The sequence below is a fragment of the Anabaena sp. TISTR 8404 genome, from assembly GCF_056847745.1.
In genome coordinates this window covers 1,153,432-1,211,102 of sequence record NZ_CP180578.1, presented here as the reverse complement: position 1 = coordinate 1,211,102, position 57,671 = coordinate 1,153,432, and the positions used below count along the sequence as shown (strand labels likewise).

Annotated in this window: 39 protein-coding genes and 2 pseudogenes (1 of these 41 running past the window's edge); 20 read left to right on the top strand and 21 right to left on the bottom strand. The window is 40.4% G+C overall.

All coding sequences use genetic code 11. The features are described 5' to 3' along the window. The 6 genes from ACMX3D_RS05130 to ACMX3D_RS05105 all read right to left on the bottom strand — a co-directional run. Nucleotides 1–77, bottom strand: the beginning of a protein-coding gene (locus ACMX3D_RS05130) for a single-stranded-DNA-specific exonuclease RecJ (RefSeq protein WP_482750378.1). It extends 2,017 nt beyond the left edge of the window; only the first 77 of its 2,094 coding nucleotides appear in the window; the start codon lies at nt 75–77; the stop codon falls past the left edge of the window. Nucleotides 78–329: 252 nt separating this feature from the next. Next, nucleotides 330–620: an antibiotic biosynthesis monooxygenase family protein gene (locus ACMX3D_RS05125; RefSeq protein ID WP_482750377.1), complete on the bottom strand. Its 291-nt coding sequence runs from the start codon at nt 618–620 to the stop codon at nt 330–332. Between the two features lie 9 nt (nt 621–629). After that, nucleotides 630–1,055 (bottom strand): hypothetical protein, encoded by a 426-nt coding sequence (locus tag ACMX3D_RS05120; RefSeq protein WP_482750376.1) that lies wholly within the window; start codon nt 1,053–1,055, stop codon nt 630–632. A 221-nt stretch (nt 1,056–1,276) separates the two neighbouring features. After that, nucleotides 1,277–2,068 (bottom strand): SDR family NAD(P)-dependent oxidoreductase, encoded by a 792-nt coding sequence (locus ACMX3D_RS05115; RefSeq protein ID WP_482750375.1) that lies wholly within the window; start codon nt 2,066–2,068, stop codon nt 1,277–1,279. 189 nt (nt 2,069–2,257) lie between these two features. Then, nucleotides 2,258–3,670, bottom strand: a complete 1,413-nt coding sequence (locus ACMX3D_RS05110; RefSeq protein WP_482750374.1) for a PGAP1-like alpha/beta domain-containing protein — start codon at nt 3,668–3,670, stop codon at nt 2,258–2,260. Nucleotides 3,671–3,826: 156 nt separating this feature from the next. After that, complete coding sequence (locus ACMX3D_RS05105) at nt 3,827–5,827, bottom strand: hypothetical protein (RefSeq protein ID WP_482750373.1); 2,001 nt, start codon at nt 5,825–5,827, stop codon at nt 3,827–3,829. Between the two features lie 636 nt (nt 5,828–6,463). Here ACMX3D_RS05105 and ACMX3D_RS05100 point away from each other — a divergent pair. The 8 genes from ACMX3D_RS05100 to ACMX3D_RS05065 all read left to right on the top strand — a co-directional run bounded on the left by ACMX3D_RS05100 (nt 6,464) and on the right by ACMX3D_RS05065 (nt 15,744). Beyond that, nucleotides 6,464–7,879 (top strand): NADH:flavin oxidoreductase, encoded by a 1,416-nt coding sequence (locus tag ACMX3D_RS05100; RefSeq protein ID WP_482750372.1) that lies wholly within the window; start codon nt 6,464–6,466, stop codon nt 7,877–7,879. 83 nt (nt 7,880–7,962) lie between these two features. Next, nucleotides 7,963–9,435 carry a c-type cytochrome gene (locus ACMX3D_RS05095; protein WP_482750371.1) on the top strand — a complete coding sequence of 491 codons (1,473 nt, stop codon included), beginning with the start codon at nt 7,963–7,965 and terminating at the stop codon, nt 9,433–9,435. A 13-nt stretch (nt 9,436–9,448) separates the two neighbouring features. Next, complete coding sequence (locus ACMX3D_RS05090; RefSeq protein WP_482750370.1) at nt 9,449–9,880, top strand: hypothetical protein; 432 nt, start codon at nt 9,449–9,451, stop codon at nt 9,878–9,880. A gap of 26 nt (nt 9,881–9,906) precedes the next feature. Then, nucleotides 9,907–11,340, top strand: a complete 1,434-nt coding sequence (locus ACMX3D_RS05085) for a c-type cytochrome (protein ID WP_482750369.1) — start codon at nt 9,907–9,909, stop codon at nt 11,338–11,340. 53 nt (nt 11,341–11,393) lie between these two features. Further along, nucleotides 11,394–12,365: a hypothetical protein gene (locus ACMX3D_RS05080; RefSeq protein ID WP_482750368.1), complete on the top strand. Its 972-nt coding sequence runs from the start codon at nt 11,394–11,396 to the stop codon at nt 12,363–12,365. A 140-nt stretch (nt 12,366–12,505) separates the two neighbouring features. Further along, nucleotides 12,506–14,146 carry a lipoxygenase family protein gene (locus ACMX3D_RS05075; RefSeq protein ID WP_482750367.1) on the top strand — a complete coding sequence of 547 codons (1,641 nt, stop codon included), beginning with the start codon at nt 12,506–12,508 and terminating at the stop codon, nt 14,144–14,146. Between the two features lie 98 nt (nt 14,147–14,244). Next, on the top strand, nt 14,245–14,550 hold the full coding sequence (locus ACMX3D_RS05070; RefSeq protein ID WP_482750366.1) for a putative quinol monooxygenase: 306 nt from the start codon (nt 14,245–14,247) through the stop codon (nt 14,548–14,550). A gap of 111 nt (nt 14,551–14,661) precedes the next feature. Next, a complete protein-coding gene (locus ACMX3D_RS05065; RefSeq protein ID WP_482750365.1) occupies nt 14,662–15,744 on the top strand; it encodes a saccharopine dehydrogenase family protein in 1,083 nt (360 codons plus the stop codon). Nucleotides 15,745–15,859: 115 nt separating this feature from the next. Here ACMX3D_RS05065 and psbA read toward each other — a convergent pair whose 3' ends face one another. Both psbA and ACMX3D_RS05055 read right to left on the bottom strand, forming a co-directional pair. Next, nucleotides 15,860–16,942, bottom strand: a complete 1,083-nt coding sequence (gene psbA, locus ACMX3D_RS05060) for a photosystem II q(b) protein (RefSeq protein WP_482748743.1) — start codon at nt 16,940–16,942, stop codon at nt 15,860–15,862. A 172-nt stretch (nt 16,943–17,114) separates the two neighbouring features. Continuing rightward, the gene (locus ACMX3D_RS05055) at nt 17,115–17,465 is read right to left on the bottom strand and encodes a histidine triad nucleotide-binding protein (RefSeq protein ID WP_482750364.1); all 351 of its coding nucleotides are present in this window, start codon (nt 17,463–17,465) and stop codon (nt 17,115–17,117) included. A 66-nt stretch (nt 17,466–17,531) separates the two neighbouring features. On the opposite strand from ACMX3D_RS05055, the gene ACMX3D_RS05050 reads away from it, so the two are divergent. From ACMX3D_RS05050 to ACMX3D_RS05040, 3 genes are all read left to right on the top strand, one after another. Beyond that, nucleotides 17,532–19,061, top strand: a complete 1,530-nt coding sequence (locus ACMX3D_RS05050) for a YifB family Mg chelatase-like AAA ATPase (RefSeq protein ID WP_482750363.1) — start codon at nt 17,532–17,534, stop codon at nt 19,059–19,061. Nucleotides 19,062–19,516: 455 nt separating this feature from the next. Then, nucleotides 19,517–21,133 (top strand): M16 family metallopeptidase, encoded by a 1,617-nt coding sequence (locus tag ACMX3D_RS05045; protein WP_482750362.1) that lies wholly within the window; start codon nt 19,517–19,519, stop codon nt 21,131–21,133. A gap of 87 nt (nt 21,134–21,220) precedes the next feature. Beyond that, nucleotides 21,221–22,729, top strand: a complete 1,509-nt coding sequence (locus ACMX3D_RS05040; RefSeq protein WP_482752278.1) for a M16 family metallopeptidase — start codon at nt 21,221–21,223, stop codon at nt 22,727–22,729. 1,001 nt (nt 22,730–23,730) lie between these two features. On the opposite strand, the gene ACMX3D_RS05035 is transcribed toward ACMX3D_RS05040, so the two are convergent. The 3 genes from ACMX3D_RS05035 to ACMX3D_RS05025 form a co-directional block, all read right to left on the bottom strand. After that, nucleotides 23,731–24,222: an orange carotenoid protein N-terminal domain-containing protein gene (locus ACMX3D_RS05035; RefSeq protein WP_482750361.1), complete on the bottom strand. Its 492-nt coding sequence runs from the start codon at nt 24,220–24,222 to the stop codon at nt 23,731–23,733. A gap of 573 nt (nt 24,223–24,795) precedes the next feature. Further along, a complete protein-coding gene (locus tag ACMX3D_RS05030; protein ID WP_482750360.1) occupies nt 24,796–27,621 on the bottom strand; it encodes a CHAT domain-containing tetratricopeptide repeat protein in 2,826 nt (941 codons plus the stop codon). A gap of 150 nt (nt 27,622–27,771) precedes the next feature. Continuing rightward, nucleotides 27,772–29,586, bottom strand: a complete 1,815-nt coding sequence (locus ACMX3D_RS05025) for a ShlB/FhaC/HecB family hemolysin secretion/activation protein (RefSeq protein ID WP_482750359.1) — start codon at nt 29,584–29,586, stop codon at nt 27,772–27,774. Between the two features lie 931 nt (nt 29,587–30,517). Here ACMX3D_RS05025 and ACMX3D_RS05020 point away from each other — a divergent pair. The 3 genes and pseudogenes from ACMX3D_RS05020 to ACMX3D_RS05010 form a co-directional block, all read left to right on the top strand. Beyond that, a pseudogene (locus ACMX3D_RS05020) lies at nt 30,518–30,984 on the top strand (transposase family protein); the annotation flags it as partial. A 168-nt stretch (nt 30,985–31,152) separates the two neighbouring features. Next, nucleotides 31,153–31,332 (top strand): annotated as a pseudogene (locus ACMX3D_RS05015) (IS5/IS1182 family transposase); the annotation flags it as partial. A gap of 281 nt (nt 31,333–31,613) precedes the next feature. After that, nucleotides 31,614–35,240: a CHAT domain-containing protein gene (locus ACMX3D_RS05010; RefSeq protein WP_482750358.1), complete on the top strand. Its 3,627-nt coding sequence runs from the start codon at nt 31,614–31,616 to the stop codon at nt 35,238–35,240. 461 nt (nt 35,241–35,701) lie between these two features. Here ACMX3D_RS05010 and ACMX3D_RS05005 read toward each other — a convergent pair whose 3' ends face one another. The 3 genes from ACMX3D_RS05005 to ACMX3D_RS04995 form a co-directional block, all read right to left on the bottom strand. Then, on the bottom strand, nt 35,702–36,406 hold the full coding sequence (locus tag ACMX3D_RS05005) for a tetratricopeptide repeat protein (protein WP_482750357.1): 705 nt from the start codon (nt 36,404–36,406) through the stop codon (nt 35,702–35,704). 792 nt (nt 36,407–37,198) lie between these two features. Further along, complete coding sequence (locus ACMX3D_RS05000) at nt 37,199–39,328, bottom strand: CHASE2 domain-containing protein (protein WP_482750356.1); 2,130 nt, start codon at nt 39,326–39,328, stop codon at nt 37,199–37,201. A 205-nt stretch (nt 39,329–39,533) separates the two neighbouring features. Further along, complete coding sequence (locus ACMX3D_RS04995; RefSeq protein WP_482750355.1) at nt 39,534–40,103, bottom strand: superoxide dismutase family protein; 570 nt, start codon at nt 40,101–40,103, stop codon at nt 39,534–39,536. Nucleotides 40,104–40,199: 96 nt separating this feature from the next. Between ACMX3D_RS04995 and ACMX3D_RS04990 the strand changes: the two genes are divergently transcribed. Next, on the top strand, nt 40,200–41,186 hold the full coding sequence (locus ACMX3D_RS04990) for a pentapeptide repeat-containing protein (RefSeq protein WP_482750354.1): 987 nt from the start codon (nt 40,200–40,202) through the stop codon (nt 41,184–41,186). A gap of 18 nt (nt 41,187–41,204) precedes the next feature. Here the strand turns inward: ACMX3D_RS04990 and ACMX3D_RS04985 are convergent, their stop codons facing one another. The 3 genes from ACMX3D_RS04985 to ACMX3D_RS04975 all read right to left on the bottom strand — a co-directional run bounded on the left by ACMX3D_RS04985 (nt 41,205) and on the right by ACMX3D_RS04975 (nt 47,803). Then, complete coding sequence (locus tag ACMX3D_RS04985) at nt 41,205–42,962, bottom strand: FAD-binding oxidoreductase (protein ID WP_482750353.1); 1,758 nt, start codon at nt 42,960–42,962, stop codon at nt 41,205–41,207. Nucleotides 42,963–43,133: 171 nt separating this feature from the next. Further along, nucleotides 43,134–46,466: an FHA domain-containing protein gene (locus ACMX3D_RS04980; RefSeq protein WP_482750352.1), complete on the bottom strand. Its 3,333-nt coding sequence runs from the start codon at nt 46,464–46,466 to the stop codon at nt 43,134–43,136. 380 nt (nt 46,467–46,846) lie between these two features. Next, complete coding sequence (locus tag ACMX3D_RS04975; protein ID WP_482750351.1) at nt 46,847–47,803, bottom strand: DUF928 domain-containing protein; 957 nt, start codon at nt 47,801–47,803, stop codon at nt 46,847–46,849. 520 nt (nt 47,804–48,323) lie between these two features. Between ACMX3D_RS04975 and ACMX3D_RS04970 the strand changes: the two genes are divergently transcribed. Continuing rightward, nucleotides 48,324–49,895: a metallophosphoesterase family protein gene (locus ACMX3D_RS04970; protein ID WP_482750350.1), complete on the top strand. Its 1,572-nt coding sequence runs from the start codon at nt 48,324–48,326 to the stop codon at nt 49,893–49,895. A 100-nt stretch (nt 49,896–49,995) separates the two neighbouring features. Here ACMX3D_RS04970 and ACMX3D_RS04965 read toward each other — a convergent pair whose 3' ends face one another. Further along, entirely contained in the window at nt 49,996–50,160 is a 165-nt protein-coding gene (locus tag ACMX3D_RS04965) for a hypothetical protein (protein ID WP_482750349.1), read from the bottom strand. A 459-nt stretch (nt 50,161–50,619) separates the two neighbouring features. Here ACMX3D_RS04965 and ACMX3D_RS04960 point away from each other — a divergent pair, with 459 nt between their 5' ends. After that, on the top strand, nt 50,620–50,958 hold the full coding sequence (locus ACMX3D_RS04960; RefSeq protein WP_482750348.1) for a hypothetical protein: 339 nt from the start codon (nt 50,620–50,622) through the stop codon (nt 50,956–50,958). 2 nt (nt 50,959–50,960) lie between these two features. Here the strand turns inward: ACMX3D_RS04960 and ACMX3D_RS04955 are convergent, their stop codons facing one another. Further along, nucleotides 50,961–52,160, bottom strand: coding sequence for an AAA family ATPase (locus ACMX3D_RS04955; RefSeq protein WP_482750347.1), 1,200 nt, complete (start codon nt 52,158–52,160; stop codon nt 50,961–50,963). 553 nt (nt 52,161–52,713) lie between these two features. Here ACMX3D_RS04955 and ACMX3D_RS04950 point away from each other — a divergent pair. From ACMX3D_RS04950 to ACMX3D_RS04940, 3 genes are all read left to right on the top strand, one after another. Then, nucleotides 52,714–52,965 (top strand): hypothetical protein, encoded by a 252-nt coding sequence (locus ACMX3D_RS04950; protein ID WP_482752464.1) that lies wholly within the window; start codon nt 52,714–52,716, stop codon nt 52,963–52,965. A gap of 24 nt (nt 52,966–52,989) precedes the next feature. After that, entirely contained in the window at nt 52,990–53,508 is a 519-nt protein-coding gene (locus tag ACMX3D_RS04945; RefSeq protein WP_482750346.1) for a DUF411 domain-containing protein, read from the top strand. Between the two features lie 146 nt (nt 53,509–53,654). Then, on the top strand, nt 53,655–53,861 hold the full coding sequence (locus tag ACMX3D_RS04940) for a capsule biosynthesis protein (RefSeq protein WP_482750345.1): 207 nt from the start codon (nt 53,655–53,657) through the stop codon (nt 53,859–53,861). A gap of 46 nt (nt 53,862–53,907) precedes the next feature. On the opposite strand, the gene ACMX3D_RS04935 is transcribed toward ACMX3D_RS04940, so the two are convergent. Next, nucleotides 53,908–55,524 carry a serine/threonine protein kinase gene (locus ACMX3D_RS04935; RefSeq protein ID WP_482750344.1) on the bottom strand — a complete coding sequence of 539 codons (1,617 nt, stop codon included), beginning with the start codon at nt 55,522–55,524 and terminating at the stop codon, nt 53,908–53,910. A 261-nt stretch (nt 55,525–55,785) separates the two neighbouring features. Continuing rightward, on the bottom strand, nt 55,786–57,552 hold the full coding sequence (gene argS, locus ACMX3D_RS04930; protein ID WP_482750343.1) for an arginine--tRNA ligase: 1,767 nt from the start codon (nt 57,550–57,552) through the stop codon (nt 55,786–55,788). Nucleotides 57,553–57,671 lie beyond the last annotated feature (119 nt).

The following is a 57,671-nucleotide window of genomic DNA, read 5'->3' as shown; positions in this document are numbered from 1 at the left end:
TGTGGGTAAATTTGCCAACGCTGATTAGGTAAGCGTCTGCGAATTTGTGAACGTTCTGGTAAAGGTCGGTCTAGCACGATAAAAGCAAATGTGATCGCAAAGTCTATATTAGCGACTTCTGATATAGGAATCCGAATTGATTACTGAAAATCCTTGTGTAGTTAGGGAACAGGGAACAGGGAACGGAGAACAGATAAGAGGAAAGTTAGATGTGTACTGATTTTTTTCAATAATCAAATATGAGTCCTATATAACAAATGCGATCGCAATAAAGTTAAAAGGGTGTAAATTCAAGTATTTACACCCTTTAATACAAGCAAAACCTTACTTTATAAAATAGGTTCAAAATGTTCAACTATCGGAAACGGCTCGTAAAAATGGTGGAGAAGTTGTTTCCATTCCTGATATTCAGGCGAACCTCTAAAGCCGATTGTATGTGCTTCTAAAGTTTCCCATTTTACCAACAATAAATATTTTCCATTCACTTCTAAACATTTATGAAGTTCATGGGAGATGTAGCCATTCATTGATGCAATCAGAGGTGAAGCTTGTTGGAAAGCGTTTTCAAAATTTTGCTCTGTGCCAGTTTTGACATTGAGCATTACTGCTTCCAGAATCATAATGTAGGATTACAAAACATTTATCCTACCATCATCTTGAATATACACCGAGCGATCGCCAGGAACACGCGCAGTTGGACGCAGTTCTACTCGCAAAGTCGCTAAATTAGGTTTAGAGAGATTAGCTTGTATTGACCTACCCGTTTCATCCCAAAAGATTAAAGATGTGTTTGGTTCTGTACCTTCTAGCTGATCTAGATATAAGTTTTGTCCTGGACTCAGGGAAATCGGGTCAGTAATCGAAGGTTTTTGTAGTTTAAGCACACGCGGCGTACTGTTAACTACTACCACACGGATACGTTGTCCTGGTGTAAATTGAAGTGGAGCCTTGCCACACTTAGAAGCACAGGTTCCAGCTAGAGAAATGTTAGAGTCATGGCTGGCGCTTAATAACAAAGTAGTTGTAATTAATAAAGCTGATATTAATTTAGACATGGCAGCAGAATTTACACACTTGATATTTATGTAGATTTGAATACCTCAGCCTAACACCATACTTAATCAAGTGTGTATTAGTGTAAATCCTGATGCTAAAAAAGTGCTGAGTGCTGAGGAATTAACAACTAGCACCTCTCATCCTCTCTGCGACTCTGCGTGAAAAAATGTTGGGTTACGGCGCAAATATCATACGTGCGCCTGCACCCAACCTACAATAACTATTTGCTTTCTTGCATACTTCTGACAATTTTTGTCACCAGCTTTCTGGGAGTGAATCTAACAGATTCAGTCAGTAATTTATTTTTCAAACCAGGAACAACGACAGTTTTATTATCGAACAAAGCATCGTAGCCGATTTTTGCGACAGTTTCCGCATCCATAATTTTTTGACCGCTAACAAGTTTCGAGTCTTCCATCGCCGCGCGTTTTTGGAAATTTGATTCTGTCGGCCCTGGACAAAGAGCAGTTACAGAGACACCTGTACCTTCTAATTCATTAGCGATCGCTTCTGACAATGATAAGACATAAGCCTTACTTGCAAAATAAACCGCCATCAAAGGGCCTGGTTGAAAAGCCGCAGTCGAAGCTAGGTTTAAAATTTTGCCATAACCTTGCTTCACCATGTCCTTGAGGAACAACTTGGTTAAATGGGTGAGACACACCACATTGACTTGCAGCATTTGCAATTCAGCAGTCAAATCTGTCTCGTTAAACAAACCATAGCTGGCAAATCCCGCATTGTTAATCAGAATATCAACCTTAATTGAGGCTTGTTGTAACTCAGAAAAAATTTCTTCTGGTGCAGCAGGATTCGCTAAATCCTTAGCGATGACTTTAACATCAATCCCAAACTTACTTTTTAATTCCTCAGCAATTTGAATAAGTTTTTGCTCACTTCTAGCAACTAAAACCAAATTGTACTTATCTTGAGCAAATAACTTAACAAATTCATAGCCAATCCCACCGGATGCACCAGTAATTAGAGCGGTTTTTCTGCGATCGCTTTGCATAACTTTACCTTAATTAAAATCTAGAAAAAATAGTTAGTTATTAGTCATTCGCAATTTATTACCCATGACTAATGACTGACTACAGCAAAATCAAGAATGTTTCCTAAAAATCAAAAAATCTCCCTCCTACCGTCTAATGCACTCCTAAAAACTCTGCGCCTACCTCAGCGTACCTCTGCGTTTAACAACTTATTGCCATTGCGAAATTTCCAACTTGATTGCTGCTTTAGAACCAACAACATCTTGACCTCGTTGTGGTAACAAAATATTACCACCTGTTAATTCAATATTTGGCTCTAACTGTTCAGAGTTCCAACAGTATTTTGCTTTATATATACCGTCTTCTGCTGTAACATCAACAATTAAATAATCAGACCACAAAGGTAACTGGTCGATGTGACTATCAAACAACCAATCTCTTTCTTTTTTCGTGAAAGAATGCAGCGCCAAACGAATTGCATATCTACAAGTATTATCGGCATTAACTGCATAGCGTGGGATTAAGAAAGCCGTAAACAGTGGTACAGGCTTATCCCTGATTAATTCCACCGTGATGGGACAATAACGGTCAATGGCTTGTTCGTGTATGGGGGTAGGAAGACCACGCAAAGCCACCCGGACTTCCATTTGATAAAAAGTATTTTGGCGATCGCTTAATTCTACATCACTCAGAGACAGCTTTACTTTGATATCACCAAACAAAAAGCGTTGCAGATTTTGATAGGCTTCTTCCGAGTTCACCATCCCATAACGGCCACCATGAGTCCGATGGATATAAGCTCGATGCGCTCCTCTGACATAAGCCTTATCTATTTGAACTAAACCATCACTTTGCGGCCCGACAGCCTTTTGTGCAAAGCCAGCAGCATTTTCATAATCACGCGCATTCGTACCGATAATGCAAAAAACGCGGTCTGGTGAAAAAGCATTCGCAAGACTTTGTGGGTCAAAATTCGGCGGTAGGGAAGGCATTAATTGGAGTTGATTTTCTGGCGTAAAATATTCATACATTCTTTGGGGGCCAAAATCATCAGAGTTATTCCATTGCAATGTGTCTCTGACACCTTCAATTAAGCCGCCACCAACTTGAAAATAAATACCACCATGCGGTGTGCCGTAAGTAAATAATTTATCAATATGATCTTCAGCTTTTTCTCCATTATCTGGATAAATTTTTTGAATCAAACTGCGACAAACAAGACCTCCCATTGAGTGAGCAATTAAATAAACTTTGTTCGCTCCACTTTCATGTTTAACTACATTAATTAAGTCTCTTAAACCTTTGGCTATTTCCCCCATTTCCAGTCTGACTGTGTTGTCAGCACCAAAACTAGGTGAAGTAATATCATAAAACCGATAAATCCAAATAGTTTTGATATTACTGCTCAACTGCTTATTATCAAATACAGGTCTATAACCGTGATCAGTCATCAATCGCAACAACGGACTCTCGAAAAAAAACTTTTCTGGAGTACCTTGTTCTCCCACACGAATATGAGTTGAACCACTGTTAAATCCATAAAATGGATCATTCACAGTTTGGTCAACATCTTTATCTGTTCCTGCATAACCGCGAACATAAATAATTGGTAAATATTGCATTTATATCCTCCTGATTTATTGTTATTAGTCATTAGTTATTTAACCAGTAACTCTTGACTATTGACCATTGACTATTGACTCTTAATACAAATATTTATCGTTCCCAAGTTGCACCTGGGAACGACTAGTTAAATGCTAAGCATTCTGTCGATTTGTTTAGAAAGTTTTCACAAACTCGATGAGTGCTTTTTTGTCATCATCTGACAAATTGGAACCAAAAGTATGACCCCTATCTTCAATGAAGTCAGGAGACTTATTCGCTCGTAATAACACACGGGCGAGTTTACCTTTGATGCCACCTTCTGGTCTTAAGTCTTGGAATAAGTTACCAAGATTTAGAGAAGTAATTGCCTCTCTCATATTGACGTTTGCCAACAAGTCTACAGGCATACCTTTAGGTACAGGTAGCCGCAATCTCGGATTTGGATCTCCTGGAGGCAAGTCTAATTTAGTCTTGCGATCTGTTCTGCTGATAATGTTTTCACGTTTTTCTGGCCAAAGCAGTTTTTCCATCGCATCAGTGTAGGCTTCTATACGACCTTTCACAGAAGGATCTTCGTTATACAAACCTAAAGTGTTGTTATGGAGAAATGGTGCTGTTGCCCAAATACTAATTAGTGAAGGTGTGCGGTAATATCCTAAGCCGCCTTCTGGTACTTGGAAACTAATAGGTTTAGCTTCGTTGAAGGGATTATACAGCGTCAGTTCACCTGGAGAAGGTAGTTCTTTATAAGTTTTAGAAGAGAACTCATCCCAGATATGGCCTTTAGTAGCATTGGTTCCTAAAGCACGGGCAATATTAGTACCAATTAGTGTGACTGGATAGCGCTGGTCATCAGATAAGATGTTGTGGTCGAGGAAATTACTACTGAGTACAGACTCTTCGTACCATTTTTTAGCTTGTTCGGGGTCAGCAGCAATTTCAGCAGATGGCTTCTTGCTGGAGTGACAACTCGCACAAGTATCAGCAAAAACTATCTTGCCGCGTTCTAGAACTTTTTCGTCTTTGGTGATGAAAGCTTCGCCACCAGGTGCATCTTTAAGGTGCATCGGTTTGATAGTTTTGAGAAATGCTTCGGCATCGGCCATGCGTGCTTCTGTTTGTCTCCAGCCTTCGCAATTCTTTCTGGCTGTTTCAATATCAAAAGGACGTTGCGGTGTTCTGCCTAACATAGCTTCGTGGAGACTTAACCAATAGTCACCACACATCCCTATGTTGACGTAGACTCGCAAAGAAGCATTGGCTACACCTGTGGAGTCTGCACCATCTTTGAGAATATGATTGACATTTTTAATGGAACCATCATTCATCACCTCTGGATATGTGGGGCGATCGCCTAAATTAAAAATCGCATTAATCGCATTAGGATTATTAATGTGATCTGTGGCAATCCGTGAGGTGTCAGATGTGCCAGGACGCTGAGCCATCAAGACTTGCTTGATAAAACTATCTTCTCTAAGATTAGTAGAAAATAATGCACTTTCTTTAATGTACTGATTACCCAAAGCTGGAACAAGATTTTCCCATCGCGGGTGTTCTTTATCTTTAGGTGGATTTAGTGGATCTAAAGCTACGTGACAAATAGCACAAGACTGTCCAATCAGATAAGGCGGCTCAATTTCCGAATCCTTAGCGTATTGGACAGGGTTCCATTTTGCTGGGTCAAAATTTGGGTTGGGGAACTTACGTAACCCAATCACACCAGTAGAAAGCGGGTCTTTACACTTATCCAACAACAACCCGTATTGATCTGGTTCTGTCGCTTTTTCACATCCGGGGTCGTTAATTGCACCAAAGCGTTGCAAACGCTCATCATGAAACTTCGAGTCAATCAACTTGAGTAAGTCAACACCACCGTGTGTACGCTTGGCTATTTCCCGATAGTATTTGGCATTACCACCAGTCCATAAGTACCAAGTACAACGACCTCTTTTTTCAGCATCGGTTAACTGCTCATGAGTATAGGGTGGGAGATATCCGATACCATCGCAGTTATCAGTATAAGCGTCATTATTATACTCACTAGAGATGGGAGCAGGTGTTTCACTATACTCACTAGCTAGAGCTGTTGGTGTGCTATACCAACCGCAACATATAATTGCGATCGCGGCGAAGACCACCAAACAGCTCTTCCACAGTAGACGTATTTTGTTCATAAAACTATCTATGGGTAACACCTAAACCTAGTCAGGTGCATCTTAATAGCAGTGCTTCACCATTAATTCACCATTTTCCTGATTTATCTTTCAGAGATTTTTGGCAAATAAAGTAATATTGCACCTTAACTTAGGCACGGTCATATACGAAGTTACTACACAAGTTTGCCAAACGTCACTAAAAAATTTGATCCTATGTGAACTGAATTTTTTAAAAAATTGTAAATTTATCCTGGCGTGATAAATTACATTTGTTATCTTGTAAGCGACATTTCAGACTAGGTTAATTTTGTAACAAATTGTTTGTGGGAGAGTGAATTAATTTTGCGTTAACCTTGGTATAAATAAAAGGATTTCTTAAGATTTGATTTGTTGAGGATACTAGTTTCACTCAAATTTACAATTCTAATTTAATGGCTCAACAGTTAACTGCTAAGCCTTCAGTTTAATATTTGGGCAGCAAACTAAGTAACAAAAACTTAATCTTTTACATCACATCCGAAAATCTCAATCTTGAACTTGTAACTATTAAAAACTAAACCCACAGAGTATCTAGCAACGGTATTTATCTGGGTAGCTTTTGCTTACCCAGTAGCAATTTTAATATTTGATTCTATTGCAAATAGGGAGGAGAGTATGGAGAACGATATTATCTTTAAGCCATTGCAATTTCGGAATCTCACTGTCAAAAACCGGATTTTTCGCTCCAGTATATCCGGTCGGTGGGATAACTACGACGGTTCAGGTACTCAAGCCAGAATTAACTGGGAAGAAAAATTTGCCCGTGGTGGTGTGGGAGCAATTATTACTTCTTTTGTACCTGTAGCAATTCGTGGCAGAATTATGCCCAACTACGCAACTATTCATTGCGATGACCGGATTCCTTTTTGGCGCAAAGTAGGTGAAAAAGTTCATGAATACGACTGTAAATTAATTTTGCAACTCAGCCATTCTGGACGACAGCAAGATATTGGTGGTGTGGAAAACGACGGTTTAAAAGCATTAAGTTCTACAAGTAACACTGAATCTTTCCACGGCTTACGTTGCCAAGCTATGACCTTGGCAGAAATCAAAGAAACTATCCAAATGTTTGCTGATGGAGCCAGACGAGCGCGTTTAGCTGGGTTAGATGGTGTAGAACTACACAGTGCTAATGGTTATTTATTTAACCAGTTTCTTAGTTCGGGAATTAATGATCGCCAAGACGAATATGGTGGTTCACTAGAAAATCGGGCGCGGTTTTTACTAGATGTCATTCGAGCGATTCGTAAAGAAGTCGGAGAAGACTTTCACCTGCAATTTAAAATTAGTGCTATTGATTACAACGATGCCGTTATTCCCTGGGAGAAACGCGGAAATACTTTAGAAGAATCTGTACAAATTTGTAAATGGGCGGAAGCAGCAGGTGCAGATGCAGTCCACGTATCTGTAGGAAGTTTATTCCCTCATCCTCTCAATCCCATTGGTGATTTTAATTTTGATGTCATTACCAAAACCTATGACACAATGCTCTCCAGTGGTATTTACACCACACGCAACTACATTCTCTTCCGCTACAAACTGTTAAATCCAATTTTCAAATTCTTGTGGAATCGGGTTAAAAAACAACTTCCAGCACCTGCATTTAGTGGTGATTATGTTCCCGATGCGGAAATGCAAAAACTTTTGGCAGAAAACCAAGGCAGAAATTTACTGTCATCCAAAGCTATTAAACAAGCCGTTAATATTCCTGTTTTATGTACTGGTGGTTTTCAACAAGGTTCGTTTATTCGCAAAGCCATTGAAGATGAATATTGTGATGGTGTGACAATTGCTCGTCAATTGATTGCCAATAACGATTTACCAAAACAATTGCAACAAGGCAAAGACTTGCCAGATAAACCATGTACTTACTGCAACAAATGTCTGTTGAACGTGATTGAAAACCCTTTGGGTTGTTATGAACTAAGTCGCTTTGATAACTATGAAGCAATGATGGCAGAAGTTATGTCAGTTTATCATGGCGATGAATCGGCAAAACATAACCTAGAAGTTCCAGCACTGCATGTTTAATTTGTCCTTTGTTAATAGTCATTTGTAAATATGACCAATGACTATTGACTATTGACTCTTGACCATTGGAGAGTGATTTTGTAATGACTCAAACAAACCCTACCCTAGTTCCCACCGTCGTCAAGGGAACTAAAGCGGTTGTCAAGTGGATTTTGGCTGCAATTGTGGGAGTTGTAGCAGTAATTCTATTGCTGATTTGGCCTGCCATCTCTAACTCCCCAGTTGATTACGCCGATATCCAAGACCATTTTAAGTATGGTTCTATTGGTAGTGAACCAGTAAATGGAGTTCCCTACTGGATATGGAAAGTTCTACCAGAATTATTTCCTGATAAATTGCCTGATAAAGGTTACACTTCTTTGGGATTTATTCAAGAAGAAGGAAAAGATTTACCTATTGGGTTTTCGCAACGCAGGGTTTTGATTAATCGTGTTGGCTTGAATTGTGCCGTGTGTCATACAGGTACACTGCGCGATACCCCAAAAAGCGATCGCCAAATCATTACAGCCATGCCTGCTAACGTAGTAAACTTGCAGGGATACATCAAATTTTTATCCGAAGTTGCTGTAGATCCGCGATTTACTGCCAACCGGATGCTGCCAGAAATTGAAAAAATTAGTGGCGGTCTGAACCCAATTGAAAAATTAGTGTATCGGTTTATTGCGATTCCGCAAACACGAGACGCATTAATTAATCAAAGAGGCAGACTTTCTTTTATTTATGACCAACCAGATTGGGGGCCAGGGAGAGTAGATACTTTCAATCCTTATAAAGCAATTCAGTTTCATTTTCCTATGAATAAATTGCGTGAGGATGAATTAATCGGCACATCGGATTTCCCTTCTGTTTGGAATCAAAAACCCCGTGAAGGCTTGCAATTACACTGGGATGGTAATAACAAATCTGTTGATGAACGTAACAAAAGTGCCGCTTTAGGTGCAGGCGTTACACCCACAACAATCGATTTAGATAGAATTCAACGAGTAGCTGATTGGTTATGGACATTATCAGCACCAAAATATCCATATCAAGTTAATCAAACTTTAGCTGCTACTGGAGAGAAATTATTTGAAAATAATTGTGCTAGTTGCCATGCCTTTGGCGGAAAATATACAGGTAAAGTTGTACCCATTCAAGAAATTGGTACAGACCCTCATCGTCTGAATTCCTTTACCTATCAAACGCTATCTAACCAAAATACATTGTATGCTGGTTATCCTTGGCGCTTTAATCATTTCCGCAAAACGAATGGCTACGCTAATGCACCACTAGATGGGATTTGGTTACGCGGCCCTTATTTGCATAATGGCTCAGTTCCCACATTACGAGATTTGCTAGAAAAACCAGAGAATAGACCCAAAGAATTTTATCGGGGTTACGACGTTATTGATAGAGAGAAAGTTGGTTTCGTGTCAACTGTGGCTGAAGAAAACGGCAAAAAATATTTTAAATTTGATACGGCGAAACCTGGAAATAGCAACAGCGGTCATGTATATGGAACTGAACTCTCACCAGCAGAAAAAGATGCTTTGGTTGAGTACATGAAGCAACTGTAATTAGGAGCAAACAATGAATACTTACGCAAAATTGTTTAGTCGTGTAACTTGGCTGGGCATTATTGTGAATATGCTTTTCGTCATTCCCTCGTGCTTCTTTCCAGAGCTAATGCTGTGGTTTTTGAAGATGCATCAACCTGACCCAATTATCTGGGTGAGAACAGCGGGAATGCTGTTATTTATCATTAGTGCTTTTTACATTCCGGGTGCAATTGATCCTTATAGATATAGAGCAACTGCTTGGATATCAATATTTCCCTCCAGAGCCTTTGGTTCGACATTTTTTATTTGTGCCGTGTTATTTTTTGGGCAAGATAAAGGCTTTTTATCTATTGCCTTTGTTGACTTATTTTTTGGTGTAGTAGAAGCAATTTTCTTAACTCTAGCTATGCGGAGTGAAAATGCAGGTGCGATCGCCAGTCAACCAACAAAACAATTCTCCTAATTTCTACCAAGGAGCAATGTAATGTCATGAAAATATTCAAAGAGAAATTAGGCAGAATTCTCGCCAGCATTGCTTTAGTTTTTGTCCTGTTAGTTGGGGTAGGTGGCTATACAGCTTGGTATCATTTATTTCGGGATGTGCCGCTTACCTACGAATCTCCAGAAGAACACTTTAAATATGGTTCTATTGGTACAGAAGCAGCCCAAGGTGTACCTTATTGGATTTGGTTGGTACTACCGCGCATCTTTCCCGACAAACTACCAGGGCCAGGGGGTTACACTTCTTTAGGCATTACCTGGGAAGAAGGCAAAGAAACCCCAGTCGGTTTTACGAAAAAAACCATTGGTTTTCCGCGTGTGGGCATAACTTGTGCGGTATGTCACACTGCTACCTATAGAACTAGTGCCTTAGAAAAACCCCATATCTTTCCTGCTGGCCCTTCTAATAAATTCAACTCCCAAGCCTATGTGCGCTTTCTGGGTGCAGCCGCCCAAGACCCCAGATTTAACGCCGACTATATCCTCGACGAAATCAAATATAATCATAAGTTTTCTTGGATAGAAAACTTACTTTATCGCTTTTTGATTATTCCCCAAACCAAAAAAGCTTTGCTGCAACAAAACGCAGACTTCGCTTGGATGGATTCTCGCCCTAACTGGGGGCCTGGTAGGATTGATCCGTTTAACCCAGTCAAATTCAACACCTTAAAGCTGCCCAAAGATGACACCATCGGTAACTCTGATATGATGCCGATTTGGAATCAAAAACTGCACAAAGGATTTGCCTTGCATTGGGATGGTTTGGAAACTTCTTTGAAAGAAACTGTGCAAACGGGAGCGATTGGCGATGGGGCGACAAAAGATTCTTTACCTGTGGCTGATTTGCAACGAGTCGAAGACTATATCACCGAACTTTCACCGCCTCAATATCCCTTTGCAGTGGATGAGAAATTGGCGGTAAAAGGTAGTCAAATTTTTGCTAACACCTGTGCATCTTGTCATGCTTTTGGTGGCGAAAGAACAGGTACAGTCATTCCTGTAGACGAAGTAGGAACTGACCGCCATCGTTTAGATATGTGGACGCAACAAGCCGCCGACACATACAATCACTTTGGTGATGGCTATCCTTGGGACTTCAGCCAATTACGCAAAACCAACGGCTATGTTTCCGTATCTTTAGATGGACTCTGGATTAGAGCGCCATATTTGCATAACGGTTCTGTACCATCTCTGCAAGACTTGTTAGAAAAACCGGAAAATCGTCCGAAAACCTTTTATCGGGGCTACGATGTTTACGATTCGCAAAGAGTTGGCTTTGTTTCCGAAGGAAAAGAAGCTGAACGTGTAGGTTTTAAATATGATACGAGCGTTGCTGCCAATTCCAATCAGGGACATCTTTATGGCACGGATTTGCCTAGTGATGATAAAAAAGCACTGATTGAGTACTTAAAAACCCTGTAAATAGTAGCAGCATCGTCAGTTTCTAGAAAACTTACAACAAAAGGGGTATTGTAATGGCTACTGACTACGTTTTGTTTATACATGGTGTTAGTATCCGCAACGATAAATATGCCGATGAACTGTTTAAACGTCTAGAAAAAAGTGCCAGCGATCGCCAACGAGATTTCAAAAAAATCGCGCTTTTCTGGGGTGATGTTAATCAACCCGCCGAAAGTAATTTATTAGGGCAGATGCGACGTTCATCTTATTGGGATGATATGTGGTTCCGCAACTTTCGAGAACAGCAAATTCTCTCATTTGCTGGAGATGCAGCACTTTATATCAGTCGTCATGTAGGTGCAAAAGTCGTTAGTAGGCTGAAAGCTCAAGCGATCGCCAACGGGTTACATCAAGCCCAACCCGATGATCGCCTACACCTAGTTACCCACAGTTGGGGAACCGTGATTTTATTTGACATCTTGTTTGCGAGTCGTTGGGATGATCCAAAAGCACCTGGCTATGATGATGTTATGGAAATCCGCGATGGCATTTTTGGCGTAGTTGGGAAAAATAGCGATCGTCGTCAGGGAATTACCATTGCGAGTATTCACACCCTCGGTTCACCAGTAGCCATCTTTAGTTTGACTAATGTCAAGCCAGGTAAAGATGGGACAGATTCACCCAGTAGCCACGACATTACACCCAACCTCCAAACATTGTTGGAGTGTCTGCAAGAAGTACGCCAAGGTAGTTTCCTACCTTGGCGCAATTATATTCATCCTGGCGATCCTATCGCTTATCCACTTAAAGAACTCATGACAGATTTAGTGGATGGTGATACTCAATACCTAGATATTCAAGATATCCTCACCCAAAACACAGGATGGTTAGAAAGTCTAACTGCACAAACACTTTTACCCTTGCTATCTGGCGGTGATGCACATGGTAGCTACTGGCGCAACGATAAAGTAATTCAAGAAATCATTAATGCTGTGAAACAAGAGGCTCCTACATCTAATTTAGTCTCTCGTCCTATCCAAGTATAACTCTTGTAGTGCGGGCAATATGCCTGCCCCAACATCCCACAAGTAGGATGATCAAAGTATACGTATATTTCAAAAATCACAGTCAGATAGTAATTACGAATTACGAATTATAAGTTACTATTCCCTACTCAAAAACCATCATGAAACCATACTTACCCCAAGTAGATCCTAATCCCACTATCCGTAAAGATGAGATAGTAAAAAATCAAGCAGACTATAAATTCAATCACAATTATCTTGCTCCCATTCCAGTCATCGATAAAGTACCGCATCAAGAACTTTTCTCGGCAGAATATACCGCTAAACGCCTAGCAAGTATGGCAAATCTAGCACCGAATATGCTGGCTGCTAAAGCAAGAAATTTCCTTGATCCATTAGATGAATTAGAAGAATACGAAGATTTATTGGCACTTTTGCCTAAGCCAGATGTTATCAAAAATTACAAAACAGACTCGTGTTTTGCCGAACAAAGACTTTCAGGTGCTAACCCTTTAGCAATTCGCAGAATTGATAGGTTACCAGAAAATTTTGCTGTTACTAACGCGCATTTTCAAAAAGCAATAGGCACAGAATCTAATTTAGAGACAGCACTAAAAGAAGGCAAACTCTATTTCCTCGACTACCCTTTGCTATTTGACATTCAAGGTGGTACTTATCAGAACACCAAAAAGTACTTACCCAAACCCCGCGCTTTATTTTACTGGCATAGCAACAGTGTGCTAAATGGAGGTTCTCTGAGGCCTGTGGCTATTCAACTAAATAATGATTCTGCTACAAATAGCCTCATTTACACTCCAGATGATCCATACCTTGATTGGTTTTTAGCTAAAACTTGTGTGCAAATTGCAGACGGAAATCATCAAGAATTAGGCAGTCATTTTGCATATACTCATGCCGTTATGGCTCCTTTTTGTATTGCTACATCACGCCAATTAGCTGCAAATCATCCTATTGCCTTATTACTAAAACCGCACTTCCGATTCATGTTATTTGATAACGATTTAGGACGTACTCACTTTTTACAACCAGGCGGCCCAGTTGATGAATTTATGGCAGGTTCTTTGGAAGAATCTTTAACTTTTATAGTTAAAACTTACCAAGATTGGAGTGTTGAGAAGTTTGTCTTTCCGACATTAATGAAAAGTCAAAACATGGATGACCCAGAAATATTACCGCATTTTCCTTTCCGCGATGATGGAATGTTGGTTTGGGATGCCATTCAAAAGTTTGTTACCGACTATCTACAACTTTATTACAAAACTCCTCAAGACTTGAGCGAAGATTATGAATTGCAAAATTGGGCAAGAGAACTAGTCGCTCAAGATGGTGGACGAGTTAAAGGAATGCCAGAGAAAATTGAAACTATCGACCAATTAATTCAAATTATTACAGTAGTAGTTTTCACCTGCGCTCCTTTCCACTCAGCTTTGAATTTTTCTCAGTACGAATACATGGCTTTCGTACCTAATATGCCCTATGCAGCTTATCACCCAACTCCAGAAAGCAAGGGCGTAGATATGCAAACCATCATGAAGCTATTGCCACCTTTCAAGCAAGCTGCCGACCAAGTAATGTGGACGAATATCTTAACATCGTACCATTACGATAAATTGGGTTACTATGATGAAGAATTTGCCGACCCATTAGCACAAGAATTAGTTGTGCAATTCCAACAAAATTTGCATGATATAGAACGACAAATTGAGATTAGAAATCAAACTCGTCCTATACCTTATAATTACCTCAAACCTTCGCAAATTATTAACAGTATCAACACATGATAGGAAGTTAAAAGGAAAAAGTTAAAAGGAAAAAATAATTTTATCTTTTTCCTTTTTGGCTTTATTAATCACGCATCTATCCACACAGGAGAATTTAAATGTTACATCAACAAGTTACAGTTACTGCTCGTCTAAAAGTAAAGCCAGGTTTAGAAGATAGATTTAGAGAAGAATTTGAGCCTATTATCGCTCTAACTCGTGCTGAAGATGGTTGTATTAATTACGATTTACACCAATCTATAGAAGAGCCATCTTTGTTTTTGTTGCATGAAAATTGGGCTAGTCAAGAAATTTTGAATCTGCATTTACAGCAGCCTTATATTCGGGCGCTTGGGGCTAAATCTGAAGAATTTTTGGTAGAACCGCCAGAAGTTAAATTATGGCAACAGGTTGTTAATAATTAAGTCAAGTTAAGGTTATATCCCCCCTAGCCCCCTTAAAAAGGGGGAATTTGATTGTGTATTGCTTAATAGTACAAAAGGGGGATTTGTGAATATTTAAATTTGGGAAAAACGATGGCCGCAAAGGTGTTATTGTATGGTGCGACAGGCTATGCAGGTAAACTGATAGCCGAAACTGCCAAACGTCAGGGTGTAGAGTTGATTTTGGCTGGGCGAAATCAAAGTGCATTGATGTCAGAGGCGGAAAGATTAAACTTTGAATTTCGCGTTTTTAGTTTGGATGACTCGCAAGCGATCGCACATTCTCTCCAAGATGTTACAGTTGTTCTCAATTGTGCGGGGCCTTTTGCTAAAACAGCCAAGTCACTTGTTGATGTCTGCTTGCAAACTCATACTCATTATTTAGATATCGCTGGCGAAGTTCCCGAATTTCAGGCTTTAGCAGCACGAGACGCAGAAGCGAAAAAAGCAGGTATCATGTTGCTTCCTGGTGTCGGGTTTGGTGTAGTTCCAACTGATTGTATTGCTGTTTATCTTAAATCTCAGTTACCAACCGCCAACACACTCACATTAATCTATGAAACAGAAGGCGGTGTCTCTCAAGGAACTGCAAACACTGTTCTGCCCAGCTTACATGAAATGGGTGTAGTCAGAAAAGAAGGTAAACTGATTTCGGCGCGACCAGCCGAGAAAAAACGCAAAGTTGATTTTGGTGCGGGGTTAGTCACAGCAGTAACTAACCCCTGGCGTGCTGATATAGTTACCGCATTCCACAGCACAAATATTCCTAATATTGAAGCTTACACAGTTTTTCCTAGCCCTGTGAGTTTCCTCATGGAAAGCAGTCAGTATTTAGGATGGTTACTTAGCTCATCACCTTTTCAAAGCATCTTAGCTAATTTAATTAAAAAACTACCACCAGGGCCAAGTGCAGAAGAACGCGCCAAAGGTAAAGTCGGAGTCATAGGTATTGCGGAAGACAAATCTGGTCGTCAAGTCACAGCGAAACTCATCGGCCCAGAAGCCTATGATTTTACTGCTTTAGCGGCTGTGGTAGTTATCCAACGCATTATCAAAGGGGAAGTCAAACCAGGATTTCAAACTCCTGCTACTGTTTACGGTGCTGATTTAGTTTTGGATATACCGGGAGTTAAGAGGTTCAGCGGTGAACCTTCTGTGGATTTACTTATAAAGTAACTGTGAAATGATCAAGTAATAAAGAAATAAGCGTAAAAGATTGTTAATTTGAGTTCTAACTAAAAAAGCGTCTTCTGCTACCAGAGGACGCTTTTTATTTAGCTAAGTTAGAAAATTAACCGTTGATAGCAGGAGCGCTGATAGCAACAGGAGCAACATCACCAGCAGCTAAGTCTAAGGGGAAGTTGTGAGCATTACGCTCGTGCATTACTTCCATACCCAAGTTAGCGCGGTTGATGATGTCAGCCCAGGTGTTGATGACGCGACCTTGGGAGTCAATCACAGATTGGTTGAAGTTGAAACCATTCAAGTTGAACGCCATTGTGCTGATACCCAAAGCGGTAAACCAGATACCGACTACAGGCCATGCAGCTAAGAAGAAGTGCAAGGAACGGCTATTGTTGAAGGACGCATATTGGAAAATCAAGCGACCGAAGTAACCGTGTGCTGCTACGATGTTATAGGTTTCTTCTTCTTGACCGAACTTGTAACCGTAGTTTTGAGATTCGGTTTCGGTTGTTTCACGCACCAAGGAGGAGGTTACCAAAGAACCGTGCATTGCGGAGAACAAAGAACCGCCGAATACACCAGCCACACCTAACATGTGGAAGGGGTGCATCAGGATGTTGTGTTCTGCTTGGAACACGATCATGAAGTTGAATGTTCCACTGATTCCCAAGGGCATACCATCAGAGAAGGAACCTTGTCCGATGGGGTAGATCAAGAATACTGCGGTAGCAGATGCCAAAGGCGCAGAGTAAGCTACGCAGATCCAAGGACGCATACCCAAGCGGTAGGACAATTCCCACTGACGACCCATGTAGCAAGCACATCCGATCAGGAAGTGGAAGATTACCAATTGGTAAGGGCCACCGTTGTACAACCACTCGTCTAAGGATGCTGCTTCCCAAATTGGGTAGAAGTGCAAACCAATAGCGTTGGAAGAAGGAACAACTGCACCAGAGATGATGTTGTTTCCGTAGATTAAGGAACCTGCAACAGGTTCACGGATACCATCGATGTCTACGGGGGGAGCAGCGATGAATGCAATTACGAAGCAGGTGGTTGCAGCCAGCAAGGTTGGAATCATCAATACGCCGAACCAACCGACATAAATCCGGTTTTCGGTGCTGGTGATCCAGTTGCAGAAACGCTCCCATACGTTAGCGTTTGAACGCTGTTGTAAGGTTGTGGTCATTTTTTTATGATTGCCGTACTTTTTACAATTTTGTTTGGTAGGTTTTTCTACCTTTTATCAAATTAGAATCAAAATTTAGTTTTGTAAAGCTTATTATCCAAGTAAACATTATAAGATTTATTTCTTTTTGTTATGAATCGTGAAGTTAATCACGATTCATAAGGTTTAAGCATCAACCAGGAGGCCAGTCCATGTGCCTTCCTCCTAGAATATGCAGATGTAAATGGTATACAGTTTGACCACCATCAGCACCTGTATTGATCACAATCCGATAACCGTTTTGTAAACCAGCTTCTTGAGCAACACGCTTGGCTGTTAATAATAGATGTCCCAACAAAGCTGCATCCTCAGATTCGGCATCAGCTAATTTAGGTATGGGTTTTTTGGGAATAACAAGGATATGAACTGGCGCTTGTGGGTTAACATCCTTAAACGCCAAAGCTAAATCATCCTCATAAACGATATTGGCGGGAATTTCCCGACGAATAATCTTGCTGAAAATCGTCTCTGTGGTTTCACTCATGCCGATTTACTTACTCATCTGCTAGAGATTCTAAAGGTTTAGCGTTATAGAAGAAATATTTAACCAATGCTTGCTAGAGTCTGGAGTGCATCAATTGTCGGCATCGATGCTGTAAAAGTGGGCGTGGAAGTCGATGTATCAGGGGGATTACCAGGAATTATTGTCTTGGGGCTTCCAGATTCAGCGGTTCAGGAATCAAAAGAGAGGGTGAAGGCGACTTTAAAAAATGCTGGTTTTGCCTTTCCGATGCGTAAAATTGTGATTAACTTGACTCCGGCAGACTTACGCAAGGAAGGCCCTTGTTTTGATTTGCCGATTAGTGTGGGAATTTTAGCCGCTTCTGAGCAAATTAATGCTGATTTATTAGGAGATTATCTATTTCTGGGTGAAGTTTCGCTAGATGGTAGCTTAAGGCCTGTGGCTGGCGTTTTACCTATAGCTGCTACTGCGCAAAAAATGGGAATCGCAGGTTTAGTTGTGCCTGCTGACAATGCCCAAGAAGCTGCTGTGGTTAAAGGTTTGGCTGTTTATGGTTGTAAAACTATATCAGAAGTAGTTGATTTATTAAATAATCCAGGAAGTTGCAAACCTGTACAGATAAATGATGCAGTAGACACTGTAAAATTATCTTATCCCATTGCAGATTTGCACGATGTTAAAGGACAAGCTCATGCTCGTCGTGCATTAGAAATTGCGGCGGCTGGCGGACACAATTTAATTTTTGTCGGGCCTCCTGGGAGTGGCAAAACAATGTTAGCCAGACGCTTGTCAGGGATTTTGCCGCCACTGGAATTCTCAGAAGCTTTGGAAGTAACTCAAATTCACTCTGTAGCTGGATTATTAAAAAATCGTGGTTCTTTAGTGCGCGATCGCCCTTTTCGTAGTCCTCATCACTCAGCATCGGGGCCTTCTTTGGTTGGTGGTGGCAGTTTTCCGCGTCCTGGGGAAATCTCGTTATCTCACCGGGGTATATTATTTCTCGATGAACTCACGGAGTTTAAACGAGATGTCTTAGAATTTCTGCGTCAGCCTTTAGAAGATGGCTATGTGACAATTTCCCGCACTAAACAATCAGTTGTTTTTCCGGCACAGTTTACTTTGGTGGCAAGTACTAATCCTTGTCCTTGCGGTTACTACGGCGATACTATTCAACAGTGTACCTGTTCACCCAGACAAAGAGAACAATATTGGGCAAAGCTTTCTGGGCCTTTGATGGATAGAATTGATTTGCAAGTGGCGGTGAATCGCCTCAAACCCCAGGAAATTACCCAACAACCCACAGGAGAGTCATCAAAATCTGTACGGGAGAGAGTACAACAAGCACGCGATCGCAGTATTCACCGCTTCCAAACAGAAACAAGTCTGCGTTGCAATGCTCAAATGCAAAGCCGACATCTGCAACAATGGTGCAAGCTAGATGATGCTAGTCGTTATTTATTAGAAGCAGCAATCAATAAATTAGGTTTATCGGCTAGAGCGAGCGATCGCATTCTCAAAGTTGCCCGCACTATCGCAGACTTAGCCGGAGAAGATAACCTACAACCCCATCATGTAGCAGAAGCAATTCAGTATCGTACTATCGATAGAATGCTGTGATTATCAGTGCAAAATTGCAGCTATCTACAGGCAGATTAAAACCAAAGCACAAGCATACAGCATTTGGGGGATGGATATAGTCAGTGGTATATCTACACTGCTTATTAATAATAGAATAGACTTCTTGCAAAAGTCGTTATTTGCGAGCTTTTCTTTGCGTCTTTGCGCCTTTGCGCGAGACAAAAAAATATTTATGCAAGAGGTCTAATGATAAATAGTAAGCTGATCTGCATGGTGCTATAAATTCCTCTCAATTAAAGCAGCTAAATTCTTGAGGAAAATACAAAATTTAACTGAAGAAAAATTAAAAGAATTTTTTAATTTTCAGTTTCCAATTGAGAGTGTAAGTAATCTGTTGGTTGCTGACTGCTAAATTTTGGCTAAGACATAAAAATCCAAGTTGAATGCTGATTAGCTGAGTCGAACTGCTACTACCAAAATAGCTGGACAAATATATGTTGTTAGCTAAGCTGAAACGCTTGATTTCTAGTTCAGTCAGATTGCGTTGGCTGTTGGCAATATTGATAGCCATAATTCTATCCTGGAAATTAGTACCAGAAGTTGCTGTAGCCCAAATTCAGACAGCATCTCCTCAACAACCGCTGCAAAAAAGCAAAACTCAAACTCCACCAGTTCCCAATTCAATACAACCTTATCTAGATCGAGCAATTAAGCAAGTGACAGAGTTTCGTCTCGATAATGGACTCAAATTTATTGTTTTTGAACGCCATCAAGCGCCAGTAATTTCCTTCGTGACTTATGCAGATGTGGGTGCAGTGGATGAGCCAGATGGGAAAACTGGTATGGCTCACTTTCTTGAACATTTGGCATTTAAAGGTACAACGCGCATTGGTACAACAGACTATAAAGCAGAGAAACCGTTACTAGACCGCTTAGAACAGTTGGATGCTCAAATTAAAGCAGCAAAAGCTGATGGTAAACAAGATGAGGTTGCTCAGTTGCAAGCCGAGTTTGAGCAAGTAGAATCACAAGCAGCCAAACTAGTTAAGGAGAATGAGTTCATTCAAATTGTCAGCCAAGCAGGAGGAGATTTAAATGCTTATACTTATTTAGATAAAACAGTTTATCCTTACGTCTTTCCTGCCAACAAATTAGAACTGTGGATGTCACTGGAGTCTGAGCGATTTCTCGAACCAGAATTTCGCCGCGAGTTTTATAAAGAAAGAGATGTCATTTTGGAAGAGCGACGCTTGCGTGTGGAAAACTCACCAACAGGAATGATGGGGGAAAAGTTTTTAGACACTGCTTTCAAGGTTCATCCCTACAGACGGCCAGGAATTGGTTATGAAGAAGATATCCGCAACTTGACACCAAAAGATGTCCAAAAGTTTTTTGAGACATACTATATACCAAGCAATTTAACCATCGCCATTGTCGGAGATGTCAACCCGGCTGAAGTTAAACAACTGGCACAAATTTACTTTGGGCGCTATCCAGCCAAACCAAAACCAATTGACAAAATTCCGGTGGAACCACCGCAGACACAAATGCGGGAGGTGACTTTGCGGCTACCATCTCAACCTTTGTACTGGGAAGGTTATCATCGTCCGGCAGTTACCCATCCAGATAATGCAGTTTATGACATCATTGGTGGTTTATTATGGGTTGGCCCCACGTCGCGGTTGTATAAGTCTTTGGTGGAACAACAGCAGTTGGCATCCGATGTAAATGGTGGCACTAGTGCGCCAGACAACAAATACCCGAATTTGATAGTTTTCTTGGCTACTACGGCTTCTGGTCACACTATAGATGAGTTGGCAGCAGCTTTGCACAAGGAAATAGACAAATTGAAGACTGAGCCTGTTTCAGCGACTGAGTTGCAACGTGTGAAAACTCAAATCAAAGCTGCTTTATTAGATAACCTCAATTCCAATATGGGTATGGCGAGACGATTATCGGAATATGAGGCAAAAACTGGTTCTTGGCGGAATTCGTTTAAGTATTTGGATGAAATTGCAGCAGTAACTCCTGCTGATATTCAGCGAGTGGCAAAGGCAACGTTTACAGCCGAAAATCGCACGATTGGCAAGCTGTTGTCGCAACAAGGATAAGACGCGCAAAAGTTTGCCGCAGGCTCATGCAAAAGATGTAAAGGAATTAAATATATGCACAGGTACAAGGTGAACAGTAAACAACCGATGGAAAATCACCGAAATTCTGAGCAATGCAAATCGCTATTTAGACTGTTCTTAAAATTCAAAATTTCCAAAGGCAAAAAGTTTTTTTATGCTTTGAGTCTTGCTGTTGCCTTTTTAATTGGCACTTTTAACTTGACTTTAGCAGCCACAACAACAGCAAAGCATTATACCGAGTTGCAGTTTGCGCCACTACCTGAGATCAAGCTACCCAAGTACGATCGCTTTGTCTTACAAAACGGTATGGTTGTGTATTTGGGGGAAGATCACGAATTACCTTCTTTGAATGGTGCAGCGTTAGTGCGTACAGGCGCTCGCTTGGAACCAGCAGATAAAGTTGGTTTAGCTAATGTTGTTGGAACAGTAATGCGAACTGGAGGGACTAAGAAGCATTCGCCGGATGAACTCAATGAAATGTTAGAACAGCGAGCCGCATCTGTAGAAACTAGTATTGGTGACACTACAGGTAGTGCCAGTTTTGAAGCACTGAGGGAAGATGCCGAAATGGTGTTTGGGTTGTTTGCTGAGGTGTTGCGAGAACCAGTTTTTGCTCAGGAAAAGCTGGATTTAGCTAAGGCTCAGTTGAAAGATAATATTGCTCGTCGCAACGATGAGCCAGATAGTATTGCAGATCGGGAATTTTTGAAATTGATTTATGGTAAAGATAGCCCCTATGCCCGCACAGCAGAGTACGCAACGGTAAATCGGATTACTCGTGAAGACTTATTGAACTTTTACCAACAATATTTCCACCCCAATAATATAATTTTGGGGATTGTGGGTGACTTTGACACCAGTAAAATGCGATCGCTCATCCAAGCTAAGTTAGGCGATTGGCAGCCAAACCACAACATCACTAAACCCCAATTACCAGAGGTATCGCCAGCAAATACAGGTGGTGTCTTTTTTGTCAATCAACCGCAATTAACGCAGAGTAGTGTTCGTATGGGGCATTTAGGGGGACGGAGAGATAGTCCTGACTATGGAGCGCTGAGTGTGTTGAGTGGCGTGTTAAATGTACGCTTGTTTAATGAATTGCGATCACGTCAAAGGTTAACTTACGATGTACAAGCTTCTTGGAGTCCCAACTACGATTACCCTGGAGTGTTTGTTGCTGATGGAAAAACCCGCTCTGAGGCTACTGTACAGTTTATCAAAGCTTTACAGACTGAAATCAAGCGTATCCAAGAGCAAAGAATAACGCCAGCAGAACTAGCTTTAGCTCAAGAATCTACACTCAACTCCTTTGTATTTGAATTTCAATACCCTGCCCAAACTTTGTCACGGTTGATGACATACGAATATTACGGTTATCCTGCGGATTTTCTATTTCGCTACCAAAAAGCTGTAGCTGCAACCACAGCAGCTGATGTGCAAAGAGTAGCACAGCAATACATCAAACAAAATAATATGGTGACTTTGGTAGTGGGAAATGAAACTGCTATTCAACCACCTTTAACGCAGCTGTCAACACAGGTGACACCGATAGATGTATCAATTCCTGGTTCTTAATATAGTGTCCGGTGAAAGCAGGGGGCAGGGGTATACTGACAGGTGTAGGTTTTTAAGATTTTGATGTTAGCGACAATAATTCTTAGACATCCTCTTACACACTCCCCACTCTCCCTTCAGGTGACGCTCCTGCGTCGCTAACGCAGTCGCCTGGTCGGGAAACCCTAACAAGAGCGCTGTCTCACCATTCCTTACTTCCTGACTATATAAGTAAATTCCCAAATCAAACCGGATTCCTATAGCTGGCTTTTTTGCTATTTAATGAAGACAAAATAAAAAGTCCGCTGGTGCGGACTTTGGTTAGGCTTTCTGTCACTGTAATTGGCTACAATCATGTATCATGATGATTTTATTTTTCCTGATTTCTGATGATCAATCAAGCTTCTTGAATCACATATTTAGACCTAAAACAATAAATTTTATCTTTGAATTTTAATATTTAAAATACCCAAAATCAAAAAAAATACAATTGTATTGTATACTGATATTTTGTATTTAAAAATCATCAATAATCTGTGACTTTTACCTGAATTACTATCCTTAAAATCATATTAATTCTCAGCTTTTTTAAGACTTAAATTACATATTTAAGTCTATTGCATACTCACACTGTAATTTTTTATAAATTATAAATAAAGTAAAGGTGGTCAGGTTAGAAGCCTTAGTGTTTCCCAGCACTAGGGCTTTACTTTATTGATATTTCTATTTCAAGGATGTAGTAAAGTTAGCAAAAACAATTCACTTCTTAGTTGAAAAAATAAAATTTTTCAACCACTCGTCAGATAGATGAAATTCCTGGCAAGAAAATTTAAATTATGAAATACAAAGCAAAGGGCGTTACGAATTTAGGGTGCATCTATCCTAATGAGCAACCAAAAAATACACAGAGTAAATAAATTTTTACTCTGTGTTTATTTGTGATGATCAATGCCAGTGTATGATGACAGATCAGAGATTGACTATCTGATTACAGTCAGCAAGGCGATCGCAAATAATAAATATTAAATTTCAGCGCCTGCTTTAGGTTCAGCACCCATTGGAGAAACGTAATCACGGAAAAGATTAATCTGCTGTTCAAAAGGTAATTCTTTGACTTGGTTCAGCAGAGTGTCAGCTTCTGAGGAAAGGCGATAACCAGCAGGTACAGGAATAATCACGTTACTGTCCATACCTTGAGATAGGCGATACCAAAATAGTAGCTTGGTGGTATCGCTCAAAGAACCATATTCGCGTCCAATTTGAGTGTCTGCTTTATTAATTAAGTCTCGCTGAACTTGTAGTTGTTCTTCGTGACTTAACTCTTTGACTTGATTAAATAAACTTTCGGCAATTTCTGGAGAAACAGTACTAGCAGCAGGAGCCGCTGGAGTCACAGATTTACCCATTTCTTTATAGATGAACCAGAACAAAGCTAGTTGTTGATCTACATCTAATTTTCGCCATGCTTCAACATATTTACGAATGGTGGGATCACTGGTTTGAGTATAGGTCATAACGAAATTACTTGTAATTTATGAGTGCTATTAGCAACCTTATCAAACACAGATTTGGAGTTTAACCCTACTGAAGATAGAAGTAGCTCAATCAAAAAGAATAATCAATACAGCATAATTCTGTATTTAGAATTCAGAATCCAGAATTAAAATGGCTTCTCTACCTAGCTTTGCAAATTTAATTGTGTAATTAAATTATTGGAAATATTTTGTATGACAAGCAGAGAATTACGACAATTTGAGTAATATTAAAAGTTGATTTTTCTATCAAATATCATAGCAAAAAACCTGCTATGGATGGTTATTAACTATGAGAAAAACATTAATTAGTTATCTCCAGAGATAGATGCTGATCAACTAAAATACAAAAACCCTAATTTTTCTAAAAAATTAGGGTTCTTTCAGATATTTTTAACTGAACCGTATTGATTTAAAGTAAGTTCGATGGATGTAAAAACCCCTCTCCAAACCTCTCACCCACGCTGGGAGAGGCTTTGAAATGCTAATTTTTTCGTGGCAAACGAGGTATGTTTTTGCCCAGGTTGGGGAGAGGTTCATCGAACTCACCTCGATTTATAACCAGTTACCTACCAAAACGTAAGGTGCCCAATAGTAAGGATGTTTATACAAATCCTTATATTCAGGGTCTGTCAAAAGGAGCATTTGAGCGCGTTTCAAAGCTTCTGCTTTACTGACTTTAGTATTAGCAAACTGTTTATAAAACTCGCCCATTAAAGTTGCAGTGGCTTGATCGTCTACACTCCACAATGTTGCTAGTGTACTCCGCGCCCCAGAACGCAGAGCAAATCCCGCAATCCCTAATCCAGCACGTTTATCGCCACTAGCAGTTTGGCAAGCACTCAAAACCAGCAATTCGATCGCATTTCTTTGGCTTGTCTCTCGGCTTTGTAATAACGAACTTAACTCGTTGACGTTGACGCGATCGCTGGCTAAGGTTGGGTCTTTCACGTTAGCATCTTTCCAAGTCAAAATGAATGTGTCTTCGGCTTTAGAACCAAACTGACCGTGGGTTGCAAGGTGAACGACAGGTGCAGCAAATGATTTCACTGTTTTTTCTAAGGCTGTTTTGGTGAATTCATTATCTAGCAGCACTCGCGCTGGTACTTCTTTTTGAATTACGTTAATTTCGTTTTTGACACTGGGTAATCCTTCAAAGTTTCCTAGTGCTTCTGTGATTCCCGCCGCAATGGTACGGGGTTTTTGTCTGGACAAGGAACGGGTAGGTAAGAGGTGTAACCCCGGTGTGAGTGCAATGTTATAGTTCTTTTGAATTAGATATTGTTTGCCATCATACAGTGCGGCCATTGGCACACTCCGCAGTGTCCCATCCAAGACAAACACCAAGTTTTTTACTTTGTATTCTTGCAACTTGGGTTCGATATCTTTAATTAACCAGTTATAAACTTTTTGCGAAACAGGCAAGAATTCACGCGTGGAACGTGTGACTAATTTTGCCCGTAGTTCTTGGATAGTCTTTTCTACTTCTGTTTGAGCAACTTTGATTGGTTGGGAACGTAATAACAAGTTCTGTTTTTCGGTGTTTGATTTGTTGGGTAGGGAGACAATCACCTCCAAGCGATCAGGCAGAATGATGGGATAAATTACTGCGGCTGTGCGATCAATTTGGTCAATTTGCACAGGATTAGCATCTAAACAAGCTTTGCGGAAGAAGTTATCTAACTCTGCTAATTGCAGCGACTCAATTACATCCCTAGCAGTTTTGAGATTTTGTTGATTGGCGGCGGAATTTTCTTCATAAGGTGAATTTTGCAGCAGCAAACTCACTAGTTCTCGATAAACAGGTTCAACTCCTTCTTGAAAGGAGAATTGCACCTCACGGTTGATGGCGACCAAATCACTACGTAATAACTTGAGGATATTGACAGCTTTGGTATAAGATGCGATCGCAGCTTGTTCGTTGCGTTGGGGATTATCTTCAGCTTTGAGAATTCGTCCTAATTGCCAATGCCAACGATAGGCAATATCAGCAGCATCAATGCCTTCAGCTAGTTTTAATGCTTGCTGGGTCAGCATTTGTGCTTCTGACCACTGGTGAGTTTGCTCGTACAAGTTGCCTAATGTGCCTAAAGCATAAGCTTCTGCACGCATATCTTTCAGGTTTTTGGCTTGGTCAACGGCGGTAGCAAGAATTTGCGCGATCGCTTTCCATTCCAGATTTACCCCAGCTGATTGAGGTGTTTCCAAGTTTTTCACATTAGTGAAGCGAGCATCTGCCAATAACTCATTTTTGGGACAATTAGCATTTGTTCCCATACTGGATGCTTCAGTTAGCTGTTTCAAGCAAGCCAAATTTTGGGCAAAGTTAATCCGCGCATAAATGGTTTTACGACTTGCTGGTGTAGCATTCAGTTGTTGCTGAATTTCCGGCCATAAACTTTGTACTTGATTCCATTGTTTCTGATCCATTAACAGGCGCATCCGATTTAGTTGTGCCTGTACCCTCGTTAAGGGTGATTTGGCAGCAGCTGCTTTTTCGTAATAATCTAAAGCGTCAGCAATTTTCTGGCTTTGCTGTTCACGATTCTGCCCTAAACTTAAAGCTTGGGCAGTGTTGCCTAAACTCAATTGAATTTCGGGAATTAATTGAGGATAGACTTGTTTTGCTATGGACAAACTTTGCTCTAACACTTGCAATGAGCCAAGTTGGTCTATTTCTTTTGCCTTGCTATCTTCTTGATTTAAATCACCAACTAGGCGCAAGGTATTACCCAAATTCAGCAGTCCTGTGGCTTTTAAGGGAGAAGCTGGTTGTTTTTGGAGTAATTGATTTACCTGAATTAAGGTAATTCTAGCGCGGCGATACAGCCCTAATGCTTGCAATGCTTGAGTTTGATTTAATTGGCTGCCAATCTTCCCTGCATCATCACCCATTTTGCTATAGATAGCTGTCGCCTGCTCCCAACTTGTTAATGCTTCTTGAGACTGTCCTGATGCTAGTTGCACTTGTCCTTGAGTGTTTAAGGCTTGGGCAAGTATCGATAAATACTCTTTAGAATCTTTTTGGGCAGCAATTTTTAATAATGCCAAACTGTCAGCGATCGCTATCTTGGCCTGGGGTAATTGTCCAATTTGCTGCTCAGCCAATGCCAGATAGTTCAGTGCTAAGGCTTGATTGAGATGATCTCTTTGAGTTTGAAAGCCTGTTGCCGCTTGTTGGAAGAGCTTCGCCGCTTCTGCAAACTTTTCGGCTTGGTAAAGTTGAATACCTTGTTCTAAAACTTGCAAAGGACTTGCTGATAGCAAAGTCTCTGCTATGGGTGCAGTAACATTTTGAATAGCAACTTGGTATGAGTTGGGAATGAGGGCAACTGGCTGAGAAATTTGAGATAGTGTCGCTAAAAAAACAAGTGCAGACATAGGATGAGCAGCTCCCACTGGCAAAGGCTGGTGATTGAGTTTGTAATTTTTAATTTGGTCTCAGAAAAAAAGCTTGATAAAGGTAATTTATTTTGTAATACCAGAAATCGTTTTAATCATTCAGACTTCAGACTGCAAACTTCAGACTTCTTAAAATGGTTGGGTATAAACTAAGGAAAAATACAGACCATTTTCCTGCAAGGTATTATTGCGGGAATTGACATCAACTAAGGGAATACCCCAATCAAAGCGGGCATTGATGCGATCGCTTTGCCATAGTAATCCCAACCCAACGGAGGCCAAGCTACTGGGGTCGGGGTTGGCACGATTGGAACTGTTGGAGGCAGTACCAAAATCAACAAATGGTGTTAGTTGTAATACACCTCCTAATTGAGGGGCGCGGAGGATGGGATAGCGTAATTCGGCAGATGCAAAAAAAGCGTTATCTGTCAATAGCAAATCTTGGCGATAGCCTCGCACGGTTTGTTGACCACCTAAACCAAACTGTTCTAGGGGTACTAATGCCCTATCGGCTAATTGCGCATCAGCACGAAGTAAAAGTAAGGTATCTGGTGCTAAAAGGCGTACCCACTGAGCTTGTCCGCGCCAGGAGAAAAATCTGCTATCTGGTGGTGCGCCGCTGTTTGTAGCATCAAAGGCATCTATACCAAAACTAAATTGCGATCGCGCTGCAAATACTTGTCTGCTATTACGTTGTGTCCAATCTTGAAAAAACCGCAATACCGAAAGGCGCGTTTGCCCATCAACCGCTCCCGGTGAAGGAAAGGGAATACGTTCACCAATCACAGGTTCTAGATAGCCGATGTCACTGTTACGCCGATTGGCTGTAATGCCAAGGGCTAATTCTGTGGTAGGTGTTTGAATGATGGGTTGGCGAAATGTAACTGCAAAATCTTGGGATCTACCTTCAATACCTAAAAAATCGAAGGGTTCTTCCACTACATTACTGGAAGTATAGTTATATTGAAACTGCACAGTTCCATTGTAGGGATTGACTGGTATTGTGTAGCTGACATCCACATCGTTACTACCATCAGTGTTGGCATAACCGATGGAAAGTCCATCACCTAAACCTAATAAGTTAGCTTGGGTGAGTTGAATTTGTCGTTGAAAGCTGCCAATACTAGGAACTCGATTATTGTTTAAACTGACTTGAACATTAAAGGTTTTCGCTTCTGATACCTTGACATCAATCACACTACTTCCAGGACGAGAACCCGCCGCCAACTCTGCCGAGATATTTTGAATTAAGGGATTAAGTTGCAGTAGTTGCAGCGCTTGCAGTAATTTATTAACGTTAAGAGGTTTACCTGTGGCTACGGCAATACGACTCCGCACATAATCTGGATTGAGCCGTTTGAGTCCCCTAACTTCTATACTTTCAACGCTACCTTCAATGACTTGAATTTTGACGACACCACCTCTAGCTTTGAAGGTTTGATCAGCAGGAATAAATGCACCGGAAGAAATGTAACCTTTGTCTGTATAGAATTTGGTCACAGCATCACTGACTCTCAGCAGTTCTGCAAAGGTGATGGGTTTACCAGTAAATTCTTTGGTAACTGCTGCTAATTGTTCGCGGCTAAATACCGTGCTACCGACTATTTCAAAGCGGTCTACGCGAATCGTGTCCAATACACCACTGGGGACTGTTTCGGGAGTGGGAGTAGTTTCGCTGGGCGTGCGGAATAAATCTTCTGGAGGCGGTAGGATAGGATTTTCGGGAGTTTCTGGTTGAGAAGGTTGCGGCAGTTGTGGCCTGGGTAAGATTTCCGGTGATGGTAGGGGTGGGGTTTGAGCCGGAGTTTGGGATATTGGATTAGTGTTTCCAGTCTGCGCCTGGACAGGACTGGGAGATAAATTGCCGAGAAACAAGGGTGCGCAGATCAGCAAAGTGAGCGATCGCCTATGATATTTCAGACTCAAAAAATATTCAGCGGGCATGGCAGGTAGATATAAACCAGGATGTTTTATGTGTTGTTGTTATGGAAGTATGGGCAATCAGTGTGACCGCCCCCTTGTTGTTGAACATCTAGCTAGTAGCAAGAGTCTGGGGCAGCAACCTAGAAACTAGACACATTTTTGCGTTCTATCTGAGTATGTTGACTCAGTAATTGGTTAGTATCGCCATGAACTAAAGTATGAAGGTATATACACAAGCGATCGCCCCAAATCTAGTAAAACTAATTGCCAGCTTTAGCCACATACGCACCCCCATTTCTTAAATTGAATTATTTCAGTATCTATTTTTTTTGATATTTAAGTTGTTTCACTAAATAATTTGCACCCAAAAATTATCCCGATTAATTATTCACTGATTTTACCAGTATATTTGCGTAGGTAATATTTCTTTTTAATGAATTTTTTGGATCAAGCACTAGATTACTGATATTGATATATCTAGGTATTTTCTCGCCGATTACAGATAATAGAACTTGAGTCTAACTTATTTAATGTATTATTAGACACGTTAGATAGCAGAGTTACTTCGCCCTTGTCATTGAATATCCAGCCTACAGCAGGCACTATCGATGTTTTTATATCAGAATGATTTGCAGGGCAAACGCATCTAAATATAGTACATAATTACTAAAAAAGAGATAAAGGCAGTGATCGCTCTCCAGTATAGAGGTTGAGCAATGAGGCTTTGATGGTAAAGTCATTGTAAAAATAGTAATATTGCGCCAGTTTGCGTGAAGCTCAAGCCCAAAATCACAATAGAGCGGCTATTATTTGAAAGCAAACGCAAGAAAATTCAAAGATTCTTATCATTACCAATCCTGAATATACAGTCAATTTGGTTTCCGATAATAGCAACCTGGTTAAATCAAAAATTCTGGAGAATCAAAGAATTTATTTAGTAATTGATAGAACTAAATGGCAGCGAAATCTCAAAGGCTGGTCAACAGAAGAAGGGTGGTTTATCTTAACGAATTTAACCGATATTACCTCGGCTATTAATGCTTATAAAAACGTTTTGACATTGAAGAAATGTTTCGAGATTTTAAAAGTGGTGGTTACAAATTAGAAGATACCAATGTTTCGGGTAATCGCTTGATATCTTTGATATTAATTAAATCCTTTGCTTATAGTATGTCCACTTTTTAAGGGCTAAAAATTAAGCGTATTGGTGTACAAAAATATGTTACTAGAGTCAAAGAATATGGACGAGTGACTCGGAGGCATAGCAGTTTTTATGTCGGTTTATATAATCAAACTTGGGTAAGTTTTATAGATAATTGTTGGTGTATTGTTCAAAAATTAATCAGATTACATCACAATAAGCTAGAGTATTATTTACGAGGTATGAGGGCTATGGAGCTTATTTTGTCTACGTTTTAGCTTTCATGTCGCCCCCTCAGCAACCTTGGATATTCTTTAATTTACTAAAACCTTGGCTCAGAGTCTTTCCAGTTTTCCATTTATCGATTGGGTTTCTGACATTAATTGCATTGATGAATCGAATGCGAGGCGCTATTCCAGACACCTTATATTCTGAGGATTTCTTATTTTCCTCTGCTTAGAGTGATGAAAGAGCGCCTATCGCATACTTCTGTTACTGCAATCGCTATTACTTTTTTAGTGATGAATCTTTCTACTCATTTATCACAGACTTTTTACGCTTTTTTATGTCGATTTTTGAAAACCACACCTTTGTTCTCGTCTAATATAATTGCAGTTTATACTTGAAATATTTATAGTCAATAAAAACTTATATTTGACTAGGGTTGAATAACTAGTCAACCCTTAAAATTGCTGTTTTCTGACTTTTTCAGCAAACCCTAATTTAGGTAAATGGTTTATTTATAACTTTTTGATATTTAAAAACTTTTTCAAAACATACTAATTTATGTATAATTTAAATCATAAAAATCCAAGTAAACATTGAATTCTAATTATAAGTTTTTATGCTAACAGTTTTTTTTTGCATACTAAATTCTGCAAAAATTAAAGCCAATTTGATCTTATTTTTGCAAAAATATACATCTAAAGCCAAAATATTAATCAGTAGTAATCTAATTTTCGGCTTATGCCTCATCCCGACAACAGTCCAAGCCCAAAACATTATTCCTGCCAAGGATGGCACAGGTACAGTTGTTAATAATTACGGCGACAACTTCTATATTAGAGGTGGTAGCTTAAGTAACGATAAAGCCAACCTTTTTCACAGCTTTAGTAAATTTGGACTTGATGCTAACCAAACAGCTAACTTTTTATCACACCCATCAATTCAAAACATTTTAGGTAGAGTCACAGGCGGGGAAGCATCTTTAATTAACGGCGTAATTCGCGTTACTGGCGGCAATTCTAACTTATATTTAATCAACCCCGCAGGGATTATTTTTGGACAAAATGCCAGTTTAAATGTCCCAGCATCCTTTACTGCCACAACTGCTAATCGCCTCGGCTTTGGTAATGATAACTGGTTAAATGCTGTTGGTACAAACAACTACAGCAAACTTATTGGCACACCCAATAGTTTCGCCTTTGATACAAATTTTGCTGGCGCAATCTTTAATCAAGGTAATTTGGTGGTGAAATCTGGTGAGAATTTGAATTTATTTGCAGTCACAGTGGCAAGTACCGGAAATTTGTCAGCACCAGGGGGTAGGGTGACTATTGCTGCTGTCCCTGGTAGTAGCTTACTACGTTTGAGTATGCCTGACAATCCTTTGAGTTTAGAAATTCAACCGCTAAATTCTACTAATAATAATTTAGCCGCTAATTCTCTGGCAGCATTATTAACTGGTGGTGGTGGCGGAAATGCAACTAATTTGGTGGTTGATAATGGCGAAGTGAAGTTAACTGGTTCTGGTTTGACTATTAATAATGGTGATGTTGTTAGTACAGGTAATATTTCTGCCCATAATGCTGTGACTATTAATGCAAAAGGTAATGTTACAACTCAAAATGTCACCACTGCTGATAGATTTAATGCTATGGCTGGTGGTGATTTTGTTAGCACAGGTGATATTTTTGCTCTTGATAGTGTAACGATTAATGCAGTCGGTAATATCAAAACTCAAAATGTCGTCACTGCTGATAGATTTAATGCTATGGCTGGTGGTGATTTTGTTAGCACAGGCGATATTGTTGCTCTTGAGAGTGTAACGATTAATCCAATCGATAATATCAAAACTCAAAATGTCGTCACTGTTGATAGATTTAATGCTATGGCTGGCGGTAATGTTTTGAGCAAAGGTAATATTTCTGCTCTTGATAGTGTGACTATTAATGCCACAGGTAATATCACAACTCAAGATATTTCCACTGCTGATAGAGTTCAGGGTATAGCTGGCTCGGTTTCTTTAATAGCAGGCGGCAATATTACAACTAATAATATTGATACTTCAGCTTTTAGTATGTTTGAAAATGCTACAGGCGGTGCAGTTAATTTAACAGCTAACAGCAACATTACCGTTGGTAGTATTAATACGAGTGGGATGAGTACTAACAATAAAATTCAAATTCAAGGTGGTGATGTCAATATTTCAGCCAATGGAACTGTTAGGGTGGTAGGAGAGATTTTTGATGGTAATCAGCCTACAGGAAATTCTATTTTTACTGGTGCATTGAATCAGCCTGGAACTGTAACTATTCAACATAATGGAGGCGTAAATAATGTTCCATTTGTGGTTGGTGATGCTAGTTTGAATGGTACAGCAGCAGCAATTAATGTTAGTAATAGGACAATTTCTCAAATTTCTGCTACATCAACAGTGCATACTTTTCCTGTTCTCCCATTAGGAGGAATAGCAGCAGGTACTCCTAATCGGATTTCGCTGATTTCTGTGAATACACCACCTAATTTAACAGTCAGAGATAGTTTACTCAATACTCAAAAAAATCAAGCTGTGAGGTTTGACTTTAGTTCATTAAACTCCAATATAAATGATGTTAATAATGATAATTCCCGGATAATTTTTGATAATTTATTATCTGGATATCTGACTCTGCAAGATGGAACACCAGTAACTAAAGGAACAACTCTGAATAGAAATACAGTTTTGACGTATACTCCACCACGAGATGCGGTTGGTCAAATTCCAGCTTTTACTATTAAAGCTAGTGATGGTGTTTCTGAGTCTGGAACACAACAAATTAATATAAACATTCCTCCGTTATCAATTTCATTACCAATTCCAAATAATCCTTCTAAAGTAGAATCTCAAACAAATAACTCTCCGGCTTCAGCACCAAATAATCCTATCAATCCGTCAAAAAATAGTCTGCTAACTGTAGACCTCAATAATTTTGGCAATCCAGAAGTGGATAATCTATTTACTAATGTACCAAGGGTAGAAAAAGATGAATATATTTTAGAACCACAAATAGAAGCTGATATATATAAAAATATCTCTAAAATAGATGATCGGTTTACTGACCAGTTTACACAATATTTGGGTACAAATAAACCAGCGGCGAAAACAATTCAAGAATCGCGGAATACTTTAGTAAATATTGAAAATCTCACAGGTGTTAAACCGGCTATAGTTTACATTTCTTTTATTCCTAAAAATTCCAAAGGCAATGTATTACAGGGACAAAGAATCACGCCAAAAGGCGATGATGTTTTAGAGTTATTGATGCTCACAGGAAAGGGTGCGCCGATTCGGAGAGTATTAGAGAATGTAACGCGAGCGCAAGTGTTAGCCGTTAGTAAAACATTTACTACCAGTATCACCAATATTGGTTCAACTAAAAATTACATGGCTCCTAGTAAACAACTATATAAGTGGCTGATTGCACCACTGCAATATAATTTAAAAGCACGGAAAATTAATAATTTAGTTTTTATCACAGATACAGGTTTGCGATCGCTCCCAATGGCCGCTCTCTATGATGGTCAACGATATCTCATTGAAAACTACAGCATTGGTTTAATGCCTAGTTTTACTCTGACTGACACCAATTATGTTGACATTAAAAAAACGGAAGTTTTGGGAATGGGAGCATCTCAATTCATGAACCTAGACCCACTACCATCTGTACCATCAGAGTTAACTACCATTACTCAGAGGCTTTGGCTTGGTAGAACCTTCTTAAATGAAGCTTTCACATTGAGAAATCTCAAAGCTCAACGACAACAAAAAGCCTTTGGAATTGTTCATCTAGCTACTCACGGAGAATTCAACCCAGGTGCGGCTAGTAACTCTTACATTCAATTGTGGGATACCCAACTGAGAATGGATCAGATACGCCAACTTGGTTGGAATGACCCACCTGTAGAGCTAGTTGTACTGAGTGCCTGTCGCACAGCCTTGGGTGACGAAGAAGCCGAGTTTGGTTTTGCCGGTTTTGCGGTACAGTCTGGTGCTAAATCTGCATTGGCGAGTTTATGGACTGTCTCTGATGAAGGGACTCTGGGATTAATGACCCAATTTTACGAAAAGTTGAAACAAGCTCCAATTAAAGCCGAAGCTCTCCGACAAGCGCAACTAGCAATGCTGAAAGGTCAAGTATGGTTAGAAATGGGTAGACTCAGAACGGCTCGTGGAGAAGTGCCTCTACCAGAGACATTAACAGAACTTGGTGATAGAATGTTGACTCATCCCTACTTCTGGTCAGCTTTTACGATGGTTGGTAATCCTTGGTGATATGGCAGGGAACAGACTTGAAAGCCCCTTAGTGTCCAGGTTTGATGATTAATCCTTGTCCTAATCTATGCTTCGACTGCTATAGTTCCTAAATGAATGGGTAGGGTCTTTACAGCAAAATTCAGAATCAGAATAGGCTCTAGATATAGCTTTAAGGCTTAAATTGTTGAATGGGAATCTTGATGATGAATTTAGCTATGCACTTGCTGCTTTGATTTGGCAGATGCGCTGAACCCAGAGTTGCATCATCTTATTTATCTCCTCAGAATATGGCAGTAGTTTTCTCCGTGATTTGAACTACAGTAGTTTCAAATTTTAAGACTACCAGAAATGGGCGGTTACACCATATTCATCGTTTATAAAAATTTTTGACTATTAATAATAAATTAAATCTTACTTGCAGAGTGATCGCTAACTGATATAGCTATTTGATGCTATTTATTTGGCAATTATCAATACAATTATTCTCGGAGGTTGGAAGCACTATGAAAAGAGTGATACATAGTATTTTCTGGAGCTAAACGTAGCGCTGTATTATAGTCTTCCATCGCTTTTTTCTGTTCGCCTAGGTCATTATAAGCTTGACTGCGCCAAAGATAGAAAAGAGCGTTTTGAGGATGGATACCAATTGCCTTGCTATAGTCATCAATTGCACCTTGCTTGTCACCCAGATTTTTACGCCTAAAATTAGCTCTTTCACCGTAAAGATAAGCATTATGAGGATTTATCCCAATCGCTTTGTTAAATTCTTCAATAGCTTTTTGACTATCACCTTGCTTGAAATAACTATAAGCTCTTTTAATATATGTTGCAATGTCTGTAGTTTCTGTAGTGTTATGTATTTCTTCCTTTAGATTTGTCACCATCGAAATAGGGCGTTCTGCAAGAACAGTCTCATCTGAATTTGTTTTCTGAAGAAAAAGTTTGTTCAAGACCAACTTTTGATTTCTGATAGCCAGCCAACCAAATACACCACTACCGGCAATTACAAGCATCAGGGACAATTGTTGCCCAATAGCGTTTTGGTTAGAACTAGAACTAAGAGCGGCCAAATGATTCAGATTACCTCTATAACTTTGATGCGCTGCTGCGGGTTTAATTTCGTCTAGAGGCGTGAACCATGCTATTGTAATTAGTGCTGTAACCGTGAGGAGTCTGTGCTTCATAAATTAGCTCGATTAGACTTAAGGAGAGTGTACAGCCAAACTTGGATGTGATTCATAAACTAAATAAGAATTGATTGACCTTGCTGTAAGCATTGTCCAGCTAGATTAATTTTTATATCTTACTCAGGGTTCCAAATTAGGAGGTTTTTATTGCTTCTAATTTTCCCAAAGTTATTCATTCTTGACTTCTGTGTTAGTACTTACCAGGTATAGTAGCAATCATCATCAATAAAAATATCTATTTTTTAGCAGATATCAGCTTTTTGCATACAATCATCCTTTCGGTAGTACAGTAATATATATGACCAAATTTTACAATATTTAAGATATAGATAATACAGCAGATAACTGCGGCGATCGCATATTTCAGAAGTAGTAAAAAATTGAGTATGAGGATATGTAGAGCGATCGCACTTTCATTTCCCTGTTTTTAGTATCTCATTAAAAAAGTGCTGCGTAGAGATTCTCAGATAGAGAAAAAGTAAAGTTTAAAGGTCAAGATGTAGCAAAGTGCTGAGTTCTGAGTTAAAAGTTCTGAGTATAAATCCAGCTTTATCAAAGCTTTGAGCAATCAACAATGTCTAACCTATATAGCTACAGCCATAAAATATTGTCATCATATTTGATTCCTGAATCACTGGTAGAGATAGGGAAATGGAAATAAAGAACAGGAAAGAAGAAATAAAGATATACTAAATTTTTTTTAGAAATCAAATAGGTGTTTCACACCACACTTCAGGCTTTACACTTTATCAACTTTAAAATCTCTGAGCTAAACCATGCTTTTTAGCACTAGAGCTTATCTAAATCTTCAAGAACTTCTTTAGCTGTTTGATATCTTCTCAGATAATCGAAGTAAGTCATCCGTTCCAATATCGCAGCTAACCCATCGGAAACTTGCGCCTTATCTCGCCAAATTAGCAAAGTTGTCTGCGGATCACGCTCAATTTCTTTCGCAACTTTTCCAGTTAAAGCTTGAATTCCAATCATTCCTAGGGCATGAATGTCACTATTTATCCTAGGTTGACCCATGAGTTGTTCAGGCGACGCATAACCAAGAGTACCCACCGCCACTGTTAAGCTTTCTTCTTCTTGATGAGGTTGAATTTGTTTGACTGCGCCAAAGTCAATCAGTACTATCCTATGGTCTGTTTCCCGCCGCATCAAATTACTGGGTTTGATATCTCGATGGATGACATTATGATCGTGGACAAAAACTAGTACCTTTAAAACATCCTTCAAGATTTTGATGACTTCAACTTCCTCAAGACGCTTACCAGGGGTCAATTCTTCGTTTAAGCAATGCCCTCTAATAAACTCCTGCACTAAATAAAATTGCTGATTCTCTTCAAAGTAAGCCAATAGTTGGGGAATTCGCTTGTGATGTCCCAAAATTTCCAGAATTTCTGCTTCTGCATTAAATAAACGCCGAGCGATTTCCATAAATCTGGGGTCTTTCTGTGCTGGTTGTAAATGCTTGACAACACATTTTGGAGAACCAGGTCGCTTGGTATCGTCGGCTAAGTAAGTATAACCAAAACCCCCGGAACCTAATACTTGTGCCACTTTGTAGCGGTTGTTCAGCAATTGGCCGCTTTGGGGCTGACTATCAACAGGTGAATTAGCTTCCTTACCAGCAGATCCACCTTCTCGTAACATCGATTTCAATAGGTCTATAGTTTGTTCTTGTTCTTTAATCTGATGGGCAATTTTATCTCGTTGTAGTTTTTCATAATATGCAGTGTAGACAACTACGCTACCAGTTGCGGCAATTAATCCTATTACAGGCTGTGCTAGTGGTATCCATCCGGCTTGGGTAAACATGACAAAACCACCGCCAACCAAGACAACCAAAGCTCCTCCCGCTCCTAATCCTAAAAGCAGTGGATGTTTAATTTTCCATCCGATCAACGCACCTATTACAGTCCAGCCCCAAAGCCAACTTACTTCTCCCCATTCTGGCAAGTACCAGAATATTGGTCTTTGGTCAATCACTGCACTAAGGATCTCACTGACAATATGGGCATGAATGACAATTCCTGGCATTTTACCAGAGTTATCTTGTCTACCAGTAGCGTAAGGAGTATTGCGAATATCTTGTTTACTGGGTGCTGTGGCTCCGATTAAAATGATTTTGCCCTTCACCCAATCAGGATTGACTTTATTGTTGAGTACGTCTGTAAAACTGACGGTTCGGGCAACATTCTGAAAAGAACGGTAGTTGAGTAATATTTGAAAACCACCATTATCGGCTGCTACATAACCACCAACGTCTGTTGGTAGACGTTTAAATACTGTTTTACCCAATTGTAATTGTATTGTGTCGCCTTTTTGGGTAATTTGCGGTTGAATTTTAGCTGTGTCATCCAGATATTGAAGTGCGGCTAAAACTGCCAGAGAGTTTTGACTTTGACAAGGCGTTTTTGGCTCAGGATTGATAAATAGCAGGGCGCGACGAATAACTGCATCGGGGTCTTCTGGAAGATCGGCAAATCCGACATTATTATTTACATCTAATCCTGGTGGTGGGGGCGTTGTAGCACTACAAATTGCAATAATTTTATTATTTTTTTGCAAGCGGCTGAGTAATTTGGCACGACCAGGTTCTACGGGGACATCTCGAAAGAAGTCTAAAGCAATTACCCGCGCCTGATTACTTTCTAATTTGCCTAAGAGTCTGTCTAATTCTTCATCAGTGGGTGTGATGTGCTTGAGTTCTTGGATATCTTGCTCTGTAAAACCGACAATCAAAAGGCGAGGGTCAGGAGGTAAATCTGCACGCCTTTGCATCATCTGATCAAAAAGCTTTAGTTCAAAGTACTCTAATAGTCTAAGCCTTTGAACTCCAACCAAAATTAGTGTAACTAGCACGCTAGTCACTATTACTGGCTGTGTGAATAATTTTTTCGCCCCTGCAAACATAGTCTTAAGAAAGTTGGATCTTTATGGTATGTCAACTACGTTCAAGTAGACAACTTTGAAGTTAGTGTAACCATACACATTAAAAGTAATTGTAGGTTGATCACTTAAACTTTCGATGCTATGTATCGGAACTGGAACAAAATTAATTAAATCTCTAAAAGTAGGGAAAATTATCTTTGATTCTCCCTACTCCAATTTAAATAAACTAGTTAGACTTTGCGATCGCACCACAAGCTAGACGACCACCACCGGCTTCATCTGCTGTCCCTCCAGCTTTTTTTTGATCCATAAGTTTATGGATAATAACTGCACTACCATCACTATCAAATAGACTTATTGGCCCATCTGAAAGAGTCACACTGCTAATAAATGCTTCTAAACGACCTTGACCTAGAGGATTAATTTTAATATTGGGTAAATCACCTAAATGATAAGGATGATTCTTCTCCACAGGAGTAGATGAACCGAAGGGGCCAGGGTCGAAATGTCCGCCAGCGGAACTAAAAGGCTTTTCTGTACCTTCTTGACAAGCTCCTTTTTCATGAATATGAACACCATGAAGTCCCGGAGTCAAGATTTTCGGGTCTCCTTTGAGTTCCACAGCCACCCAAACAGATTCATGTTCTGGATTTTGTACAGCTTTGAGAGTACCTGAAATACCAGGGCCGCTAATTTGGGCTTGAGCTTTTAGTTGTGGACTAGCACCGTTAGTCGGAGAAGCACAAGCTGTTAGTAGTACTAGACATGCAATAACGATGTAAGAGATAAATTTCATAGCTAAGATTCTCAAAACTTAATTAACACTGGTTTTGTTATTTAATATCAATCATTGCAAACCGCACAAGCCTATTAGATACAGGAGTGAGCAAAAATGAGCGAACGTTTACGTAAATGGATACAAGACTTTCAAGAGTGGATTATTTTCGCTTTGATATTTGTGTTTTCAATAGTAGTGATTCGGGTTTTTGAAGATAAACCTCCATTTAAAAGTATTGTGGAATCATTGGTTAGTTCTAAGTTTATCGGTACTCTGCAAGACTTAAGTATTTTAGCTGCGGTCATTATTTATTTCCGAGAAACTCCTTCCCGAAAAAAACAAGCACATTATGAAGCATGGCGTGTAATTAACTCAGCTTATGGACAACGAGCCAGTGGCGGCAGACTGCAAGCATTACAAGACTTAAACAATGATGGTGTTAGCTTAGCTGGACTCACAGCTGATAAAGCTTATCTAGCTGGAATTAATTTAAAAGGAGCCAACTTGCGCGATGCTGAGCTTCAAGGTACAAACCTCAAGAATGCTTGTTTACAGGAGATTGATTTGCGCAATGCTAATCTTCAGGAAGCTGACTTGAGATATGCCAACCTTGAGGGAGCAAATTTAAGAAATGCCAATCTGCAAGGACAAAGTACTAACCTCAGCTATACCAATTTTCAGAATGCTTACTTAAGTCATGCCAATTTTCAATTAGCCTACCTTTGGAGTGCAAATCTTCAAGGTGCTGATTTAAGTTATGCCAATCTTCAAGATGCTGATCTCAGTTATGCCAATCTTCAGGGAGCTAATCTCAAATATGCTAATTTCCAAGGTGCTGACCTAAGTCCGACCAATCTTGAACAAGCCAACTTCCAAGGTGCAGACTTACAAAATGCCGATCTTAGGGATGCGCAAAACTTGAAGCCAGAGCAAGTTAAATTAGCGAGGAATTGGGAACATGCTAAATATGACGAGGCTTTGCGAATTCAGCTGGGCTTAAGTCCATTTAGCCAAGAAATCGAAGTCATTCAGCCAGAAACTCCTGGTAATGACTACAATTTGTTCAATACCCAGCAGTCCCAACTCTCCGACGATGTTTAAAGCTGCTGCATTGTGTTATTAAGCATCAATCACTACTTTGCCTACAGGATAAGCAACACAAGTTAAAATATAGCCTTCTTTAATTTCACTTTCTTCTAAGGCTTCTGGATCATAGCCTTCCATTTTGACATTTCCTTCTAACTTACGTTTTTTGCAAGTACCGCAAACCCCAGAACGGCAACTACTCCGGATTTTTACTCCTTCTTGGTCAGCCAAATCTAGGATGGTTTCTTCACCATCACAAGGCACTTCTTTGCTGGATTTAGAAAAGACTAGCAGTGTTTGACTAGAAGAAGATACTGACACGGGAGCGACTGGGGTTGGTGTAGCTGCTACTGGTGTTGTAGCAACACGAGCCACAGCCTCTTGAACTGGCGCTACTTCTGTCGGTAGTTTGCCCAGCATACCGCGCAATCCTAAATTACCTGAATTACTAGCTGCAAATACTACTTGAGGTGTAGCAGGGGCTGCGGCTTTTTTAACTTTTTTCCGAGGAGGGCCAAAGCTTTCTTCGTAGTAGTTTTGCATCGGGAAGTCGATACTTTCGAGCAAGTCATTTACCGATTCCATAAAAGGATTCGGCCCACATACATAAACTGTGCGTTCTTTATAGTCTGGTGCAATTAGTTTTAACATTGCAGCGTCAAGTCTACCGGTGAAACTCATCCAACTTTGACCTGGTTCACGCCGAGTGATGCTAACGGCCAGATTAAACTTGGGATGATTTGCCGCCAACCAGTCTAATTCTTGACGATAAATGATATCTCTGGGACTACGGGCGCAATGGAAAAAGACGATATCAACATCAGAGGCGGTGTCATACAACCAACGAGACATAGACATCATCGGTGTAATTCCACTACCTGCGGAGATGAGTAACAGTTTTGGTGAGGGATTGGCAAAGCAGGTAAATTTACCTGTTGGGCCATTAACTTTCAAAGTGCTACCAACTTTTACGTTGTCGTGCAACCAATTGGAAACTAAACCAGGTGGGACATCTGAGCCAGCATCAGCCGGTGCGGGGACACGTTTAACGGTGATTTCTAGGGTGTGGGGACGGGAGGGAGTGGAAGAGATGGAGTAGGAGCGCAACACCTGTTCGCCGTTAATTTCTAAGTCGAGGGTGATAAACTGACCTGGCTTATAGGTGAAGAGCCTTGGTGGATCTGCTACGAAGCGAAAGGTTTTGACATCATGGGTTTCATCAATGACCTGGATACATTTGACGGTTAAATCTCCTTTCATCCAACGTTCAAGTTGGTTGGGCTCTACCGTCGCTAGTGGCATATACTCTTGCGGATCTGTGTTGAGGACGGCAGGAAGCGGCACTGGTTCTGGGAGTGGAGGTGGTGCAGTGGCGATCGCAATTTCTTGCTGTATGGCTTGACCGTTGCTTGTCGTGATCACGTTAGTATTAACGTTAACATTCAAATCGATCATGGTTGGTTCATTGCTGGATACTATGCTGATTACCATCAAAAAGAACCGCCCAATCTGCATCATGTCTCCTGTTTTCAGGGCATAATCTTGATTGATTTGAATTTGCTCAGCATTTAACCGCGAACCAGCACGACTTGCCAAATCTGTGTAATAATAATTGCCATTTTTGAGAGCAATCTTGCCATGCATCCGACTGACTTCAGCGCTATCTAAAACTACATTGCAGTTCGGATAGCGACCAATTAGACACTCGTGATTGAGCATGGTGTCTAAGTTGAGGTCTAGTTCTTTAAGTTCGTTTGGTTGCTGTGGGTCAATGATTCTGAGTTTAAGCATATTAATTACCTAATATGTCAATTTCTACGTGTTTTTACTGACAAAATTAACTGAAATTGTTTACATTTTATGTTGTAATCATTACCTAAACTCAACAGAGGTAATGAGGAGTAAGGCAAGACTGACGCTGATAGTTTTAACTGGGATGGCTATGCCATCCCAGTTAAAATGCTAGAGTTGCGTCACTGAACAAGCTTGTCCCATACTTGCTTGCAGACGATTACTCAAAAGCTCCAAGATATTTCTGGCTAGTAATGTGTCTTGTGCCAACACTGCCTCAAAATTCTCGGCATTGATTCTTAATGTCTTCGTCCTAGTGCCAGATGCTACTATGGTCGCCGCATAATTGGTGTGGTTTAATACCTCCAATTCACCAATCGTTTGCCCAGGTAAGATAATTCCTGACATATCTTGATTACCCATGCTTTGACTAACTCTAGCCTCACCATCGATTAAGACTATCAGGTCATGGGCAGGTGTACCCATGCGGCAAATTTCTTCTTCTGGGCGGTAAACTCGGACATGGCTATTTTTCGCCAAATCAATTAAGACATTTGCTTTCAATCCTGAGAAGAAACTGCTCTTATACAGCCATAACAACTTTTCTAAGGTTCCTAAAGCATCAGCAACAGTATCTTCTTGTTGGGCTTGCATTTCCCACTGCACCAGAATTACTAGGTCGTCGCCACTGCTGAAGCGGACGACATCACCTTGTTTGAGTTGTGTTTGCTGGTCAAGGATTTGCGTTTTGCCAATACGTAGACCATTGCTGCTACCCAAGTCTTTGACGCTCACGCCTTTTTCATCTATGTAGAAGATGGCGTGCTGGCGAGAAACGCGGTTATCGGAAATGATGATGTCGTTGCCAACTTCCCGCCCGACGCGAACTGTTGACTGTTGAAACACTCTGCGTTCTACGCGTCCCATGATTTTGATTTGAGCAATCATGGTTGGGACTGTGGTTTTGCTGTGTTGCTGCCCTTGACCTAGAATGCGTTCGGCTGTTTCGATCACTAGAGGATCTTTAGTGGTTTTGCTATCTAACAACTGACGCGCTTGCTGGAAGCCTAGACTGGGATCGATTTGATGTAGGGCATACAGACTAGCTGCTTGGACTAAAGGATCAATGTCTTGCAACAGTTGCATTAGGACATCAATAATCACATCAGAACGTAATGCGGGTTCTGGGATTTGGGTGGGCGCGACGATGGAACTCCAACTAGAGGTGGTTGGATCAGAATTTGGCGTGAAATTGTTTCTGGGAACGTCGATTTGTGTATCGGCGATGCCATTATTTAAGTCTGTGGCTAGGGGAACTGATTGAGTTACGAGGTCTTTGGCTTGGCGTAAGGAAGAGATGACTCTCATACTCAGACGAGACATCCATTTCGATTGCTCTTCAGTAGACCGCAGAATTTCTCCGAGGATATTTGCTGCGAGTACACCTATAGAACGGGCAATATCGAGGGCTTCTGGGGTATCTCCTAAAATTTCGAGGATGCTAAGTAATTGAGTAACAATCAGTTTTTGTTTTTCTTGAACTGCTTGTCGCAGTAAGACATAAACCGGTGCGTGGGGATTGGAAACTAAGTTTTGTAGTGCTTGATAACGAACTGCTAGGTCTTGCAGTTGGGATAATAGCTGTTCAGCTGTCCTCAGTAGTGCGCCATCTTGGTTAAACATTTCTGCCAAGACTTGTTCTTGTTCGGCGGCTGTGATGGCATATTCTTGCCGCAAGGCTAAGATTTGCTTTTGCTTGCGCTCGAAGGCATCTGACAAGGGAGTGCCTGTTTCTACTAGTTCTTGAATAACTAATTCGAGAGCGCGGCGATAGCTATCAATGCGCAGTTGGTTTTCGCGGCTGAGTTGTCTTTGGGGATCGAGGAGGGATGGGTCTTCTACACCTAGTTCTGCGAGGACAGAGTAATGCTCTTCATCGCTAACGTTCAATTCTTTGCGGACATCTTTGAGAACTTCTAAGCTGTCGGCAGATTGGACATTACCTTCTTCTAGGGATTCTTGCAATACACCTTTATATACGCGCAGTCTGTCGGCACGGCTAAAACCAGGTAGAACTTTAGCTAGAACATAGACTTCGTTGGGAAGTAGGTCTTGGAGCGATCGCCCTTCGAGGAATTTGCCCCAATCTACTGCTAGTTTGTTCAACTGACGACGCAAACTACTTGCCAAACTCTCACGGGAATAATTGTCTTTGCTGCGTCCTAAACTTCTGTGTAACCACAAGCTGCTGACTAAAACGACCACAGCGTTGAGTACTAAAATCCCCCAAGTAGGAAACAAACTGATGTTGGGACGACCACCAAACATGAAGAAGACGTTGAAGGAGATAAATGTACACAAAACAAAGCAAGTATGTAAAATATCTTCTTCGCTGACATTTCTACCTCTGCGTTTTAGAAACGCTCGATAAGCGTTTTCTAAGGTCTGACAAATGAAGTAGCTTAAGCCCGCACATACAGCCAGGGTAATGGGCGACGCGATGATTTTCGGAATGGGAATAGCTTGTTCAAAGATATAAAAACCTGGGTTGAATAAGGTGCTTAACTGCCCTTCTTCATGTGTCCAAGCTCCTGAGTAGTAATAGTCCCAGTTGCCTGCATATAAGAAATAGTAGAAGTAGAAACCAAACATCAAACCAAAATAGGTGTAGAAAACTACTTTTTGGTCATGTCTGGTGATTCCTTCCCAGTAGGAACGTTCTGAGTCAATGTCTATGCAAGGAGATTGGCAACTGACGCAAGCACTTTTTTCTTTGCCGCTGGTATCTACACTCCGACACATGGATTGGGTGATGCTTTGGGGTGGTTTGAGGTGAGCATCAGTACCTAACAAGCCTCTCGGCCCTGTATAAAACATTTGCACTGGAGCCATTGGGCAGAAGTATTGACACCAACTTCTACCTTTGAATAAATAGCCTACGGCAATGGAAGCGCTGATCGTAAACAACAAAAATATCGCCATTGCGGTGCGATCGCTGTTCACAAATAAAATGCGGATGTTCAATCCCAAGTAGAAAAGGAACATTTGCATGTAGAGGTAATTGCGCCCTAACCATGATTCTTTTTCTACCCCAGCTAATTCGTAACGAATATTGCCTGTTTCTGGGTTAACAACTTTGCGTTTGCGCTGAATTCCCAAAGCGCGGGGAATTTGGGAGAAGAAATATAAAGGACAAATCCGCCGCCAAACTTCATGCCCAAGTAGCACCAAAATCATGATCCCGATGGGCAATACCATTGCCCAGAAGATCCGCGCTCCCATCGGATAAGGCTGTTCTGGTAAACATACACCCTGAACTGCCACGCAATCATCTGGGTCGAGATACTTCTCTGGATGGAGATGAAAGGGACTCGCAGTATTACTTGGGTCGGTTAACCATACTGAAAGCGGATCGTAAAATAAAGAAAAGATTAATGTCAGCCAGCCGATAGCAAGCAGCCACCTGACGATATGCATCTTTTTTTCTGAGACTTGACTAATCATTGTTTGCAGTTGCTATAACGTTAGATTTCTACTAAGTAATAGTGGATAAAATTCCCTAGACTACGTAAAAGTTCATAAAAAAACTACCAGCTATTTCTTGTGTACTCATCGGTAAAAACTTTGTCTAAGACACAAGGAAATGTAGCCTAGCAAGCAACTTGATATTTGATTGCTTGTAATTTTGTTTGATGTCTAGTGATTATACAAATTGATTACACTTGCTATTGGTGAAGTTTGTTTACTTTTAGTACTCCTTTTACACGTACGTATGATGTTATAAGGTTTTGCATGAAGGAAATTAAAAGTTTTTCTTAATCCTTGTTTCACCACAGTAAAGTTTTTGTCTTATGAGTGATGAACAAAGTTTTACCAGTATGTAACTACTGAATTGTGCAACAAGATACCAGAGGTTCTTGAGTAATTGCTTCTAACCCTCCAGAGCGTAATAAATCTTCCCAATCATTTTTAATTGTCAGATCGTTAGGGCTAGATTTACGCAATTCACTTAGAATTGCTAAAGAATCTTCCCAAAATCCCGATAAGGCGTAAATTGCTGCTTGTTCTTCTGGGTTGACTTTAGCTAATTCTGTCTTGAGTTTGGTATCAGGGGCAATCCGTTCAATTGAACCAGAAACTACATAGTCTTGCTGTGGATCGCTGCGATCGCAAATTAGTGAAAAGTCCCATCGATAAGTTTTTCCAACTTTTAAACTTGGCACATTTGGTTTTTCTGGCAAGCTCAGGCTGACAATACCAGCTTTAGTTGGCGCTGGCAAGGTTTTTTGATACACAATATTGTCTTCATCTGACAACACCAGTTCCATGACTGGTGCAGATGTTTGCGGTACATAAAAGAAAAACGTCGGATTAGCAGCAGTTGTTTTTTGCAATCCAAAAACTGGTGTCAGCGCTGTTAAGGGTTTTTTCCCTTGAATGCAAGCTTCACCTGTTTCGCTAAGACGAGTTCCAGGGCCACGCGTTCCTCCCGGTACTTGCCGCACGGGTTTACCTAAGCTTGTAGGAATGTATGTAACATAGGTTTTACGCTTGTTACCGTTGCTGCGATCGCGCAATATGTAAATTTGGATATTGCTTACTGCTGTGCTGGCATAGCGATCGCCTGGTTTTTCCTGAAGTGCTTGTTTAAAATAATTTAAAGCGGCTGAGTAATTCCGCTGACGGGTTGCACCATAACCCAACTGCATATACTGGTCGTATTGTGACTGAGCTTGAGCTAAGTCCAAAGGTGCGGCTACTGCTTTATCCAAGTTAACAGGTAACAAAGAGCCAAGCATTAAAGTTAGACAGACGCATCTTGTCAGGAAAAACGGTTTCATAGTCAATCCCTTCACTTGGGCTTTACTTTATGTTCATACAACATAGATAAGTCCCTTTTCGCAGAATCTATGCAAAATTTTATCTAGATTCTTTGACAATTTTCCGTGTGATCTGTGAAACTCTGGGGTTACTTGAGCCAGTTAATTCAGTTTCTCCCTGCTGCGAAAGCCTACAAATAAACTATCCCATCAGTAATAACTACAGTTTTTGGACGTTAGTGTTACTTACCCATCTGTGCTGGTGTATTCTTCCGTAGAAATACTATAATCTAGTTACAACTTGCTTGTACATCCTTTAATTCTCAAGATTAGTAACAGACCAAAAAGTTAAGCTAACTAATTTAGTTTATTTCTGTTAACTTGCCTTGACAAAGTGCTGGGTGTTGTAAATACTTCTGCGGTAAATACATAGCAAAAGTCAGAAGTCAGAAGTCAGCCTTCACCAAATTTGGTTTCTTAAAAGAGGGTTAATTACTGAAATAGCTACAATTGGTATGCGGTAGGAAAGCATAGTTAAAGTATGAGATTGATTTCTGAACCACCAATTCCCGTGAAAATTCAAAAAATGAAGGAGCGGGTACGGTGGAGACATGCCAGTATTATGCAGCGCGGCATCGACCAAACCAGCATAGTTATAGATGATGGCAAAGAAGAGACTCCCGAATTTTCGTTTTTGGTGATTGGGGATAGTGGGACAAAATCTCATTACGGACACCACCCGCAACGAGAAGTAGCTGAATTAATGCTGGCTCATAAAGATGATTGCCGTTTTGTGTTGCACACTGGCGATGTCATTTATGTGGTAGGTTCCCATGAATATTACCCAGCCAATTTTATTGAACCTTACTGCGAGTTTTTAATGGGTGGCGAGAACCCGAAGAATATTGCCTACGATCGCATGGTTTTTAACTTACCGTTTTTACCAGTTCTCGGCAATCATGATTACTATGATGTGCCGTTTATGTATCGTCTCATCACTGGTAGTACACTGCGACTACGGCGAATGCTGCGTTACAAAGATTTTGAAATTGGGTGGCATGGTTCTAATCAAGGTGATGCTTATGCACGAGCCTTTCTAGACTATCTAGCAGCGATTAATCCCCAAGAAGCATTGCAAGAGCATTTAGACCAGTACTACACTGGAAAAACTGATGCGGGTCGCTGTTTACGTTATGTACCGGGAGAGTTTACCCGTGTTCCCAATCGTTATTACACCTTTCGGTATGGTGGTATAGATTTTTTCGCTCTTGATTCTAATACATTTAATACACCATCGCCGTTACCGTTAACGCAAGCCGGAGATATTTACCGTCGAGAATTACAAAAGCGCCGCCAGGAAATAGATCAAGAAGAAGAACAGATTTTGGCAATGAGCGATCGCCTGAATCCTGAAAACCCAGCCGATGCGGAACAACTCGACGACCTCAGTGCTAAATTAGACCAAATTAACGAAGTCAAAATCGACATCGAAAAACAATTATCATCCCACCAGTCGCCAACGATTGATTTTGAACAACTCGAATGGTTACGCGACAGACTCATTGAATCTTGGCATACCTCAGAAGTTCGAGGAAGGATTCTCTTTTTTCACCATCCTCCCTACGTCACCGAAGCGACAAAGTGGAGTCAAGCACAAACTTTAGCAGTGCGTCACCGTCTGCGTTGCGTATTGCAACAAGTAAAGGACAATCTTGGTTCCCTGACACAAGACCGTCCCATAGTTGATTTAATCTTCAACGGCCATGCTCACTGTTTAGAATATCTCCGCACAGTGGATACAGGATATGCTGATTCTCGCATTCCCTGTATTGTCTCTGGTGGTAGTGGTCGCCGTCCCCGTCGTCAGCGCAGCGAGGGAACAGAATTGCTGGAGACTTTTACAGAACTTCCTGGTAGTCCAACTCGCAAAGTAGCAGATTCGCTGCTTTATGTTGGCAGGTATGGTTATGGTTCTCAAACACGCTTACCTTATTCCTGTGTCCGAGTTGATGTGCAAGATGGTTATCCACTTAAATTTATTGTTCGGCCTTTAGTAGCTGAACGGGTAGAACAAAAATGGTATCAACATCAAATGGAACCGTATGAAGTATAAAGTATGAAGTATGAAGTTGTATTTTTCATACTTTATGCTTTTTACTTTGCTCAAAATACAAATGTTTTCACCAACTTACCTATTAACAGATTTATAGGATTTACCACAATATAATTGGTAACCCTGCAATAAAAGAAGCAACACTTGTCCAAAGAGTAAAGCGCTCAAGATTTCCTTCATCTAAAGCAAGGCTCATCTGCTTAATTGCTGATAATAGTGCTGCTAATAGTAGTACAAAGAATGCAAAATATTTCAAAGCAATCATACTTTGCCCTACTTTCATGTAAAAGTAAACATAGTAGGTTTTTAACAGGTTAAACCATGTTTTTTTGTTCCTTATTTAGCAATTTGAAGCCTGAATTATTGAATAAATAAAAAATAGTTATTTTAGCAGCACGGAGTATTTAGAAGGCGAGAAGGTTGAGTTGTTGAATTTACTAGCATTTATGTCAAATTCCCAACAACAGGTTATGCAATGCTTCTTGACGTAACAAATATTCTGCGACTCGTGCGTAAAATTGGCTGGCATCCTGAAATTTATGGACTTTCATCAGGATGTTCCCATAAGTTAAAGGTTCGTACTTAACTTACCATCACTTCATCTACTACCAGAAAGAAATACAAATACTTCTAAAGGCACAAGAAAAATTCTTTGTTTAGATTAATAAATGTAAATAAGTGAAAACTCAAGCGTTGATATTAATTTAATGATTTCTTAATTATTATGCAGGCATCTTCTACGGACAATCAACCCAGAAAAATACCTAAAAGAACTCGTACTACTGTGATGATTGCCGTAGTTAACTCTATCCAAGAGTGCAAGCAGGCGGCTATAGCAGCTGAATTTCCGGCGGAGTGTGGGTTAGAAATGCTGAGGGGTTGTTTGGAAGACGAAGCGCAAGGCTGGTCTGATCAACAATTTCAAACTTGGTTTGAGGGTATGGAACTAAAATATGGACAACGTAGCCCTCTTGGTATTTCGATGATTAGTTTGTACAGGAGTGTAATGAGAATCATCAATACATGCGATCGCCAATTGAAAATCGAGCAAACTTATCAATAGATTTACACAAATTTCTGTGTAAATTCAGCGATTAAATCTACCCTACCTTTACGTAACATGGCTGGGTCTAATCTTTCTGTAGTGTTGCAAGTCATCAATACTACTAAGCGCTGCTTCATTTGAATACCAGATTCATCAATGACGCTTTGGTATAAAGTTCCATCCAACAAACTCAAAATATGTTCTGTTTTGTTGTTAGATTGCGCTATTTCTGAAGCCCGATTTTGAGCTAAATTGTCAGCTTCGTTAATAATAATACAAATCCGCTCTAAGTAAATTGGAGGTACAAAGTTAGCGATCGCATCATGATCCAAAATAAAAATTACAAACCCTAAAGGCATGAGAATTTCTTTGGCTACGGCTTGTGTCCAGGCGGTTTTACCTGTACCTGGTTCGCCGTGTACCACTACAGCTAACTGATTTTGATTGAGAACTGCTTGCTGTAATGAATCGGTAAAACTTTGAATATCTGCGGGAAATGTGCGAATGGGGAATTGACTGTGAACTTTACCCACACGACTTTGATAGCCACTTAACATCACAGCTAAATCGTATGTCGCTTTATTGATTAATGGTGCTAAATCTTTAGCCATTAAAGTATACTGTCGCCGACCGCGATCGTATGGTTCAATTTGCAGCCAAATGTCGTATGTTGACCAATAAGCATTAACAGTATTGATCACATCTAGGCGTTCCCAATTGACAAACTTCTCCACAGGAAAGTAAAAATCTCTTTCGGAGTAATACTGGGTAATTATGTTAGGCTGTCCTAAAATTTGTAAGACGCGCAAAACAGTAATTTCTTGTAGGCGGTTTAAAACATAATCAATGGGTATGCTGTTACGGCTAACAAATTGTAATATCGGTGTTTCCGTACTCAAAACATCTTTATACCGATGGTCTGGTGATTGTGGATCGGGTGTAATATAATTCCAGAATTTTTCTAATTCATAACGGGTATTTTCAGAAGCTATACCTAATAAGTTTGCCCACCAAGTAAAATTATTTCTCCCCAAAACCTCACTAAATGTACTCGCTAAATTAAAGGTTTTTTGGGCGAATTCCTTGCTGTCATTCTGTACAAGTTGCCATAAAAATTCCCAATCTAAATCTCGTTGTAATGGTCGCCAACCGCTAGTCAGTAAGTTTTGCTGTTTATTATTGGATGTGCTTTCGTTACTTCTAAAATAATCAAATTCCATATTTCTACTTATTTTGTAAAATGTTTGCTCAACTATAGCAATCTTCTTTGATTTCTCTACTCTTCATGAAGAGGGGGAATCGGGAATAGAGACTAGAAAGTAGATTTTTTTTGAACTCATGTAGGATGACTAAGTGAAGTACACCATTTAATATCGAGTTGATATCAAAGATAGTAATTTGGGCTGGGAGTAGGGAGTAGGGAGTAAAAAGATTATGTCTGAACGCAACTTAGTATAAGTCCCAAATCTAGGTAGAGAGCCTATTCTAATTCTGAATTCTGCTATGTACATGAAAGTAAATAAATATTACTTTGCTTAACTTTCTGTATCAAAGTGTTGTGAGCATTACGATTGTCTAAGATTCAACAAGAGCCAAACGATATCCTACAAGTATAGTCTGGTTTTTTATAGCAAGCAGAGAATCGACTAATCTTTTGTAACACATTGTAGTATAATTGTCTGGATAGCGCAAGTCTGTTCTCAATTTCATCTTGAGATGTAAAACTAGGAAGAAGTTCAGAAAAGTCATACTGATAAGGTCAACCCTTGGCAGTTGTTAGCAGTCCTGACTTATAGCGGTTCTCATTTCAATGAAGTACAAGAAAAAATAATTAACCGCAGATGGACGCAGATAAATTTTTACTTCAACAGAGTAGGAAACGCTATAGTAGCTTTGCGAGTGGAGTCACAAAAGAAATTATCTCAAGGCAAAGCTGATTTACAGCAAGCGCAAGCTGACTTAAAATTGGCAAAACAAAATCGCGATCGCTATCAACAAATCGCAAATAAGGCAATTTTTGAGTGATATCTTATCAAAAGGAATTGAATAATGCACAAAAATTTTTCTTTAGGGATTAGGAAATTATTAGCAGTGATTATTATAACTGTGGTGATCATAACTAGTAATACTACATCTGCGATCGCCGCCAGTAGTTGGGACAATGAAACTGAATCTTATTCCGGCAAGCAGGAAATCACTGTTTATCGTAGTCCTAGCTGTAGCTGCTGTGGAGATTGGATAGAACACGTAAAAAAGCATGGTTTTAAAATCAAACAAGATATCAAAACCGATGAAATGGAGGCAATTAAACAAAAGTACAACTTGCCGCCAGAATTAGCATCTTGCCACACTGCCATCATTAACGGCTATGTTATCGAAGGGCATGTTCCTGCTGATGACATTAAGCGTGTTCTCAAGCAAAAGCTGCAACTTGCTGGTTTAGCTGTCCCAGCAATGCCTATAGGCACACCAGGGATGGAAATGGGAGACACAAAACAGCCATTTTCTGTAATTGCCTTTAATAAAAAGGGTGAAGTTCAAATATTTAACAGTTATGAGTCTTATTAAGTACTTTTTTGCATAAGTTCGGCAATTTTTTAAACGCAGAGTGGTGTGGAGGTTAACGCAGAGAATGCAGAGTATTTTTTGCGCCTATTTTCTCCGAATTAATGAAATAGTGTACTAAACTAATACCATTTTGTGAGGAGTGCATGATGGTAAACCAAAAATTGATGCAATTACTTTCGTTTGGTTTTATTAGTTTTTGCTTTTGTCTTGGCTTGGGTATTGGTATTTTCATTCGCTTTGGACAGTTGCAACCATCAAATGCTGCTACTACCGCTGAACCTGAGATATTTCCATTTGCTATTCCTGCACCTACACCATCGCCAGAGAATAATGTTGTCACTTTAAATCGATGACAAATTAATACGGTGAAGTAGAGATTTTGTCATGTAAAATCTCTACTTAATTATCCTCAGTTTGTGGCTTTTCATCCTTGGAAGATGGAATGTCAGCAGAGGAATTTTGCTTATTTTCTACAGTTGGTACAACCACAGCCGAGGACTCTGAGCTTTTTGATTCTGTTGTTGGTGGTGGTACTGGTATCACTACAGGATTCGATCGCTTGTTGGATGGATTTGGAGTAGCTTGATTAGCAGCAGGTGAAGTATTATCAGGCGATCGCTTGATCGAATCTTCTCGTTTTGAACGGTAGGCTCTGAGTTTATCTACCAATGATGGAGAAGGCGAAGTGTTGGGAGTAACAGCCGCTTGTGCCGGATTTTGACGAGGAGAAGTTTCTGTGTCCTTTGATTCAAAAGAAGTGCTGCTGTTGGTATTTGTCTGTTCGGTGGTGGGTGCAGGACGGTTACGCCTGCGTCGTCTGGGAATGTACGCCGATTCAGTAGCAGTTGTAGTTTGAGTATTTTTGACGGTGTTAGTTGCTTCTTCTACAGGCGGTGGAGAAACCTGGTTCTGAGAATTGTTTTCCTCTGATTTTGTGATTGGGTTAGCAAACAGTGGTTTTGAAGATGACTGGGGCTGTGTGTTCGAGGAAAATAGACTAGTGATGCCAAAACCTGCGGTAGCTGCCACTAAGGCTACACCTACACCAATTAATACTTTAAAATCAGCTAGTTTTTTGGTAATTCCTATAAGAGGATTTCTCGGCGATCGCTTGCGTTTTTTACCGAAAACCCCCAGCCTTGGCTGCGCTGATAAGTCAACGGTGGCGACTGTGTTAGTTGCGATACCTTGGAGTATACCATTGCCTTCACTACCAGGTAAGAGTTGTAACCATTCTGCTACGGTTGAGGGACGAAAACGAGACTCAACCGCCATACCGCGCATAACAGCTTGATTCACTGCTGGACTGAGGTGAGGCTGTAACTCCTTGGGAGAAGGCATTTTTTCGCGATCGCGCAATAATGCTGGCATGGGAACCTGTGCTGTTAACAAAGCATACAAGGTTGCTGCCAAACCATAAACATCTGTAGCCGGGGTGCGCGGTGCTTGTGTGAGGTACTGTTCAATTGGTGCGTAGCCTTCAGAAACTATACCTGTATGGGTTTGTTTCACACCGCTATTAAATTCCCGCGCAATGCCAAAATCAATCAGTATTACCTCTTGAGTTCCTTGGCGGAGAATAATATTATCTGGCTTAACATCGCGGTGCAGCAAACCATTATTGTGAACTACCTGTAAAGCTGCCCCTATTTGGCGGATGTAATGAATGGCTGTTGCTTCCGGTAAGGGTATCCCAGGTAAGACAAAAGCATTGCCTAAAGTTTCCCCAGGAATGTATTCCATTACCATGTAAGGTAGCCCATCTTCTACAAAAAAGTCGCTAACCCGCACAATATTGGGATGGATACAAGTAGCTAATCTTCTGGCTTCATCTTGGAATTGGCGCTCGAACTTGGCAAAATCTGGATGTTGCCGCAAGCGTTCGTTAATAGTTTTCATCACTACATCTTGATTTAAGTAGTGATGCGTAGCCTTATACGTAATGCCAAAGCCACCGTGTCCGATTTCTTGGGTGAGGGTATATTTTCCACCCTGCAAAATTTTGCCTGCTAACATAGAAGTTTTGCGTTTTGAGTCCTGAATCCTGAATGAGCAGATGTATGGCTCCCGAAGTTGAAAAGCCTCCCTATCATCACTACAGCTTGGTCTTTTTCATGATACAGTAGCCTCACACAATCCATCTTGAAAATTAGGTAAAGGTAAAGCAGAAGGCAGAAGCTGAAAATATTCCTGCTGTTGACATTCACCCTTTGAAAATGTCCTTTTTCTGCCAAACATTAACAAGGTTTATTTCCTACTTCCTACTTTCTTTCTGAGCTACATTCTTTCCAAGACTTGAATTCCCAGTAAGGATAGTCCTAATTTCAAGGTTCTGGCTGTTAAATCACACAACACCAAACGGGATGTACGTTGTGGTTCTTCTGCATCTAAAACCCGGACACCGTGATTGCGATCGTAGAATACATTAAACTTTTTACTCAATTCGTACAGATATTCACATAAACGATTGGGCAACAAGTCTTGTTCCACATTACTAATAACTTCACCCAATTGTAGTAAATACTTCGCTAGAGCAAATTCTGTTTCATGCTCTAATATGACCTGAGCGTTATCTCCTAATTCTGCAAAGTTAATGCCACCCTTACGGCTAATACCTTGAATTCTGGCATAAGCATAGAGCATATAAGGCGCGGTATTGCCTTTAAGATCCAGCATTTTGTCATAGCTGAAGATGTAGTTACTAGTGCGGTTTTGGCTTAAGTCAGCATACTTAACTGCACTAATACCAATCACTTGGGCAACATTAGCGATAAATTCCTCTGTTTCAGTCCGCTCGTCTGCTTGTAATCTCTGTTCTAAATCAGCACGAGCGCGAACAATGGCTTCATCGAGCAAATCCCGTAACCGCACTGTGTCTCCAGAACGGGTTTTGAACTTTTTGCCATCTTCCCCTAACACTAAACCAAAGGGAACATGCACTAGTTCTACATCATCAGGAATCCAACCTGCTTTGCGTGCGACTTGGAAAAATTGAGCAAAGTGATTGCTTTGTCCTGCATCTGTCACATAAATTATGCGTTTTGCTTCATCTTTTTGAATGCGGTAGCGTAACGCGGCTAAATCTGTTGTGGCGTAGTTGTAACCACCATCTGATTTTTGGACAATTAAAGGTAAAGGTTCACCTTCTCTATTTGTAAATCCTTCCAAGAAAACGACTTTTGCACCTTGGTCTTCTACAAGTAAGCCAATTTTTTCTAATTCTTCGACAACTCCTGGTAATAATGGGTTGTAGAAAGATTCTCCCCGCTCATTTAAATGGATATCCAGCAAGTCATAAATAACTTGAAATTCTTTGCGGGATTGTTCACACAGCAGTTTCCAAGCATGAAGCGTATCTTCTGCACCTGCTTGTAATCTCACAACTTCTTGGCGTGCTGTTTCTTGGAAAGTTTCATCAGCATCAAACCGCTGTTTAGCTTGGCGGTAAAAGCTAACTAAATCGCCAATATCCAAAGCGTTGGCGGTGGTTAAAGCTTGGGGATAAACTTCTCGTAGGTACGCAATGAGCATTCCAAATTGCGTACCCCAATCACCCACATGATTTAACCGCAAAACATCATGTCCGCGAAATTCTAGAATTCGGGCGATAGAATCACCAATAATTGTGGAACGCAAATGTCCGACGTGCATTTCTTTGGCAATATTCGGACTGGAAAAATCGACAATTTCGCGCTGTGGAGTTTTGGCCTGGGGAACTCCTAACCGAGAGTCGGCGTGAATAGCTTTGAGTTGCGCTTCTAAGTAAGCTGTTTTGAGTCTGAGGTTGATAAAACCAGGGCCAGCAATTTCTGGTGGTTCGCAGATTTCTGAGACATCTAATTTCTCAACAATAGCAGAGGCGATCGCTCTTGGTTGCTGTCCTAATTTTTTACTCAGCGATAAAGCCACGTTTGCTTGATAATCACCAAATTTAGGATTACCCGCAGGAACTAAAATCGGGTCTACTGTGGCGTATTCATCGCCAAAAGCAGCAACCATTGCCTGCTCAAATTTTCCTTTTAATTGTTCTTGTGTAGCATTCATATATAAATGTTATCTGTGACAGGCAAAATGCGGCTGGGAATAGACTCTTCTCACAAGCCTGATTATTTTAACCTTAAAATATCGCAGTTACTCATTGCCTGAAGTCCACTCTGACTAAC

Bases quoted from the DNA above. Each gene is read 5' to 3' on its own strand.
- ACMX3D_RS05125 (WP_482750377.1), bottom strand. From the start codon at position 620: ATGATTCTGGAAGCAGTAATGCTCAATGTCAAAACTGGCACAGAGCAA.
- ACMX3D_RS05120 (WP_482750376.1), bottom strand. From the start codon at position 1,055: ATGTCTAAATTAATATCAGCTTTATTAATTACAACTACTTTGTTATTA.
- ACMX3D_RS05115 (WP_482750375.1), bottom strand. From the start codon at position 2,068: ATGCAAAGCGATCGCAGAAAAACCGCTCTAATTACTGGTGCATCCGGT.
- ACMX3D_RS05110 (WP_482750374.1), bottom strand. From the start codon at position 3,670: ATGCAATATTTACCAATTATTTATGTTCGCGGTTATGCAGGAACAGAT.
- ACMX3D_RS05105 (WP_482750373.1), bottom strand. From the start codon at position 5,827: ATGAACAAAATACGTCTACTGTGGAAGAGCTGTTTGGTGGTCTTCGCC.
- ACMX3D_RS05100 (WP_482750372.1), top strand. From the start codon at position 6,464: ATGGAGAACGATATTATCTTTAAGCCATTGCAATTTCGGAATCTCACT.
- ACMX3D_RS05095 (WP_482750371.1), top strand. From the start codon at position 7,963: ATGACTCAAACAAACCCTACCCTAGTTCCCACCGTCGTCAAGGGAACT.
- ACMX3D_RS05090 (WP_482750370.1), top strand. From the start codon at position 9,449: ATGAATACTTACGCAAAATTGTTTAGTCGTGTAACTTGGCTGGGCATT.
- ACMX3D_RS05085 (WP_482750369.1), top strand. From the start codon at position 9,907: ATGAAAATATTCAAAGAGAAATTAGGCAGAATTCTCGCCAGCATTGCT.
- ACMX3D_RS05080 (WP_482750368.1), top strand. From the start codon at position 11,394: ATGGCTACTGACTACGTTTTGTTTATACATGGTGTTAGTATCCGCAAC.
- ACMX3D_RS05075 (WP_482750367.1), top strand. From the start codon at position 12,506: ATGAAACCATACTTACCCCAAGTAGATCCTAATCCCACTATCCGTAAA.
- ACMX3D_RS05070 (WP_482750366.1), top strand. From the start codon at position 14,245: ATGTTACATCAACAAGTTACAGTTACTGCTCGTCTAAAAGTAAAGCCA.
- ACMX3D_RS05065 (WP_482750365.1), top strand. From the start codon at position 14,662: ATGGCCGCAAAGGTGTTATTGTATGGTGCGACAGGCTATGCAGGTAAA.
- psbA (WP_482748743.1), bottom strand. From the start codon at position 16,942: ATGACCACAACCTTACAACAGCGTTCAAACGCTAACGTATGGGAGCGT.
- ACMX3D_RS05055 (WP_482750364.1), bottom strand. From the start codon at position 17,465: ATGAGTGAAACCACAGAGACGATTTTCAGCAAGATTATTCGTCGGGAA.
- ACMX3D_RS05050 (WP_482750363.1), top strand. From the start codon at position 17,532: ATGCTTGCTAGAGTCTGGAGTGCATCAATTGTCGGCATCGATGCTGTA.
- ACMX3D_RS05045 (WP_482750362.1), top strand. From the start codon at position 19,517: ATGTTGTTAGCTAAGCTGAAACGCTTGATTTCTAGTTCAGTCAGATTG.
- ACMX3D_RS05040 (WP_482752278.1), top strand. From the start codon at position 21,221: ATGGAAAATCACCGAAATTCTGAGCAATGCAAATCGCTATTTAGACTG.
- ACMX3D_RS05035 (WP_482750361.1), bottom strand. From the start codon at position 24,222: ATGACCTATACTCAAACCAGTGATCCCACCATTCGTAAATATGTTGAA.
- ACMX3D_RS05030 (WP_482750360.1), bottom strand. From the start codon at position 27,621: ATGTCTGCACTTGTTTTTTTAGCGACACTATCTCAAATTTCTCAGCCA.
- ACMX3D_RS05025 (WP_482750359.1), bottom strand. From the start codon at position 29,586: ATGCCCGCTGAATATTTTTTGAGTCTGAAATATCATAGGCGATCGCTC.
- ACMX3D_RS05005 (WP_482750357.1), bottom strand. From the start codon at position 36,406: ATGAAGCACAGACTCCTCACGGTTACAGCACTAATTACAATAGCATGG.
- ACMX3D_RS05000 (WP_482750356.1), bottom strand. From the start codon at position 39,328: ATGTTTGCAGGGGCGAAAAAATTATTCACACAGCCAGTAATAGTGACT.
- ACMX3D_RS04995 (WP_482750355.1), bottom strand. From the start codon at position 40,103: ATGAAATTTATCTCTTACATCGTTATTGCATGTCTAGTACTACTAACA.
- ACMX3D_RS04990 (WP_482750354.1), top strand. From the start codon at position 40,200: ATGAGCGAACGTTTACGTAAATGGATACAAGACTTTCAAGAGTGGATT.
- ACMX3D_RS04985 (WP_482750353.1), bottom strand. From the start codon at position 42,962: ATGCTTAAACTCAGAATCATTGACCCACAGCAACCAAACGAACTTAAA.
- ACMX3D_RS04980 (WP_482750352.1), bottom strand. From the start codon at position 46,466: ATGATTAGTCAAGTCTCAGAAAAAAAGATGCATATCGTCAGGTGGCTG.
- ACMX3D_RS04975 (WP_482750351.1), bottom strand. From the start codon at position 47,803: ATGAAACCGTTTTTCCTGACAAGATGCGTCTGTCTAACTTTAATGCTT.
- ACMX3D_RS04970 (WP_482750350.1), top strand. From the start codon at position 48,324: ATGAGATTGATTTCTGAACCACCAATTCCCGTGAAAATTCAAAAAATG.
- ACMX3D_RS04965 (WP_482750349.1), bottom strand. From the start codon at position 50,160: ATGATTGCTTTGAAATATTTTGCATTCTTTGTACTACTATTAGCAGCA.
- ACMX3D_RS04960 (WP_482750348.1), top strand. From the start codon at position 50,620: ATGCAGGCATCTTCTACGGACAATCAACCCAGAAAAATACCTAAAAGA.
- ACMX3D_RS04955 (WP_482750347.1), bottom strand. From the start codon at position 52,160: ATGGAATTTGATTATTTTAGAAGTAACGAAAGCACATCCAATAATAAA.
- ACMX3D_RS04945 (WP_482750346.1), top strand. From the start codon at position 52,990: ATGCACAAAAATTTTTCTTTAGGGATTAGGAAATTATTAGCAGTGATT.
- ACMX3D_RS04940 (WP_482750345.1), top strand. From the start codon at position 53,655: ATGGTAAACCAAAAATTGATGCAATTACTTTCGTTTGGTTTTATTAGT.
- ACMX3D_RS04935 (WP_482750344.1), bottom strand. From the start codon at position 55,524: ATGTTAGCAGGCAAAATTTTGCAGGGTGGAAAATATACCCTCACCCAA.
- argS (WP_482750343.1), bottom strand. From the start codon at position 57,552: ATGAATGCTACACAAGAACAATTAAAAGGAAAATTTGAGCAGGCAATG.